This window comes from Porphyromonas catoniae ATCC 51270 (genome assembly GCF_000565015.1).
Taxonomy (GTDB): Bacteria; Bacteroidota; Bacteroidia; order Bacteroidales; family Porphyromonadaceae; genus Porphyromonas; species Porphyromonas catoniae.
The window spans coordinates 1-57671 of sequence record NZ_JDFF01000009.1 but is presented as its reverse complement, the minus strand read 5'-3'; the positions used below and the strand labels follow the sequence as shown (position 1 = coordinate 57671).

The 57671-nt window shown below is 52.5% G+C and carries 48 protein-coding genes and 1 tRNA gene (1 of these 49 running past the window's edge); 27 read left to right on the top strand and 22 right to left on the bottom strand.

The genetic code is table 11. The features are described 5' to 3' along the window. The 3 genes from tamL to HMPREF0636_RS02000 all read right to left on the bottom strand — a co-directional run. A protein-coding gene (gene tamL, locus HMPREF0636_RS02010) for a translocation and assembly module lipoprotein TamL (protein WP_248616855.1) crosses the window boundary here: on the bottom strand, positions 1–484 show its 5' end (the start). 1802 nt of this gene lie to the left of the window's left edge; the window shows 484 of its 2286 coding nt (coding positions 1–484); the start codon lies at positions 482–484; its stop codon lies off the left edge, out of view. Then, positions 484–1272 (bottom strand): shikimate dehydrogenase family protein, encoded by a 789-nt coding sequence (locus tag HMPREF0636_RS02005; protein ID WP_044168165.1) that lies wholly within the window; start codon positions 1270–1272, stop codon positions 484–486. Before HMPREF0636_RS02005 ends, tamL begins: the two co-directional genes overlap by 1 nt. Before the next feature lie 378 nt (positions 1273–1650). Beyond that, the gene (locus HMPREF0636_RS02000; RefSeq protein ID WP_044168163.1) at positions 1651–2703 is read right to left on the bottom strand and encodes an endonuclease/exonuclease/phosphatase family protein; all 1053 of its coding nucleotides are present in this window, start codon (positions 2701–2703) and stop codon (positions 1651–1653) included. Positions 2704–2846: 143 nt separating this feature from the next. Here HMPREF0636_RS02000 and HMPREF0636_RS01995 point away from each other — a divergent pair, with 143 nt between their 5' ends. The 4 genes from HMPREF0636_RS01995 to HMPREF0636_RS01980 are packed head-to-tail and all read left to right on the top strand — an operon-like array spanning position 2847 to position 9466. Next, positions 2847–5621, top strand: coding sequence for a TonB-dependent receptor (locus HMPREF0636_RS01995; RefSeq protein ID WP_044168161.1), 2775 nt, complete (start codon positions 2847–2849; stop codon positions 5619–5621). A gap of 11 nt (positions 5622–5632) precedes the next feature. After that, on the top strand, positions 5633–6451 hold the full coding sequence (locus tag HMPREF0636_RS01990) for a DUF5689 domain-containing protein (protein WP_044168160.1): 819 nt from the start codon (positions 5633–5635) through the stop codon (positions 6449–6451). 33 nt (positions 6452–6484) lie between these two features. Further along, positions 6485–8221 (top strand): DUF5689 domain-containing protein, encoded by a 1737-nt coding sequence (locus HMPREF0636_RS01985; RefSeq protein ID WP_044168158.1) that lies wholly within the window; start codon positions 6485–6487, stop codon positions 8219–8221. Between the two features lie 9 nt (positions 8222–8230). Further along, positions 8231–9466, top strand: a complete 1236-nt coding sequence (locus HMPREF0636_RS01980) for a DNA/RNA non-specific endonuclease (RefSeq protein WP_044168156.1) — start codon at positions 8231–8233, stop codon at positions 9464–9466. Positions 9467–9628: 162 nt separating this feature from the next. Here HMPREF0636_RS01980 and HMPREF0636_RS01975 read toward each other — a convergent pair whose 3' ends face one another. Further along, a complete protein-coding gene (locus HMPREF0636_RS01975) occupies positions 9629–10414 on the bottom strand; it encodes an SDR family NAD(P)-dependent oxidoreductase (RefSeq protein ID WP_044168155.1) in 786 nt (261 codons plus the stop codon). A gap of 471 nt (positions 10415–10885) precedes the next feature. Between HMPREF0636_RS01975 and HMPREF0636_RS01970 the strand changes: the two genes are divergently transcribed. From HMPREF0636_RS01970 to HMPREF0636_RS01940, 7 genes are read left to right on the top strand one after another with little or no spacing between them, the layout of a single operon-like run. Beyond that, positions 10886–11107 (top strand): DUF2795 domain-containing protein, encoded by a 222-nt coding sequence (locus HMPREF0636_RS01970; protein ID WP_005467333.1) that lies wholly within the window; start codon positions 10886–10888, stop codon positions 11105–11107. 22 nt (positions 11108–11129) lie between these two features. Next, positions 11130–12092 (top strand): PorP/SprF family type IX secretion system membrane protein, encoded by a 963-nt coding sequence (locus HMPREF0636_RS01965; RefSeq protein WP_044168154.1) that lies wholly within the window; start codon positions 11130–11132, stop codon positions 12090–12092. Between the two features lie 15 nt (positions 12093–12107). Beyond that, a complete protein-coding gene (gene porK / locus HMPREF0636_RS01960) occupies positions 12108–13541 on the top strand; it encodes a T9SS ring complex lipoprotein PorK/GldK (RefSeq protein ID WP_081748376.1) in 1434 nt (477 codons plus the stop codon). 31 nt (positions 13542–13572) lie between these two features. Further along, entirely contained in the window at positions 13573–14457 is an 885-nt protein-coding gene (gene porL / locus HMPREF0636_RS01955) for a type IX secretion system motor protein PorL/GldL (RefSeq protein ID WP_044168153.1), read from the top strand. A gap of 4 nt (positions 14458–14461) precedes the next feature. Further along, positions 14462–16006: a type IX secretion system motor protein PorM/GldM gene (gene porM / locus HMPREF0636_RS01950; protein WP_044168151.1), complete on the top strand. Its 1545-nt coding sequence runs from the start codon at positions 14462–14464 to the stop codon at positions 16004–16006. Between the two features lie 24 nt (positions 16007–16030). Beyond that, positions 16031–17038, top strand: a complete 1008-nt coding sequence (gene porN, locus HMPREF0636_RS01945; RefSeq protein ID WP_162147886.1) for a type IX secretion system ring subunit PorN/GldN — start codon at positions 16031–16033, stop codon at positions 17036–17038. Positions 17039–17070: 32 nt separating this feature from the next. Then, positions 17071–19389: an ATP-dependent helicase gene (locus HMPREF0636_RS01940; protein ID WP_044168149.1), complete on the top strand. Its 2319-nt coding sequence runs from the start codon at positions 17071–17073 to the stop codon at positions 19387–19389. Between the two features lie 707 nt (positions 19390–20096). Here HMPREF0636_RS01940 and HMPREF0636_RS01935 read toward each other — a convergent pair. The 6 genes from HMPREF0636_RS01935 to HMPREF0636_RS01910 form a co-directional block, all read right to left on the bottom strand. Next, positions 20097–21503 (bottom strand): SWIM zinc finger family protein, encoded by a 1407-nt coding sequence (locus HMPREF0636_RS01935; RefSeq protein WP_044168147.1) that lies wholly within the window; start codon positions 21501–21503, stop codon positions 20097–20099. A gap of 87 nt (positions 21504–21590) precedes the next feature. Continuing rightward, positions 21591–24437, bottom strand: coding sequence for an excinuclease ABC subunit UvrA (gene uvrA, locus HMPREF0636_RS01930; RefSeq protein ID WP_044168146.1), 2847 nt, complete (start codon positions 24435–24437; stop codon positions 21591–21593). A 298-nt stretch (positions 24438–24735) separates the two neighbouring features. Next, positions 24736–25863 (bottom strand): radical SAM family heme chaperone HemW, encoded by a 1128-nt coding sequence (hemW, locus tag HMPREF0636_RS01925; RefSeq protein WP_044168145.1) that lies wholly within the window; start codon positions 25861–25863, stop codon positions 24736–24738. A 9-nt stretch (positions 25864–25872) separates the two neighbouring features. Continuing rightward, the gene (locus tag HMPREF0636_RS01920; RefSeq protein WP_044168144.1) at positions 25873–27468 is read right to left on the bottom strand and encodes a glycoside hydrolase family 10-like protein; all 1596 of its coding nucleotides are present in this window, start codon (positions 27466–27468) and stop codon (positions 25873–25875) included. A gap of 7 nt (positions 27469–27475) precedes the next feature. Further along, entirely contained in the window at positions 27476–28318 is an 843-nt protein-coding gene (gene panC / locus HMPREF0636_RS01915; RefSeq protein ID WP_044168142.1) for a pantoate--beta-alanine ligase, read from the bottom strand. A gap of 26 nt (positions 28319–28344) precedes the next feature. Continuing rightward, positions 28345–29364 carry an aspartate-semialdehyde dehydrogenase gene (locus tag HMPREF0636_RS01910; protein ID WP_044168141.1) on the bottom strand — a complete coding sequence of 340 codons (1020 nt, stop codon included), beginning with the start codon at positions 29362–29364 and terminating at the stop codon, positions 28345–28347. Positions 29365–29782: 418 nt separating this feature from the next. On the opposite strand from HMPREF0636_RS01910, the gene HMPREF0636_RS08420 reads away from it, so the two are divergent. After that, positions 29783–29968, top strand: a complete 186-nt coding sequence (locus HMPREF0636_RS08420; protein WP_155807267.1) for a hypothetical protein — start codon at positions 29783–29785, stop codon at positions 29966–29968. Positions 29969–29973: 5 nt separating this feature from the next. Further along, entirely contained in the window at positions 29974–31155 is a 1182-nt protein-coding gene (locus HMPREF0636_RS01905) for a hypothetical protein (RefSeq protein ID WP_044168139.1), read from the top strand. A gap of 300 nt (positions 31156–31455) precedes the next feature. On the opposite strand, the gene HMPREF0636_RS01900 is transcribed toward HMPREF0636_RS01905, so the two are convergent. From HMPREF0636_RS01900 to tsaD, 6 genes are read right to left on the bottom strand one after another with little or no spacing between them, the layout of a single operon-like run. Further along, on the bottom strand, positions 31456–32094 hold the full coding sequence (locus HMPREF0636_RS01900; RefSeq protein WP_081748375.1) for an aminotransferase class IV: 639 nt from the start codon (positions 32092–32094) through the stop codon (positions 31456–31458). Continuing rightward, positions 32064–33059: an aminodeoxychorismate synthase component I gene (locus HMPREF0636_RS01895; protein WP_044168136.1), complete on the bottom strand. Its 996-nt coding sequence runs from the start codon at positions 33057–33059 to the stop codon at positions 32064–32066. Before HMPREF0636_RS01895 ends, HMPREF0636_RS01900 begins: the two co-directional genes overlap by 31 nt. A 32-nt stretch (positions 33060–33091) precedes the next feature. Continuing rightward, on the bottom strand, positions 33092–33997 hold the full coding sequence (locus tag HMPREF0636_RS01890; protein ID WP_044168275.1) for a CvfB family protein: 906 nt from the start codon (positions 33995–33997) through the stop codon (positions 33092–33094). Positions 33998–34002: 5 nt separating this feature from the next. Next, positions 34003–35448: a PDZ domain-containing protein gene (locus HMPREF0636_RS01885; RefSeq protein ID WP_044168135.1), complete on the bottom strand. Its 1446-nt coding sequence runs from the start codon at positions 35446–35448 to the stop codon at positions 34003–34005. Then, positions 35445–35957 (bottom strand): CinA family protein, encoded by a 513-nt coding sequence (locus tag HMPREF0636_RS01880; RefSeq protein WP_044168134.1) that lies wholly within the window; start codon positions 35955–35957, stop codon positions 35445–35447. The genes HMPREF0636_RS01885 and HMPREF0636_RS01880 overlap by 4 nt, the downstream gene beginning before the upstream one ends. A 2-nt stretch (positions 35958–35959) precedes the next feature. Then, positions 35960–36988, bottom strand: a complete 1029-nt coding sequence (gene tsaD, locus HMPREF0636_RS01875) for a tRNA (adenosine(37)-N6)-threonylcarbamoyltransferase complex transferase subunit TsaD (RefSeq protein ID WP_044168132.1) — start codon at positions 36986–36988, stop codon at positions 35960–35962. Positions 36989–37629: 641 nt separating this feature from the next. Between tsaD and mce the strand changes: the two genes are divergently transcribed. The 6 genes from mce (at position 37630) to HMPREF0636_RS01850 (ending at position 42153) form a co-directional block, all read left to right on the top strand. After that, on the top strand, positions 37630–38043 hold the full coding sequence (gene mce / locus HMPREF0636_RS01870) for a methylmalonyl-CoA epimerase (RefSeq protein WP_005467360.1): 414 nt from the start codon (positions 37630–37632) through the stop codon (positions 38041–38043). A 126-nt stretch (positions 38044–38169) separates the two neighbouring features. Next, positions 38170–39723, top strand: coding sequence for an acyl-CoA carboxylase subunit beta (locus tag HMPREF0636_RS01865; protein ID WP_044168130.1), 1554 nt, complete (start codon positions 38170–38172; stop codon positions 39721–39723). Positions 39724–39771: 48 nt separating this feature from the next. After that, the gene (locus HMPREF0636_RS01860; RefSeq protein ID WP_044168129.1) at positions 39772–40275 is read left to right on the top strand and encodes an OadG family protein; all 504 of its coding nucleotides are present in this window, start codon (positions 39772–39774) and stop codon (positions 40273–40275) included. A gap of 19 nt (positions 40276–40294) precedes the next feature. Next, positions 40295–40471, top strand: a complete 177-nt coding sequence (locus HMPREF0636_RS08480) for a hypothetical protein (protein ID WP_005467364.1) — start codon at positions 40295–40297, stop codon at positions 40469–40471. A 34-nt stretch (positions 40472–40505) separates the two neighbouring features. Continuing rightward, positions 40506–40991, top strand: a complete 486-nt coding sequence (locus tag HMPREF0636_RS01855; RefSeq protein ID WP_044168127.1) for an acyl-CoA carboxylase biotin carboxyl carrier protein subunit — start codon at positions 40506–40508, stop codon at positions 40989–40991. 7 nt (positions 40992–40998) lie between these two features. After that, on the top strand, positions 40999–42153 hold the full coding sequence (locus tag HMPREF0636_RS01850; protein ID WP_005467366.1) for a sodium ion-translocating decarboxylase subunit beta: 1155 nt from the start codon (positions 40999–41001) through the stop codon (positions 42151–42153). 435 nt (positions 42154–42588) lie between these two features. Here the strand turns inward: HMPREF0636_RS01850 and HMPREF0636_RS01845 are convergent, their stop codons facing one another. From HMPREF0636_RS01845 to HMPREF0636_RS01820, 6 genes are all read right to left on the bottom strand, one after another. Further along, positions 42589–44880 carry a GH92 family glycosyl hydrolase gene (locus tag HMPREF0636_RS01845; RefSeq protein ID WP_044168125.1) on the bottom strand — a complete coding sequence of 764 codons (2292 nt, stop codon included), beginning with the start codon at positions 44878–44880 and terminating at the stop codon, positions 42589–42591. Between the two features lie 24 nt (positions 44881–44904). Continuing rightward, the gene (locus HMPREF0636_RS01840) at positions 44905–45327 is read right to left on the bottom strand and encodes a SufE family protein (protein WP_044168123.1); all 423 of its coding nucleotides are present in this window, start codon (positions 45325–45327) and stop codon (positions 44905–44907) included. Positions 45328–45560: 233 nt separating this feature from the next. Continuing rightward, on the bottom strand, positions 45561–46553 hold the full coding sequence (locus HMPREF0636_RS01835; protein ID WP_044168122.1) for a M28 family peptidase: 993 nt from the start codon (positions 46551–46553) through the stop codon (positions 45561–45563). A gap of 10 nt (positions 46554–46563) precedes the next feature. Continuing rightward, a complete protein-coding gene (locus HMPREF0636_RS01830) occupies positions 46564–47163 on the bottom strand; it encodes a nitroreductase family protein (RefSeq protein WP_044168121.1) in 600 nt (199 codons plus the stop codon). Positions 47164–47177: 14 nt separating this feature from the next. After that, positions 47178–47963 (bottom strand): TatD family hydrolase, encoded by a 786-nt coding sequence (locus HMPREF0636_RS01825; RefSeq protein ID WP_044168120.1) that lies wholly within the window; start codon positions 47961–47963, stop codon positions 47178–47180. After that, the gene (locus HMPREF0636_RS01820; RefSeq protein ID WP_052328699.1) at positions 47963–48955 is read right to left on the bottom strand and encodes a polyprenyl synthetase family protein; all 993 of its coding nucleotides are present in this window, start codon (positions 48953–48955) and stop codon (positions 47963–47965) included. Before HMPREF0636_RS01820 ends, HMPREF0636_RS01825 begins: the two co-directional genes overlap by 1 nt. Positions 48956–49377: 422 nt before the next feature. Here HMPREF0636_RS01820 and HMPREF0636_RS01815 point away from each other — a divergent pair, with 422 nt between their 5' ends. The 8 genes from HMPREF0636_RS01815 (at position 49378) to HMPREF0636_RS01780 (ending at position 57355) form a co-directional block, all read left to right on the top strand. Next, a complete protein-coding gene (locus tag HMPREF0636_RS01815) occupies positions 49378–50139 on the top strand; it encodes a polyprenol monophosphomannose synthase (RefSeq protein WP_044168118.1) in 762 nt (253 codons plus the stop codon). 13 nt (positions 50140–50152) lie between these two features. After that, positions 50153–51259, top strand: coding sequence for a DUF2891 domain-containing protein (locus HMPREF0636_RS01810; protein ID WP_044168117.1), 1107 nt, complete (start codon positions 50153–50155; stop codon positions 51257–51259). A 6-nt stretch (positions 51260–51265) separates the two neighbouring features. Next, positions 51266–52462, top strand: coding sequence for a sensor histidine kinase (locus HMPREF0636_RS01805; RefSeq protein ID WP_081748374.1), 1197 nt, complete (start codon positions 51266–51268; stop codon positions 52460–52462). A 2-nt stretch (positions 52463–52464) separates the two neighbouring features. Then, positions 52465–53793, top strand: coding sequence for a 3-phosphoshikimate 1-carboxyvinyltransferase (locus HMPREF0636_RS01800; protein ID WP_044168116.1), 1329 nt, complete (start codon positions 52465–52467; stop codon positions 53791–53793). 131 nt (positions 53794–53924) lie between these two features. Continuing rightward, positions 53925–53997: transfer RNA gene (locus tag HMPREF0636_RS01795), tRNA-Gly, on the top strand. 109 nt (positions 53998–54106) lie between these two features. Next, on the top strand, positions 54107–54757 hold the full coding sequence (locus HMPREF0636_RS01790; RefSeq protein ID WP_044168272.1) for a MarC family protein: 651 nt from the start codon (positions 54107–54109) through the stop codon (positions 54755–54757). A 50-nt stretch (positions 54758–54807) separates the two neighbouring features. Further along, entirely contained in the window at positions 54808–56754 is a 1947-nt protein-coding gene (locus tag HMPREF0636_RS01785; protein WP_044168114.1) for an NAD(+) synthase, read from the top strand. 148 nt (positions 56755–56902) lie between these two features. Further along, positions 56903–57355, top strand: a complete 453-nt coding sequence (locus tag HMPREF0636_RS01780) for a copper resistance protein NlpE (RefSeq protein WP_005467395.1) — start codon at positions 56903–56905, stop codon at positions 57353–57355. The last annotated feature ends 316 nt before the right edge of the window (positions 57356–57671 follow it).

Here is a 57671-nt window from a genome sequence, read left to right as displayed (position 1 = left end):
TTAGTACCTCCTCTTCATGCCCGACATAGAAGAGCGGGCCAGGCTCGATGTGGTAGTGGAGCTTGGCTTTCTTATAGGCAGATGTATCTACTTCCAGTGTCGTTTGGGCTTTGAGGTAGCCCGCATTGTACATGGCAGCCGTAAGGTTAGCTCGTCCAAACTCTGCCTCTTGCTCGCTGTACAAGACAGGTGGATCCCCCCATTTACGTAGCTGCCTATTTAGGAAGCTATTGCTCTTCGGGTTGCTTAGGCTATATACACCGAGCGTCCATTTGAATAATCCGAGTATTCGGGTATTGGGCTGCTGCGTTAGGTACAGCTCTAGATCCCCCAATTGCTCTCGCTCGTAGGGTGTCAGTGAGTCGATCTGGATCTTCACTGAGGAGAGTAGGTAGCTCCCATCTGGCACATGCCTAGCCGTGGAGCAGGCAGAGGTGAGGATTAAGAGGAGAAGAGCAAGTGTAGCGTATCTATAATTCTTCATCAAAGCTTCCATATCTTCCAAGCTTCATCCGCCTGGATGTAGAGCATCTCTAGTCCGTCCTTGATCCGAGCCCCCCTCTGCTGAGCCTCTTGGAGGAAGGCCGTGGGGGAAGGATTGTAGATCAAGTCGTAGCAGAGGTGCTGATCTGACAGAGCCTCATAGGGTAGGGGAAGGAGCTCTCCGGGACAAAGTCCAACGGGGGTGGCATTGATCCACAGCCGACATTCCTTGGCTAGTCCTCCTCGGAGCTCCTCATAGGCGATCATCCCTTGGCGAGGGTGACGGCTGACCTGTTGCCCCTCTAACCCAAGTAAGGATAAGGCACGAAGTACAGCCGAGGCCGCCCCTCCACTCCCGAAGACTAATGCTCGTGGCCTCTGCCCACCTAGCCAGGTAAATAGGGAACGTCTGAAGCCCTCCACATCCGTGTTATAGCCGTAGACCTGAGTCTGACCTGTGGCGCTTCGTCTGATCCGAAGGACGTTGGTCGCTTGTAGTGCCTCTACGTCTGGGCTTGGGACATCCACGTAGCGAAGAACCTCTCGCTTGTAGGGGAGCGTGACATTGAGCCCACAGAGATCGGGCTCTCGGGCGAGCAGGCTGGGAAGCTCCTCGATCGAGGCAAGCTCATAGGGTAGATAGCTCGCATCAATCCCCTCACGAGCGAAGAAGTCCCCAAAATATCCAGGGGAGAACGAGTGGGCAAGTGTCCGGCCTATCAGGCCGTACTTGCGCCCCGAGCCTCGGGGGGATTTGCTCTGGTGATCCTGTCCGCTCTGTGGTGCCATCAGCTCTGTCTATGGAACAAAAATACAACAATTCATATCTTGCTCCCTCAGCCAACGTGCCCAGCACAGGCTTTGGGGGCTCATGACGGAGCTTTATGTCAGGGCTCTGAGCAACATCTCCCGAGGTATACCCGTAACCTCTCTGTAGTTTTCCCCGTAACCTCTCTGGAGGTACCGAGGGTACCTATGAAGAGGTTTCCTCGGTACCTCTAGAGAGATTGTGGAGAGATGTATAAGAGGACGGCATAGAACGACTACCGCTGGTGAACCTTGCCCTTGGGGGGAGGTGCACCAGCGGTAGGTTGGGAGCCTTCGGGGGAAGGTCTCCTTATGAGATAGCGAAAGGGAAGAGTCGCCTTAGCCTCTAGGATGATAACCCTATTCCTCGATCGTGCGGGTCAGATAGAGGTAGACGGGATAGTGGTCGCTATAGCCACCTTGGAAGCGACCCGAGGAGAAGGTACGGAAGGGATAGCCCTTGAAGTGCCCCGTCTTTTGCGTGAGGAAGTCCGCACTGTATATATAGGCATAGTCCCCACTCTTCTTGTCTTGTAGGAGATGGAGAGAGGTGTCAGCTCCACCGATGAGGTTAGCAGTCACCACAAGGTTATCAAATAGATTCCATACATCACGATAGGCGAGTGTGCCACGGCCTGATGCATGGATCTTAGCCATAGGATTATAGAGGTCTTGTGGGGCGAGATCCTCAGGAGTTACCTTGGCCTTTAGTCCCTGCACGACGCTGGCAGAGGTAGGATCGTCGTTGAAGTCCCCCATGAGAATGACCTTGTGTGCAGGGTTGGCCTGCAGTAGGGAGTCTGTGACGCTTCGCATCACTTGCGCTGCCTGCATACGCCGACGTAGCGATATTTGTTCGCCACCGACACGAGAGGGCCAGTGAGAGACAAGGAAGGAGACAGGCTCACCAAGAAGTAGGCCATTGACCTCAAGGACATCGCGTGTCTTGATATACTCCTCGCCCTTGAGGCGTACGGGGTGAGGACGAGCATCTAGGAGCTGGAAGTACTTAGACCGATAGAAGAGTGCACAGTCTATGCCTCTCTTGTCAGGAGAGTCAAAGTGAACGATTTCATAGCCTAGGTCACGAAGCTCTGGCTCGGCAAGTAGATCCTGGAGCACTTGGCGGTTCTCCATCTCACACAGGCCGATGATGTCAGGGCCATTCTTGGAACCTATCTGACTGATGGCATAGGCCATGTTGTGGAGCTTCTGTTTGTATTTCTCTTGGGTCCACTGGTTCTTTCCCTCGGGGAGAAAGTCTTCGTCATTGTTATCTCCATCGATGGTATCGAAGAGGTTCTCCAGATTGTAGAAAGCTACGGTAAGGCGCACCTGCTTCTTAGCTTGCGCAGAAAGGCAATGAACTGATAGACAGAGTGTGAGCAGGAGTGTGAGGAAGGATCGATTCATCTTTGTTGGAGTATTTATTTAGTGAATATCCAGTGTATTATATATCTTTATAGTTATCTTTATAGTGCAAAAGTAATAATTATCACTCGCTATAATGCTCTACTATCCTCTAGGGATGGACATTATACCTAACGTGTAGATGCATGAATAAACTTATTACCACACTCGTCTGCGCTTCCCTCATAGGGGGTACAGCCCTAGCACAGCAGGGTGGGGAGACAAAGGTCTTAGATGGTAAGAGCGGTAAGCCTATTGCTCAGGCTACGATTAGCATCTATGGACCCGTCTCGAAGCGTCTAAAGACGTCCATGGATGGCACCTATCGTCTCTCTGACCTTCCCAATGGGCGCTATACCCTTACCCTAAGTGCTGGGGGCTACGAGACCCGACAAATCGAGTACGTGAAAGACCAGTTTCACACCACCTTACCCACTGAGCTTAAACTCACACCTCTACCACAAGGGCGCGAGAGTCTCTATGATGACCTCCTCCTAACGGATGACACTGATGATGGTGAGGTCGGTACGCAGGATAAGGTAACTCTGCTGACCTCCTCCAAGGATCCCTTCCTCAATGCCTCTGGCTACGTCTTCAGCACGGCACGCTTCCGCAACAGAGGCTTCGACTCTCAGTACAGCGAGCAGATGCTCAATGGGGTAGCGATGAATGATCTGAACAGCGGCTACTCTCCCTGGTCACTTTGGGGTGGGCTCAACGATGTCACACGACTACAGGAGACCTCGCAGAGCTTTGAGCCCATAGCCTCATCCTTCGGTAACGCAGGCGTAACGAACAATGTGACGATGCGTCCCTCCATGTACGGAGCACAGCGCAGAGCGACAGCCTCGCTAAGTAACCGTACCTATACGGGACGTCTGGCCTTCACCTGGACAACAGGTGAGATGAAGGGTGGCTGGTCACTAGCCCTAAGTGCAGCCCGTAGAGCTGGCAACGGACAATACTCCTATGTTAGAGGGCAATTCTATGATGCTTGGAGCTACTTCCTCGGGATCGAAAAGAAGTTTGACGAGATGAATAGCGTGAGCTTCATCGCACTAGGTGCCCCCACCCGCCGAGGGATAGCCAGCGCCTCTACCCAAGAGGCCTACGACCTAGTTGGCTCAAACTTCTACAACCCTAATATTGGTCGTCAAGGAGGGAAATGGCGTAATGCTCGAGTACGTAGTAACCACGAGCCCATCCTACAGCTCAACCATTACTACTCCAACGCGCTATCGAACCTCCACCTACACACCACCTTCAGCTATCGCTTTGGGAAGAATGCGTACTCGGCGCTGAACTGGTATAATGCTCCAGACCCTCGCCCTGACTACTACCGCTACCTTCCCTCCTACTTCACCCGCATGGCTGACCCCAAGGATCAGGATCCCTCTGCAGCTGCTCGTTACGAGGAGCTGTGGCATACTGACCCCAACACTCGGTACATCGACTGGGATCGTCTCTATGAAATCAACCGCCTCAATCAGACGACAGTGCGTGATGCCTCTGGGCGCGTCCTTGCCACAGGTAAGAAGGCCCTCTATATGGTCGAGGACAGGCGTACAGACCAAAGGGAGTTCGCTTGGGCTACCACGATGGACTGGCTTCCCCTCTCTTGGCTCGAAGTAAACGCAGGTGGGAATGCCCGCACCAACGTCACTGAGAATTACTCTGAGGTAGCAGACCTCCTCGGGGCTGACTTCGTCCATGACATCGATAAGTTCGCCGAGCGAGACTTCGGTGGAGATCCAACCAAGAGTCAGGTAGACCTCAATCACCCCGATCGTATCGCCCAGAAGGGGGATCGCTTTAGCTACGACTACGACTCACGTATTAGCCGTTATCAAGCCTGGCTCAACCTCACCTATCGCCTTCCTAGACTAGATGCCTACACGGCACTAAGCTACACTCACACAGCTCTCCAGCGTGATGGGAAGCAGCGTAGAGGGCTATTCCCTGATAATTCCTTTGGATACTCAGACCATATTAAGTTCAATGACCTAGCAGCCAAGGCAGGGATAACCTACAAGATCACGGGGCACCACTACCTGCAGGCTAACCTCGGGTATATCGAGCAGGCTCCTACCTTCCGTAATCTCTTCATCTCTCCTCGGACACGAGACAGCTATATCAGCAACCCCAAGTCCGAGAAGATACTCACTGCGGAAGCCTCCTACCTCGTACGTCTACCCTGGCTTAGGGGGCGTGTGACGGCCTTCTACACCCACATCGCCGACCACGTGCAGAACGTGAACTTCTACGACGATACCCGTGCTTCCTTCTCAAACTATACGATTACAGGTATTGCCACTCAGCACGCAGGCGTAGAGCTTGGTCTCGAGGCTAAGCTCTCTCCTACCCTCACGGCAAATGCGGCTCTAGCTCTCGGGCAATATAGGTATGCAAATAACCCCTCCTATGTCCAGACCATCGATAACTCCAACGAGATCGTAGACCAGGACATTGTCTATTGGAAGGGGCTCAATATCAGTGGCACTCCGCAGACCGCTGCTACCCTAGGGCTGACGTACTATTCACCTTGGTATGCCAACTTCGGGATCAATGCCAACTACTTTGGTCGTAACTTCGTCTCCATGGCTCCTCTAGTACGTACCGACCGTGGTCGCAGTGCTCTGCCCGAGCGATACATCCTGCCTGAGAAGCTACAGGATGGCTTCACGGTAGATGTCTTCGCCAGCTACTCTTGGAGGATTAACTACAATACGTATCTACGCTTCAACCTCTCGGTGAGCAACCTCCTAAACAATAAGCGTCTGCCCAATAGTGGCTATGAGCAGCTACGCATACGTACGCTACGCGATGACAATGGGGTACAGCAGCTTCACCAGCCCTTCGACAGTAAGATCTCCTACGTATATGGGACGACCTTCTTCTTCAACACTTCCCTACAATTCTAAGCTTTGTGATTATGAGATCTCTAGGTAAGTATATCCTCCCACTCCTCACGCTTTGCTCTCTCTCGCTGGTGAGCTGTGAGAAGTACAACGAGGTACCCGCCCCGAGCTACAAACCTGCTACCCCAGGTCAGGAGCTTCCCCTACCTACCCATACGATCAGCCAGCTCAAGGCGCTCTATCAGCAGGGGGGAGTGACCCTCAGTAGCCCTGTCGTCGTCTCTGCCATCATGGCGTCTGATGATAGCGAGGGTAACCTATACAAGAACTGCTATATACAGGATGAGACAGGTGGTATCGAACTGAAGTTCGCTATGGGTAGCCTCAACACCCTCTATCCACAGGGCGCACGTGTCCTCCTCCTCTGCCAGGGGCTCACCCTAGGCTCCTATGGTGGACAGATAGGTCTGGGATACCGCTCTAAGGATCCCAAGTATGAGACAGCCTTCTATCCCGAGAAGCTCGTACCTCTAGCCCTACATCGCCTAGGTGCAGAGGAGCTTCAGCCCCGTACACTCACCATCGACCAGCTCAGCAAGCAGTACGCCTCTACACTCGTACGTATAGAGGGGGTACAATTTATCACCTCTGAGCTGGGGCAGACCTATGCTAGTCCCGAGCAGAAGGCCAAGATCGCCAGTGTCAGTCGTACCCTCACTGACCGCTCGAGTAAGACCCTAGTCGTACGTACCAGTAGCTATGCTAAGTTTGCAGGCAAGACCCTCCCCGAAGGATCAGGGAGTGTCGTGGGCATACTCAACTACTTCGGGGATACCCCGCAGCTCCTTATCCTCCGTGAGAGTGACGTCCAGCTTACCTCTCCACGCTTCTAAAAATCACATCAAGACAATCCTATAATTCCTAGTATGATGACTAAGAAAGCTATTCTCCGCTGGTCACTCGCCGCTCTGAGCTGTGTGCTACTATCCGTAGGCTTTGCTTCCTGTAAGGACAACGACGACACCTACTCCAAGCCCAGCTACACAATCACCAAGGACGGGAAGAACGATAAGACCTTCTCTCTAGGCAAGGAGGGTGGACAGCTCACCCTACATATAGAGACCAACCGTCGCTGGGAGGTAAGCTCTACGGCTGACTGGGTCAGTATCAACCCCACCTCGGGTGATGCAGGCATCCTTGACATCGCCGTACGAGTCCTTCCCAATAGCTCTGCTCGCGCTCGCCGTACGCAGCTCATCTTCAAGATCAGTGGCATCACCGAGGTCTATACCATCGAGCAAGCCTCTGGTGATAACTCCAACCCTGGAGGAAGTGACCTTGATGAGACAGCCCTTGCTGAGTTCATCAAGAAATATGACCAAGGCAAGGAAGTAACTGTAGACGAAGATGTCGTGCTCAAGGCATCGCTCATCACGGACATTGAGAGCAACAACTTCGCCACGAATAGGAATATCATCCTACAGGCCGGTGAGGTCGGTATCACCATCCGACTCAAGTCTGCTGCCAATAAGGCATGGAAGCCAGGTACCGTCTTCTCCATCAAGGCCAAGGGTGGTAAGGTCTCTCGCTATAAAGAGGGCTCACTCCAGCTCGATATGAGTGCCGTGACAGATGAGACGGCTGTAACCGCTACTAGTGAGGTCGTCACCATCCAACCCAAGACTGTGACGCTAGCGGATATCTATGCAGGTAAGTACGACAATATCCTCATTGCTGTAGATGGTATTCAGTTCCAGACACCAGGTAACGCCCTTAACCCCAACAAGAGCGTAGGGGGTAAGGCTCCTAGCCCATACTTCAATAACCTTACCGACTGCGTCACAGCTACGCCACAGGGTGTCAGCATACTCTCTGCACCCATCTCAGGTCATGCTCCTGAGGCGCTACGCTCTGCTATCGCATCGGATAAGAATGGGTGTATCGTAGGGATTATCCAAACCAGTGTAGCAGAGAACAAAGAAAAGGTCAAGACCCGATACTACAACCTCTGGATACGTAACCTCCAGGATCTCGATGGTCTGAAGGGTACTCGTTGCACTGAGAATACTCCCAATCCCCCCACACCCCCCACACCCCCCACACCTCCTACACCTCCTACTCCCAATCCTCCTACGCCTCCCTCACCAGGGACTGCAGATCTCATGTTCGTAGTCTATGCCGAAGGGACTAGCTACGAGAAGTACATTCAGCTCTACAACCCTACAGACCAAGAGATCGACCTCAGCGCCTACACCCTCGTGATGCAGCTATACACTTCAGATGGCCACACGGATAAGGCAGGCAAGCCCCATGATCTCAAGCTCACAGGCAAGATTCCAGCAAAGGGCTTTATGATCTATCAGCACACAGATGCTCAAAAGTACACACAGGGCATAAAGGACAAGAATGTCATCAACTTCAATGGTAACGACCCTCTAGCCCTCAAGAAGGGTGACAAAGTCATCGATGTGATTGGCTCCTATCCCAATATATGGCTCAATGGGAATGTCGGTGCGGGCAAGGACGTCTTCCTACACCGCAAGATCGAGATCAATGCTCCAGCGACGACCTTCGATGCCAATCAGTGGGAATCAACCAGCATAGGCAAAGCAAATGAGAACAAGCTGGCAGAGCTCATTGAGAAGTACTTCAACAAAAGATAAGTCTACTCTATGATTTCCCCAAATAAACTCTATACGTTACTCCTATCGCTCATGGTCGGTGGGGTCATAGCTCTAGCTATGGCCTGCACGACACAGCGCAAGGAGCAGCCTATACGCCGAACAAGTCCTCTACAGCTACGCTTGCCCTCCTCTACCTCGAAGGTGAAGGCAGCTACGAATGCGGGGGATAACTTCTTCGTGCGTCTGCAATCTGAGTCTGCCTGGACACTACACCTCTCCCCTGAGACAGCTAAGGAGTGGATTACCCTAGAGCGTACTCGTGGTGAGGCTGTAGCTCGCCCTCTAGATATCGCTGTACAGTTGTCGAAGAACCTTGGACCGGCACGTGAAGCCAAGCTCATCGTCCGTTCAGGCTCACTAGCTGACACGATTGTCATCACACAGCAGGGTACAGCCCCTCTTCCTCCTCCTCCTCCTCCTTCTCCCAATCCTAACCCCAATCCCCCGACTCCAGATCCTAGTGGAGAGCATATCCTAGGGGATGTGACTCTTCTTGAGGCTCCAGCGCTAGCTGGTGGATCGAACAACTATTATATCACCCACAAGGCGAATAACGTTGTGAACTATTCGCTGGAGTATGATGCAGATAAGCGACATCCCCGCTTTGTCTGCTTCTCCTTTGACGATATTACTTCGGAGACAGCTGTCAAGCGTACTGACGCCTGGAAGTGGGATCCTATGATTCCTCAGCAGTACTCTACCGAGAGCATGTTTAGGAACAGTGGCTATGACCGTGGGCACCTCGTGGCCTCCCATGACCGTGTTTATAGTCGGGAGGCAAACATGCAGACGTTCTACTACAGCAATATGAGTCCACAGCTCCCTAATTTTAACCAGAAGTACTGGAGCAAGCTGGAGCAACAGGTACAGAGCTGGGGACGTAACAAGAAGTTCCGTGACGTCCTCTATGTTGCTAAGGGTGGCACCATCCGTGACGACCAAGTCGAGAACACCAAGGTGCAGGGGCACATTGTCGTCCCCAAGTACTACTGGATGGCTATGGTCGTCAAGAAGGGAGACGCCTACCATGGACTAGCCTTCTGGCTTGAGCACAAGGAATGGGATATGAAGACCCCGATGATGACGGTTGCCCTCTCCATCGATGAACTAGAGAAGAAGCTCGGTATCGACCTCTTCCACAACTTCCCTGACGATATAGAGAAGAAGTTCGAGGCAGAGGATCCTTCAGATCCCAGCATGCGTGCCCATTGGCCTGGTATATAGTCTCTCTCCTCGTGGATTGCTTCTTACAGTCAAGCCACCACGGAGAGATATGATAGCATATAGATAATACAGGAGGCCCAATCCCCATTCTAGGGATTGGGCCTCCTGTATTATTGTCTTATTGTGAACCGAGGGCTTAGTTCTGGAGCATATACCTCTCGGCTAAGCCTCCTTCTTGTTTAGTCCTAGTGCTGCTACTAGGATGAGGATCTTTGGCATGAAGGGGATCATTTTCAGAGCTAATCGTTGCGACCAAGTAACCCCTGAGATGATTCTCCGTTTGCCTCGTAGCATTGCCTGGTAACTATCGATGGCAACCTTGTAGGGGCTCTGTATAAGGGCTTGAGCAAGTCCCGTACCCTCTAGACCGGCCTGCGCTCCGAACTCGGTACTTAGCCCACCTGGCAGGACACATGTCACAGTTACCCCCGTCCCTCGGGTCTCCATCCAGAGAGCCTCAGAGAGTGAGGTAACATAGGCCTTTGCGGCAAAGTACGTCGCTTGGTAGGGGCCAGGGGTGAGCGAGGCTGTGGAAGAGACGTTCAGGATACGTCCAGACTTCCGTTTTAGAAAGTCTGGGAGGAAGAGTTTAGTGAGCCGAGTGAGAGCGATGATATCCACAGACAGGAGGTTCATATCCTCATCCATCGTCCGCTCAGCGAAGCTCCCTTGACCTCCTAGACCAGCATTGTTGATGAGGTAGTCTATCTGTATTCCCTCCGCTTGCAGGGTGTCATAGATCATGCGAGCTGCAGTGGGGTGCGAAAGGTCTTGGCTGAGGACAAAGACCTCTACTCGATGCGTTGTCTCTAGCTCTTCCTTTAGCTCTTGGAGTCGATCCGTGCGACGTGCAACGAGGACGAGGTCACCTCCGTGGGAGGCGTGTACTCGTGCCAGCTCACGCCCCAGCCCGCTCGACGCTCCTGTGATAAGCGCTACTTTTCTCATTGTTTATTTGATATATCAGCTATTCTATCAACAAATAAAAGGGTAAGAGGGTTGCCGTTGGCTCTCTCGGGAAGAAGAGGGGCGGAGAGTTTTCTCTTCGAGAGAAGTATCCCATGAGCTGGCATAGTAGAGTTTGGAGGGGGTGGGGGAGAAGCAAATGCTATTTGTGAGGGTGATTTTAATCGATTAATAGTCAATGCTATATGTTGGGTTAAATATGAGCCTTGGCGAGTTGCTATAACTCGTTGTGAAGAGTTATGGTAACTCGTTGAAAAGAGTTGTGGTAACTCGTTTAAGCGACTTATGGTAAGTCGTCTAAGTGAGTTATGGTAACTCGTAAAAAGAGATTTTAGGAGTGTGGTATTCATTCGTACTATAGAGGGGTTGAGCCTTAAGCTAAGAATTGCTATTTTTGCACCTTATAGCGTGCGAAGAGGCACCTATAACTACTTATAAACAAAAGAGTAAACTATGTACTGGACTTTAGAACTCGCTTCCAAGCTGGAAGATGCGCCATGGCCTGCTAGCCGTGATGAACTGATCGATTATGCCCAGCGCTCTGGTGCGCCTATCGAAGTCATCGAAAACCTGCAGGAGATGGAGGATGAAGGCGAACTCTATGAATCGATAGAGGATATTTGGCCCGATTACCCAAGCAAGGAAGACTTCTTCTTCGACGAAGAAGAGTACTAACTCCACAGATATTGACCCCAAGATGAAGCAAGCCCCCCTCAGACGATTATGCGACTGCGCTCAGAGGATTATCCTGAAGGGGGGGACTCACTTGGTTTTCATCCTAATAGGCTACTCTGGGCTTTCAGCACAGGAGTATCCGCAGATTCGGCAGTGGCAAGAGGCACTGCCATACTTCAATCCCGCCGCAATTGCACGTGCGGAGAGCCAGCAGCTGATGGGGCTGTATTCCTACACCGAACGACGGAGCAAGCTCTACGCAGTGATGATGGATTTACCTGTTTCCTTCCTTGGGCGTAGCCATGGGGTAGGGGGGCAGGTCATCGGACGCACGAGAGGGCTTTTCACCGACACGGAGTTCTCAGTTCGCTATGCTTGGTTACAGAGCCTTCCTCGAGGGGGGCGGATACAGGTTGGGCTAGAGGGAGGACTGAGCCGTATTACATTCGATGGTCCAAGAGCAATAGCAGAGGGGATCACGAACGCAGAGCTCCCAACGACAAAGGTCGAAGGGAAAGCCTTTGACCTTGGAGTCGGGCTTCTCTGGGAACAGCAACGTTTCTCTCTAGGGCTGTCAGCGCTGCATCTCTTTGCCTCCAAGGTATCATTCTCTGACCGCTATCAAGTACACCTGCCACGTAGCTATATGGCGAGTCTGAGCCTATATTTAGGGAGAGTTGAGACGGGACTTAGCTGGAGGCCCTCGCTACTGGCTCGGTATCACGATGAGTCGGGCTACCGAATAGACATGGGGCTTGGTGCTTGGTGGCGTAATCGATTTACCGCAGGGCTTATCTATCGTTGGGATAGAGCCTTGGGCGTGCAGCTTGGGGCGACGATCGGAGGTATTTTCCTCGGTTACCAAGGCGAGTGCATCACGAGACGGGAGAGGCAGTACCAGCATGAGCTCCTTCTTCGCTATAACCTCCCCCTCACGAGGTCTACAAATAAACCAACGCATTACAAGAGTGTGCGATTACTTTAACCAAAATAGTACGAGATGAAGAGGATGATCCCTATGCAACTTCTGCGCCTTATGGTAGCTGTGCCACTCTGTGTCTTTGCCTTCTCTTGTGGCTCTTCACGGCGAGCGGTGGGAGGCGATGCGACAGTGGCGCGTCTGGCTTCGTGGAATGAACCTGCACCACACGGCATGGTACTCATCCCTCGGGGACACATCCACATGGGAGAGCGGCGACCAGACAGCCTATGGGGTGATCCCGCACACTCACGTGGGGTCTCGGTAGATGCCTTCTGGATGGATCGTACCGAGGTGACCAATGCCCAGTACCGCCAGTTCGTCTACTACGTAAGAGACTCGATCCTACGAGAGCGACTAGCCGACCCAGCCTACGGAGGTGATGAGAGCTACAAAATCACCGAGGACAAGTATGGTGAGCCCATCTCCCCACGACTCGACTGGTCTCGCCCGATCCCCTCGGAGAAGCGTGCTTCGGACGAAGAGCTTCGTGCCCTACAAAGCCTCTACTACACCAATCCCATCACAGGAGAGCGCAAGCTAGATCCTGCACAGCTCAACTACCGCTACGAGCGGTACGACCATCGGGCAGCAGCCCTATGGCGCAATAGGCTACGTCATGCTCAGACCAACCCAGAGTGGACGCCTTCGCCTAACGCCCCCGTCTTGATTACCAAGGACACAGCCTACCTAGATGCTACGGGCAAGATCGTCCGTGAGACGATCACCCGTCCGCTGACGAGCGAATACGACTTCCTCAGCACCTACATAGTCCCTGTCCTACCCGATGAGACGGTTTGGGTTAATGACTTCCCCAACTCCCGCAATGAGATCTACACCACCCGCTACTTCAGCCATCCCGGCTACGACGACTACCCCGTCGTCGGCGTGACCTGGGAGCAGGCAGATGCCTACTGCGCTTGGCGCACAGCTACCTACCGTGCTGGCCTGAAGCTCCCCGAGGGGCAGGTCGTGGAGGAGTTTCGTCTGCCGACAGAGGCCGAGTGGGAGTACGCCGCCCGTATGGGGGTAGATAGTCTGTTGTATCCCTGGAGCTCGGAGGATCTTCGTGCCCCTAAGGGTTGCCTACTAGGCAACTTCAAGCCCGGCGATGGGAACTACACTGCAGACAAGCACCTCATCACGGCACGTGTCTCCTCCTATCCCCCCAATGACTTCGGGCTGTATGATATGGCAGGTAATGTAGCTGAGTGGACGAGCACCTCGTGGAGTGCCTCTGGCCTACGCAAGGTGAACGATGTCAATCCCGAGCTACGTGGCCATGTAGACTTCAAGGATCCCATCAGTCGCACGATGAAGGTCATCAAGGGGGGCTCATGGAAGGATATAGCCCGCTACATACAGGCCAATAACCGCAGCCGAGCAGCACAGAGTGAGGCTCATTCGTACATCGGCTTCCGCTGTGTACGCTCCGCCGTGGAGTTCGCCAAGTAAATACAACCACTACCCGATATAGCTACTGAATATGTCTGCACATCCCCGTCTGCTCTCCCGCCTAGAGACGTTCCTTGCCAGTGAGCGAGGTAGGCGTATCCTCAATCGGTTCTACTCTTGGGGCGCTGCCTTCGTGATCCTCGGGGCTCTCTTCAAGCTCCTACATATTAGATATGGTGACGAGATACTGCTGGTCAGTATGCTCACAGAGTTTGTCGTCTTCTTCATCTCAGGCTTTGAGCGCCCAGAGAAGAGCTATGACTGGGAGGCTGTCTTTCCCGAACTTCGGGGAGCAGAGGAGGTACCCCTCTCCGAGTCCATCTCACGCAGAGAGGCTCTCATCCAGCGAGCCCAGCAGGGTGCCCCAGTTATCCAGAGCGAGACATGCGCATCACAGAGTCCACAGCCACTAGTCAGCCAGCAGACGATATCCTCAGAGGAAGTGGAGCACCTGCGTGAGGCGATTGACCGCCTCGGGGAGGCAGCTGCACAGCTGGCACGCATCGGATCAGTATCTAGCGAGATGACGAAGCGATACGAACTGATGGCGCTCGACTACAGCAAGATGAGCCAGCACTCTACCCAGTACCTCGGGGAGATGGAGAGCCTTGCCCGCAACGTCACGGGGCTCAATGCCATCTATGAGCTACAGCTCAAGAGCATCAGTAGCCAAGTAGAGACTATCGATCGTATTAACTCGGGGCTCCAGCACATCCGAAAGATGTACGAAGGGGGACTACCCGATAGCGAGGCCTTCGGTAGGGAGAGCGCACACCTTACCCAGCAGCTCACCCAGCTCAATGACGTATATGCACGCCTGCTCCGAGCCCTCACGGTGAATATGACCACTCCGGGCGCACCGCATACTCCCTACACCGCCTCTCCCACCGATCAAGACGACCACATAGCACGCTAAGGATATGGCTGTAGGCAGCAGGGGCAATCCCAATAGACAGCGTATGATCAACCTCATGTACATTGTCTTCATCGCTATGATGGCGCTCAATGTATCCCCTGAGGTACTCGATGGCATCTCTCAGGTAGAGGGAGAGCTACAGCAGACCATATCCACTACGGAGCAGCGCAACAAGGCTCTAAGCCAAGATATGGACCATGCCTATCAGGCGAACCCCGATAAGGTCTCCGCTTGGCGACAGCGCAGTGAGGAGCTACGCCTACGCTCCGACTCCCTATACCACTACATCCAGAGTCTCAAGGAGCTCATCGCTCAGGAGGCTGACGGACGAGAGGGGCGGGCAGATGCACTTCGTCACCTAGATGACCTATCGGCTTCGTCCGTCGTGATGCTCTCCCCCCTTCACCCACGAGCTAAGGAGCTAAGGAAGCGCCTAGAGCAGTACCGCACTTGGGTCACAGAGCTACTAGGTGGTAGCCCTCGATCGGCTCAGATCACAGCACGACTAGCGACGAAGGATGGAAGAGGTGGCCAGAGCTGGGAGAGTGCAAACTTCGAGAACATGCCTGCCATAGCTGCCCTCACCCTCCTATCCCACCTACAGAGCAACATCCGCCATACCGAGGACGAAGGGCTCACCGAACTCCTCCAGGGCATCGATGCCCATGACTACCGCCTCAGCCTACTCACCGCTCAGGTAATCCCCGACAGCAGGATCGTACTCAGTGGTGAGCCCTACCGAGCACGTATCGTCCTCAGCAGTACAGATACGACGAGACAGCCCCACATCGTGGTCAATGGTGCTCCTCTCTCTCCGACACTCAGGGGACAGCTCTCATTACCTACCCCTAGGACGGGTACCTTCCCCGTAGAGGGTTATGTAGAGGCAGACCGAGGGGACGGCTCCACGGAGCGCCTTCCCTTTGCGACAAACTACACCGTCATTGAGCGGACGGCGACTATCGCCCCTGTGATGATGAACGTCCTCTACTCCGGTATAGACAACCCGATCAAGATAGCTGTCCCAGGCATCGCCCCCCAAGACCTCACAGCCTCTATCAGCAGTGGTACGCTTACCCGCCGAGGAGAGCTCTGGGTCGCTCATCCCAACCAGCTAGGTGAGGTTACTATCTCCGTCTCTGCACGAGGTGAGGGTGGCAAGACAAGCCTCATCACACAGACTAAGCTACGAGTGCGCCGCCTACCCGATCCCTCTCCCTATATAGCCCTCGCCGAGGGGGGAGAGAGTCGCTTCCGAGGTGGACGGATAGCCAAGCAGGCACTGCTCGCAGCAGGCGGAGTGCGTGCAGCCATCGACGACTCCTTCCTAGATATTAGCTACACGGTCGTACGCTTCCAGCTCATTGCCTTTGACTCTATGGGCAATGCCATCCCCGAGGTCTCTAGTGGAGCGACCTTCTCGCCCCGACAGATCCGACAGATACAGACCGCTCCCCGTGGGAAGCGTCTCTACATATCAGACATCATCGCTCGTGGCCCTGATGGCATCGAGCGCAAGCTCCCCTCCCTAGAGCTCATCATCGGCTAAATGTCCTCCTCAGGACGAACGAATATGAAGAAGATACTCCTCACCCTCCTCTCGCTATACCTCCTCACCCTTACCCCCCTCTGGGCACAGGTCTCCACACCCAGCACCCCAGTAGTACGCAAGGGTGCAAGGGCGACACTCGAGACTCCGAAGGCTCAGCCCTCTACCTCCCGCACCTTCGTTCACGAAGAGGGACGTATAGCTAATGCTCTCCAGTCTGCCTCATGGCTACGCAGTGTCTATCGTCTAATCGACCTCACTACTCCTGCTAACGCCCCCCTCTACTATCCCGAGGTCACGACCCCGACACGTGCGAACCTCTTCGCACAGATCTGCCAGCTCTATCAGTCAGGCAAGCTACGGGTCTATGAATACCTGGATGGTGAGGAGCAGCTCGACGAAGCGCACCTACTCCCCTACCGAGACTTCCTAGATCGCTTCCATATCCCCTACAAGGTCGAGGGCAAGGGCGCAAAGGAAGTGCTCACCATCCAGCCCAGTGACCTCCCCACCACCGAGGTCAAGAGCTACTACCTCAAGGAAGCCTACCTCTTCGACGAAGCGACCTCTACCTACGACCGACTCGTGCTCGCCCTCTGCCCTATCCTCTCCACTGTCGGGGACTATGGTGCTGTGAATATGCCCCTCTTCTGGGTTGAGTACGAAGCTCTACAGCCCTACCTAAGTGATCAGCTCATCCCTCTATCCAAGCAGAATGCAGCTAAGCGTGCTTCGCTAGATGACTTCTTCACCCTACACCTCTATGAGGGCGAGATTGTCAGAGCAGACCATCTCCTCGGGCGTAGTCTCGTGCAGTCCTCCACCTCCGCTGAGGACCTGAAGAAGGAACAGACACGTATCGAGGACGAACTAAAGGCCTTCGGCTCTCGTCTCTTCCTCCCCGATAGCACCCTAAAGCATCGTCCCTCTACCCAAAAGGCAAAGAAGGTACCTACACCGAAGGCTTCACCCAGCTCCAAGTCCTCCAAAGGTGGACGCTCCACGACACGCTCCATCCGTGACCGAGGCTAAGCCCTCCACCACATATCCATCTCATCAGATACATGCCTAGCACTACACCGCTGGACTTCCCCTACCTCGCCGAGCTCAATGAGGCACAGCGAGCCGCTGTGACCTACAACGATGGCCCCGCCCTCGTCATCGCTGGTGCAGGTAGTGGCAAGACTCGTGTCCTCGTCTACAAGCTCCTCTACCTACTCGACTGTGGCTACCACCCGATGGGACTGATGGCGCTGACCTTCACCAACAAGGCTGCTCGGGAGATGCGTCAGCGTATCAGCGAGCGAGCAGGCTCCGTAGCACGACAGATACGTATGGGGACGTTCCACTCGGTCTTCCTCAGTATCCTGCGCCTACATGCTTCGCTCCTGGGCTATACCCCGACCTTCTCAGTCTATAATACCAATGATAGTCGTAGCTGTATCAAGGCAATCGTGAAGCGGCTGGGACTCGATGATAAGGTCTACAAACCCAACCTCATCCACAGCCGTATCTCCTCGGCCAAGAATAGGCTACTCACCCCCGACGCCTATGCCTCCTATGGCGAACTCGTGAAGTATGATGCCAAGAGTGGACTACCCCGCATAGCCGAGATCTACCGCCTCTACTGGGACGAGCTAAGGCAAAGCAATGCGATGGACTTCGATGACCTACTCCTACAGATCAATATCCTCTTCCGTCAGCATCCCGAGGTCCTCAAGGAGTGGCAGGAGCGTATCGACTACCTCCTCATCGACGAGTATCAGGATACGAACTTCGCCCAGTATATGGTCGCCAAGCAACTCATGCAGGAGAAGGGCGCTATCTTCGTCGTCGGTGACGATGCACAGAGCATCTACTCTTTCAGAGGTGCTAACCTAGATAATATCCTCAACTTCGAGAAGACCTTCCCCTCTACCAAGGTCTTCAAGCTCGAGCGCAACTACCGCTCCACCCAAACCATCGTCTCTGCCGCTGGGAGCATCATCGCCCACAACGAGTACCAGATCCCCAAGCAGGTCTTCTCCGAGGAGGCCGTCGGGGAGCCTATTCAGGTGCACGAGGCACTCTCGGGCGACCTCGAGGCTCTCTGGGCAGGAGAGGAGATACAGCTCTTACACCAGAGACAAGGGGCTAGCTATGAAGATATAGCCCTCCTGTATCGTACGAACGCACAGAGTCGTACGCTGGAGCAGGTCTTTCGTCGCCTCTCTATCCCCTTTCGTATTTACGGTGGTCGCTCCTTCTTTGATCACAAAGAGATTATGGATGTCGTTGCCTACTTTCGTACACTCGTTAACGAGCAGGACGACGAAGCCTTATTGCGCATCATCAACTACCCCAAGCGAAGTATCGGTGATACAACTGTGCAACGAGTCCGAGCAGCCTCCGTACGTCATGCCGTCTCCATTATCCATGTGCTACGTGACCCACAGGGTTATGAGGTCGAGGTAAACAAGGCTACAGCTGCCAAGCTACAAGCCTTCGCCGCGCTACTTGACGAGCTACGTGCTTATAATCAGGAGTCGGAGGACCTCTATGATGTCGCTGAGCGGATTATTCGTGATACGGGCATTCTCGCTGACCTCAAGAGTGACACAAGCATAGAGGGGAAGGCAAGGCTCGAGAACCTACAGGAACTGCTCTCTGGGATTGAGGAGTACATAGAGTCTTGTCTCGAAGTTGATACGAAACCTTCATTAGCCTCCTATGTTGCTGAGGTCGCTCTATTGACAGACCAAGATACTCAGGGTGAGGGAGAGGAGGCTGTGACGTTGATGACAATCCATGCCTCGAAGGGATTAGAATTTCCCCACGTTTTTATCCTAGGGCTTGAGGAAGACCTGTTCCCTTCTTCAATGAGCAATACGGGACGTGAGCTAGAGGAGGAGCGACGGCTCTTCTACGTAGCATTGACTCGAGCGGAGAAGACCTGCCGAGTGAGCTATGCCCGAGAGCGTTTCCGCAATGGTCACATGGAGTTCAGCCGTCCTAGCCGTTTCCTGCGTGAGTTGCCTGAGGATTTGGTTCATTTCGTCTCTTCCCATGGCTTCTCTGAGGTGCCTTCATGGAGGCGAGGTGGGACTCGAGGTAAGGTGAGTGAGCAGCTACCAGAGGACTTTAGTTCTGTACCGAGCTTCCTGCCTAAGGAGAAGCCTGCTCGCCGGGTCCTCATCCAACGAAGGGGAGATGAACCAGAGGTGAAGCATTCGGCTATTGGTGACCTGCGTATAGGGACACGCATCTTGCATAAACGCTTTGGGGAGGGTGAGGTCATGGAGCTGGAGGGCGAAGGAGATAATGCAAAAGCCCTAGTAGCCTTCGATACTGGTGATACAAAGAAGCTCCTGCTTCGTTTTGCTCAGTTGCAGATCCTAGACTGATTCCATATCTATTGGCATGTACTTGGGGGAATGCTCATCCTCTTCTCGTGCTTGATCAATAATGGAGACATAAGTCGTTCAAGCAAGTTAAGCGTTGAATACAAAGCAAACATCGCCTCGACAGCTCATCTGAGCTGTCGAGGCGATGTTTGCTTTTGCTACCCAATATATTTCTATTTGGGTGGGCTTACTAAGGCGAAGAAGGAGGATGGGGCTATAGTATGACTTCCTTAATAGAATGATTGAGTGTATTTGGTCTACTTTGTAATAAGTTGAAAGATAGAGATATAGAAGGGTAGGGGAGAGGGAGAGAAAGAGTTATAGTAACTCGTTGTAATGAGTTGTGGTAAGTCGTTTCAACGAGTTATGGTAAGTTGTTGAGATGAATTGTAGTAACTCGTCATAGCGAGTTATGGTAAGTCCTTAGTATCCCTATTGTAGCCCCCTTTAATGCCCTTGTTTCCAGTGGAGTGTGTTGGATGGTTAGACATCAAATATTTTATGCTAGACCTAGTTTGAGATGTTCCCCTCACTTTTATTCTGGAGAGTATTGGTTTTTCCCTCTTGGAGTGGTGAGGTTGTACGGATCTTGAATCTAGGTAAAGGTGGCAGGTAGATGAAAGGAATTCCCCACTTGTGGCAGTGGCTACAAGTGGGGGAATCGTATAAAACACCCTTGAGGGATGAGCCTCAATACCCCTAATAGGCTAGTGGTCGGGCTGTGTTAACGAGAGGATCTTGGTACGTAAGAGGAGCGTAGCATCAGGGTCTTCGAGGATCTCAGCAAAGAGCGTGAAGAGCCTATTGACTTTGTGCTCAGGTGTACGCTCGTCATCCACAGGGAGGATGCGGATTGTCTGCTCGTCACCACTCGTTGGCAGGGCAACAGCAGCTTGTATGCGCTGTGTGGCAAAGAAGGTGAAGGGCTTCATCTCCAGAGGTAGGAGCTCCGCATCTTCTGTGAGAGGGAAGAGTGGGCGGTATGTGTGGATGAACTTGTAGAAGGGCCCGATGATGAAGGGATTGACATGCTGGAGGATTGAGGAGAGCTGTACGGGGGTCAGGTGGTTCAGCGTATCAACATGCATGTAGAGATGCTTCACTTCGAGCTTCTTCAGAGCAAGGGAAACGGGATTCTTCCACTCCTTCAGACAATCTGCATCGTGCACATAGACGAAGGTAGACTTCGTACCTTGAGGGATCTGGATCTTTACGAATTGCTCCTGTGAGACCACCTGCACAGGGAGATGGACGTACTCACTATACTCGAAGAGCACGGCTTGCCAGACGAGGACATCTGTCTCATTGTTCACAATGACGTAGCCCTTCTCTCTCTGTTCCTCACCTTGGTATACTTCCTCAACGAGGCGTGCAATGAGGTGCATGTAGAAAGGGTGCCTCGTCCCGACAATGAACCCATAGCCCTCGTAGCAGAGATCATAGAGTAGATGCTCAACAGCGGAGAACTCCTCTACGATCGTGTGCTTATTCCAAGGAATAGCTCTCTCTGGGTAGGTTGCTCGAAGCTCGGCCTTCCACTGCTCCTGGTGAAGGCATTCCGTAGCAAACTCGTGTACATCGTCGTAACAGCGGAACGAAGCTGATATTGCCTGAGCCTGCTGACAGATGGACTCGAGATGAATATACTGTGATGGGGGGAGGACGCCCTCCTCATCGAAGTACTGGGCGAATAGACGCTGGTACTCGGCTTGGTAGGCTGTGCCGATACGGACACGGATGCTACGACCACCCTTATAGCTTACGTAGATAGATGTGTACTCAGGTGTGTAGGTCAGTCCTGCCCAGGGGTACCCAGGGACATGATCTTGTAGGTAGAGCGTGACGGCCTCTAGGTGTTTGCATGTACCTAGACCATTGGTACGGAAGTCTAGGCAGGAGCAGAAGTTGCGGTCACTCTGTACGCCACGGAAGGCAACCCGATAGCGTCCCGTACCACTGCTGACGAGGTAATCACCCCAGATGCGGTTCTTGTCTAGGTGATCAACTTGGAAGTCGCTTTCACGTGCATTCTCACGGCGTAGTGCAACCTGCCATTCCTCGACGGTCATGTTCTCAGGGCAGATCTTGTTAGAGAGTCGGTTTCCTAATTTCATATTGCGTGCTGGTGTTTGTAATATATCTGTGTGATTCTATTCATTATCTCCTCTTGAGGGGGATCTCTTCTCCTCTTGAGAGGCACACTATTTCTTCTTGGAGGATTGCTTTGAGAGCTTCAACTCTTCCCTTAGGAAGGGAGCTGTAGGGCTATCTTTGACCTTTACTAGCTCCTCAGGTGTACCCTCGAAGAGTAGACGTCCACCATCCTTCCCTCCGTTGGGCCCGATCTCAATGAGGTAGTCAGCACTTTTCAGTACGTCTAGATTGTGTTCGATGATAATGACGGTGTTCCCTCGGTCTACGAGGCGATTGAGTATGGCTAGCAGGACACGTATATCCTCGAAGTGTAGCCCTGTGGTTGGCTCGTCTAGGATGTAGACTGTCTTACCTGTGTCTCGTTTGGCTAGCTCGGATGCAAGCTTGATACGTTGGCTCTCTCCTCCGGAGAGGGTTGTAGAGGACTGTCCGAGCTTGATATAGCCGAGACCTACATCCTGTAGTACCTGGAGCTTCTTGAGAATATGAGGGACATGAGCAAAGAACTCCACAGCCATGTTGATCGTCATATCTAGCACGTCGGCGATAGACTTGCCCTTGAAGCGAACCTCTAGTGTCTCACGATTGTATCGCCTCCCATGGCATACCTCACAGGGGGCATACACATCGGGTAGGAAGTTCATTGCGATAGTCTTGTAGCCATTACCCGAGCAGGTCTCACATCGTCCCCCAGACACATTGAAGGAGAAACGTCCAGGCTTATACCCACGCATCTTGCTCTCGGGTAAGCTGACGAAGAGGCTACGTATATCGGTGAAGACCCCAGTGTAGGTAGCAGGGTTACTGCGAGGTGTCCGACCAATGGGAGACTGGTCTACAGCTACGACCTTGTCTACTAGCTCTAGGCCCTCGATCCGTTCGTAGGGTAGGGGTTCTTTGAGTGATGAATAGAGATGCTGACTGAGGATAGGGTATAGTGTCTCATTGATGAGCGTACTCTTCCCACTACCTGATACCCCAGCTACGCAGATCAATGTGCCGAGGGGGAAGGTGACGCTTACATCCCTAAGGTTATTTCCCTTGGCTCCTTTGAGGCGAAGGACACGATCTGTGACCGGGCGACGTATGGGTGAGACCTCGATGCTCTCCTCCCCACTGATATAGCGAGCAGTGAGGGTGCCTGCCTTCATCATCTCTTTGGGTGTCCCCTCGAAGACTACTTGCCCACCGAGGCGGCCAGCCTTGGGGCCCATGTCAATGATATGGTCAGCCTCGAGCATCATATCCTTGTCATGCTCGACGACGATTACGGTGTTACCTAGGTCACGGAGCTTCTGGAGGGAATGAATGAGTCGAAGGTTGTCTCTCTGGTGAAGGCCTATGCTGGGTTCATCAAGGATATACAAGACCTCTACGAGCTGTGTTCCTATCTGAGTGGCTAGGCGTATACGCTGGCTTTCGCCACCAGAGAGCGTAGCGGACATACGGTTCATGGATAGGTATCCCAAGCCTACATCAAGCAGGAAGGAGAGGCGAGTACGTATTTCCTTTAGTATCTCGGTGGCAATGGTGCGCTGCTGTGGGGTGAGGTGCTCCTCTACATGCTCTACCCAATGCATGAGCTGGGTAAGCTCCATAGAGGCTACTTCGCCGATGTTCTTCCCTGCGATGAGGTAGTGCAGAGATTCCTTATTCAAGCGTCCACCATGGCACTCAGGGCAGACCTGTGGCTTGGTGAACTGTGCCAGCCAGCGCTCGCTACCCTCATTCTCTCCCTCTTGATCCTCTTGGCTCATAAGGTAGGCACTCAGTCCATCGTACGAGAGGGGGAGCCCCTTAAGGTCAGGGTAGCGATCATCATTGATCATGATATCTTCCTCGCTACCATTGATGATCTCTTCGAGGAGATCCTCTGGCAGGGACTTGATGGGATCCTTTATGGAGACTTCGTACTTCGTGCATAAAGCCTCTATTTGGGCAAAGACCAGTAGCCTACGATACTTACCCAAGGGAAGGATACCCCCCTGATAGATGCTTTTACTTCGGTCGGGGGCTATGCTGTCTAGGTCGATGACACGCACCTCACCTAAGCCCTTACAGCGAGGGCAACTCCCATTGGGAGAGTTAAAGGAGAAGTTGTGGGGAGCAGGCTCATTATAGGAGAGCCCCGTCTCTGGGTCCATTAGATGGCGACTGAAGTAAGAGACTGCTCCGGTATCTACATTGAGGAGCATCATCACTCCATCACCCTCCTTGAGGGTTAGGCGGAGGCTGTTGAGCAGACGGTCTCTATTCTTCTCTCCGATGGTAAGTTTGTCGGTCTGTACCTCTACACTATGGAGCTTGTAGCGATCGAGCTTCATACCGTAGGTGATCTCCCTTAGCTCGCCATCGACGCGGACGTTGAGGAAGCTCTTCTTACGGAGCTGCTCAAAGAGCTCCTTGTAGTGTCCCTTACGTTGCTTGACTACAGGTGCTAGGAGTAATACCTTCTGCCCCGAGTAACGCTCGAGTAGAAGGTCTAAGATCTGCTCCTCGGTGTAGCGTACCATGGGTGCGCCTGTGAGGTAGGATACGGCTTGACCAGCACGAGCGTAGAGGAGTCGGAAGAAGTCATATACCTCGGTCACCGTCCCCACCGTAGAGCGAGGGTTTCGATTCGTAGTCTTTTGTTCGATTGAGATCACAGGACCCAATCCATCGATTTGCTCCACATCTGGTCGCTCCATCCCACCGCCGAGGAATCCTCGAGCGTATGAGCTGAAGGTCTCGATGTATCTACGCTGTCCTTCGGCGTAGATGGTGTCAAACGCGAGGGAAGACTTACCACTGCCACTCAACCCGGTGAATACAGTCAGGGAGTAGCGAGGTATGTGGGCATCCACGTTCTTTAGATTGTGCACTCGTGCTCCTTTGATCTCTAAGTCTTGCATTTAAGCTGCAATATATTAAGTAAAAATAACACACAAAGTTACAAATAAATACCTTCCTATCCTAGCTATACAGATGTATTTATCCCCCCTACGACAGCCTATGAAGGGTTGCTATCCAAACCCATGCATGGGTTTGCTGTGGAATGCATGCATGGGTTGGTGAGGAGACCCATGCAAGGGCTTCCTGTGATACCCACTCGTGGGTTTCCCAACCTATGGATAATAGGCTGAGATAAAGGGATGTTGGGGTGTGAAAGGAAAGGGAAGATTGGGTATGAGGAAGGCTCTGAGGAAGGGCTTAGCAGAAGAGGCTAGCAATGATTCCGTCTGAGACGAAGATGCCCTCTGGGGTAAGCCGAAGGAGATCACTCTCCTTCATGAGTGTACCAGCGCAAAGGAAAGGCTCTGCGAGGTGAAGAAGCTTAGCCCGAGCATCTTCCCCGAAGCGTGCTTGATAGGCTTCGAGCGAGATTCCCCATTGTGTGCGCAGTCGAGTCATGATATACTCATGCTGGAGCTCTTCATCGGTTAGGAGCTCGAGGCTGTAGTCTCTCTTCCCAGAAAGCATACCCTTGATGTAGGCTGTGAGTGAAGGGACGTTGAAGCTACGCCTACGCCCTCCGTCATAGCTATGCGCCGAGGGGCCGAAGCCAAGGTAGGGGTCACCTTGCCAGTAACCCGTATTATGGCGTGCATGGCAACCTGGGAGGGCAAAGTTCGAGATCTCGTAATGCTCATAGCCTGCGGTCTTTAGGCGATTGATGAGTAGCTGGAAGAAGGCTAAGCTGTCCTCTTCACTAACAGCTTGTACCTTCCTCTGCTCTAGGAGCTTGGTGAGGGCAGTACCTTCTTCATAAATCAGGTGGTAGGCAGATAGATGTGGGACACTGAGGGCAAGGAAGCTCTCGATGCTTGCTTCCCATCGCTCGAGGGTCTGTCGTGGAAGTCCGTAGATGAGGTCTAAACTAAGGTTCGTAATCCCTACAGAGCGCAGGGAGGAAACAGCCTCATGGACTTGCTCCACAGAGTGTCGACGGTTGAGAAAGGTAAGGTCGTCGGGATGAAAGCTCTGCACACCCATGCTCACTCGGTTGAAGGGCAGGAGAGCAAGCCCCTCGGCATAGCTAGGGGTGATGTCATCGGGGTTGCACTCGATGGTGACTTCCCCTCCTTTAGCTATGGGATAGAGGCTGTGTATTCTCTGGGTAATCGTGGTTAGCTCTGCGATGGAGAGCTGAGAGGGTGTGCCTCCCCCGAAGTAGATATGCTTTACTTCTTCCCCTCGAGGTAGCTCCTCTCGTCGCTCCTCCAGCTCTCGGAGCAGGGCCGATAGGAAGTCTGTACGCTGTTTGCTCCCAGTCTGTGTATAGAAGTCACAGTAGGAGCAACGGCTGGCGCAGAAGGGGATATGGAGGTAAAGGTTCATGGAGGGTTGCTACTTCCCTCGATGGATCTCGTCGCGAAGGGCTGCGAGGTTCAGCTCCAGCCCCACGGTACAGGGGGTGGAGACTCCGAAGATGTTGACAGCCTCCACACCGAGTTCGATGCAGTCGTAGTCAATGAGGTCACTCATCACGAGCAGGCAATGTGGGTTACCTAGGGTGGAGGAGAGTAGTGAGGCCTCACGGCGACCATGTGCGTCTGTTGTGACTGCCCACAGGCGATAGGTCGTACCATCGGCACTTGCCTCTCGGGGCATAGACCAGCGTACGAGGATCGTCCCATCCTGCCCTACTGCGGCATCAAGGTGCTTAGGGGCGGCAGGCTTGTGTGCTAGTCCTCGGGGGTAAGCAAGGGGTAGTGCAGGGTGCTTGAATGCCTCCTGTATGATCCTACGTACGGCAGGGAAACGACCTCCTGTATGTGTCTCACGGAAGAAGCATATGCCTGCTAGTCCCTCCTCACGGGTCAGATTGATTTGTTCCTCGATGACTTCGCTTGGCCAGCCTGTCTCCTCGATGCGGTAAGGGGCTAACCCTACAACAATAGGCACGTAGGGAGAAACTAGCTCTTTCCATTCCTTGAGGAAGGGGTCAAAGAGTACATCACGGTAGTACATCATCGGCACGATGAAGTCCACAAGCCCCTCCTTACCCCAAGTGATGGGATCTTGGTAGACGGACTCGTAGGCTGTCCAGCCATGTGGACGTTCCAAGGTAGGTATCTTCTGTAGTTTACCGAGAGTAGCTACACTGACAAGCACATTAGGGGCTATGGCATGTAGTGAGTCACGTATTTCTCGCAACTGCTCAGTGAGGTTATGCCTTCGCCACTCGTCCTTCGATGGATAGTCTAGTCCATACTTAATGTAGCTGGCTTTATCTGCAAATCGCTCCGCCTCATCTGGGTAACGGAAGTAATCAAAGTGAACCCCATCTACATCATACCTACGCACCAAGTCAGCCGTCAGCTGTGTGATGTAGTGCCGTACGTCAGGATTGCCTGGGTCAAGGTGATACGAGCCCTTATGAGAGATAGCCCAGCTAGGATGCTCTCTTAGTATCGGGTGTGGATTACGCTTGGCTGAGGCAAGGGGATAGGTGACGAGCCAGGCATGGATGCTAAGGTTACGCTCGTGACACTCCTTGATGGCGAAGCGAAGAGGGTCATAGTCTCCGAAATAACCATCCCCTGCCATGCGCGATGAGAGAGGCTCTTGTTCGGAGGGATAGATAACAGCGCCACTATGACGCACCTGTAGGAAGACAGTGTTATACCCATCAGCCCTGAGACGATCTAGGATACGGACGAGTGCTTCCTTCTGCTTGCGTACTCCGTCTGGTGTATCCGCTTTATCCTTTGGCCAGTCCAGACCATAGACTGTCGTAAGCCAAACTGCACGCATCTCCTCTCGGATTGAGTCTGCTCCAGGACGAACCCATTGAGGGGAGTCTACGGAGGATATGGGTTGCTCAGGCGTGTGTGGTAGGGGTGGCTCAGAGGAGGCTTGTGGTTTCTTCGTGCCACATCCTACGAGAGATAAGCTAAGGAAAAGGCCAAGGAGAAAGGCTCTGTGTTGAGGTTGGTGCATGCCTTCGCTAATAGTAGGCAATGTTGTCAATTAGGCGCACCTCTCCACAGTACACAGTGATGCATCCATGTGGCTTGGGACTATCCTCCCAGCGAGTGATGGGCTGTAGAGTGTCGGCATCTACAATTTCAAAGTACTCAACTCGTAGCGTAGGGATGGCATCTAGGAGCTGAGTAGCACGTTCGATGACTGCCTTAGGGGATAATTCTTTACTCCAAGTACGGCTTTCACTAAGGATACGATAGATGTTTGGAGCTTGTGCTCTTCCCTCCTCACTAAGGAGAGTGTTTCGGCTACTACGTGCTAGACCATCTTCTTCCCTGACGATTGGACAGGCGATGATCTCGACAGGACTCTTGATCTCGCGTGCCATAGCACGAAGCACTGCGATCTGCTGGAAGTCCTTCTCTCCGAAGTAGGCACAGTCAGGTTGCACTAGATCAAAGAGACGAGAAACAACCTGCATCACACCATTGAAATGTCCTGGACGGTACTTCCCTTCCATCACCTCTGCTACTGCACCCACATGGAATACTCGGGTATCGGGCTCAGGGTAGATTGTCTCCACTTCGGGTGCAAAAAGAGCTGTTGTTCCGATGGAAGCGAGTAGGCGACTATCAGCATCCAGCGTACGCGGATACGTCTCTAAGTCTCTGGGATTGTTGAACTGTGTTGGATTAACAAACACGCTGACAATGCAACAATCATTTTCCTTGAGGGCACGGCGGACTAATGATAGATGTCCTTCATGCAGTGCACCCATGGTGGGAACAAAGGCTATGCGGTGACCTTGCTTGCGTTCTTCGGTAACGAATGAACGAAGTTCTTCGGCGGTTTTATAGATATTCATTGATAAACGATATAAAGAGGTTGTGGTTACTTCTTCTTGCTAAACTGACCTTGGGAGACTAGGTACTCTGCGATCTGTACGGCATTCAATGCTGCACCCTTCTTGATCTGATCAGAGACGCACCAGAAAGCGATACCTCTTGGGTTCGTTAAATCCTTACGCAGGCGTCCAACATAGACTGGGTCTTTCTCTGCGATAAAAAGGGGCATGGGATAGACCTGCTCACTGGGCTCGTCTTGTAGCACAATTCCCGGGGCTTTGCGGAAGGCCTCCTGTAGTACATCGAGCTCTATGGTCTCCTCGGTCTCCACCCAGATAGCCTCTGAATGGGCACGTGTAACGGGTACACGTACGCAGGTTGCACTCACTGAGAGGTCACTATGCATGATCTTACGTGTCTCGTTGTACATCTTTAGTTCCTCCTTCGTATAGTCTCCATCGGCGAAGACATCAATCTGTGGGATGAGGTTGTAGGCAAGCTGGTAGGCGAACTTCTTTACTTCTGGTTCCTCTCCTCGGGCAATGGCCTTGGTCTGCTCGTCGAGCTCCATCATCCCACGAGCACCAGCCCCACTAGCTGCCTGGTACGTTGCTACGTGTACGCGGGTGATGGGTGAGAGCTGATGGATGACGTTGAGGGCGACAACCATCTGGATGGTGGTGCAGTTGGGGTTTGCGATGATACCTCGAGGGCGTACAAGGGCATCGGCTGCATTCACCTCGGGGACGACGAGCGGTACATCCTCCTGCATACGGAAGGCACTGGAGTTGTCAATCATTACAGCGCCATGCTTCGTTATGGTCTCTGCATACTCTAGGGAGATACTACCACCAGCGGAGACGAATGCTATATCAATGTCCTGGAAGTCATCGCCATGACGGAGCTCCTGGACAATGTATTCTTGTCCCTTGAAGGTAATTCTCTGCCCTGCACTTCGTGTAGAGGCAAAAAGCTTCAGTTGGTCAATCTTCAGGCTTCTTTCACTAAGGACGCGGAGGAACTCTTGCCCTACAGCGCCGGTGACACCCACGATTGCTATGTTCATCGTTATGCTATAGTTTGCTATGGATAAAATTTTGACGCAAAGGTACGAAGAAACAAGAGAGTGTGAGGCTCACCTGCGTCAAGATCCTTTGCTTTATCCTTTCGGTTGCTGTTCCTTTGTTCCTTCAGTTCCCTTTCTTTTATCCCATCAATGCCCCATCCTCTTGCATCTTATCCTTATTCCATTCGTTCTCTTAGGTTGGGAAGGTGAGGCTAGTCTTCACTTGAAGGAACGGGGCTTTGGAAGGAGTGGTGTACCTTTGTTATGCGTTGGGTTGAAGCTTGGATTAGCTCTGCTCATTGATACAGAATAGATCTATCCCTTCAACCTTACATAGTTATCAGAGTGGAGGGATGGAGCTTCGGAGCGCAGAGATAGGGCTTAGTTTGTAATACAGGGATTATAGAGCGTCTCAGAGATGAGCAGTATTCAGTTGTATAATGTCAAGATAATGATGAGGGCTAGCATAGGGCTATGGAGGGGAACACTCCGTATGAACCTCAGTGTCGATGACCTCATCAACTACCTCTCTGAGGGTATGACTGTGGTCGGACGTACCCTTCTTGGAAAGAACGTACTTTACTCTCGAATCCTTATTCCCTAGACGATATGCCTCAGCTCTGCAATCCTCCTCGCCTTTGGGTCTTTAACCCTGGGCATGAAGAAGCCCTACGCATACCATCACACCTACGCTATACCCCAGCGAAGGAAGTGCGCCAGATGCGCCATGACCTTGCCCCCTTGCTCTCTCTCCTTGCACACGAAGGTGATTACATCTATCGCCCTGCATCTCCTTTGGGGTCTCCTGCCGAACTACTTGATTATTGCGGTCAAAGTGTATCACCGCACCCCTTGAGAGGTAGCACGCTCCAGCTCATGCTCTGGGGGATTGAGCCACACATCATCCATGAACTGATGACGGCACCCCTCCTAAGGGGGATTGACCTCGTACCCCCACCAATCAGTGCTGACTACCTGAAGATGGCACACCGCCAGAGTTGTGAGGGACTTCTTCGCTACCTAATCAAGGAGGGAGGCTATCCAGAGGCATTGCTCCCTCGTTGGGTGGAGCAAGGGGTAGACCGCAGTGAGACGAAGCATCTCCTTCGGGAGGCACTAAGGGGTATAGCACAAGACTATGGTTCTCCTACAGAGGTAATGGTAAAGCGTCCCTTCTCCTCCTCTGGGCGTGGTGTGCTTCCCTTCCCAAGGTGCTACAGTGAGAAGCACCTCGAGGCTCTTACTGGTAATTGCTTGCGACTGGGAGCGGTGAGTATTGAGCCTCTTTGGCAGGTGATAGAGAATTGGGCTCTGGAGTATGTGCGAGATGGGGAAGGGCGAGTATCGTTTGTGGCCTTCTCTCTTTTTGAGACCATTGCCTCGGGGCGAGCCTATGCTGGCAACATCTTGCAGAGTCAAGAGACTCTACGGGCTAGGCTCATCCAGCATATCGGTAGCGAAGCTCTCACCCAGCTGATTGCTTTACATGAGACCTACCTAAGCGAAGCCCTAGCCGCATCGCAGTACGAAGGGTATATCGGTGTTGACCTCTTCCTCTATGAGGATGGAGGACAGATAAAGCTGCACCCAGCTGTTGAAATCAACCTACGTACTACGATGGGTCTCCTCGCACATTTGGCCTATGAGCGTTATCTCACGCCACCCGAGGAGGGTCGTTTCCTGATTGAATACCTCCCTACGGCTCAGCTACAGTCTCCTACGAGCCTTACCTTTTCTCTTCCCGAAGTATCCCCTACGACCCTCTTTCAAGCTCGTATTACCAAGGCTTAGGCTTTTTCCACCCTTTTGCATGAAACATCTTCCCCGAGTACCCTCATTAGGGTCTTGGGGAACCCATGCAAGGCTACCTAAGGAGACCCATGCTAGGGTGTCCTCGCAAGCCCTTGCATGGGTCTCTGCGTAACCCTTGCAAGGGTAGTAATGGACGTGCCTTAGGGGCTTGCTGAGGGGGCTTGTTTGCTTTAGGGGAAAGAGGGAGCTTGGGTAGAAGTAAATTGGCTAAAGCCCCTAGGAGGGAGTGGCTCAGTGAGGCTCGTTGGGAAGGGGCTGAAGCCTAGAGAAGGCGTGTTACTAGGGATAGACTTGGTCTGGAGCAAGGATGATTGCTTCCTCCAGTGGGAGCATGGCATTGATTAGGCGTATGGAGCGACAGCGGGCAAGGTCTTGAGGTGTGAGATGATCCTGCTCATACACTAGACCTTGCTCGATGAGGAAGGCTCGTTGTGTACCCTTGAGAAGAGGGTATGCAGGGGTAACAAGACTTCCGTCCTCGAGCTCTAGTAGGATGTTTGTAAAGGTTGTGTCGGTGATCCTACCATCGGGACGTAGGAAGAGTGCCTCGGTCTCTGGTGGTAGTGTGGACTGCGCATTTAAGAAATAGGAGCGGTCAGCGTATTTGTAACGGTAGGTAAAGCGTGGGGGCAAGGTGCATAGCTGGAGGTGGTGAATGGCTCTTCGCTGGTAAGGGATGGTTTGGTGGCTAAGTATGCTTTCCGAATCATAGGTTAGGGTGAGGCGGTGGATACCCTCGGTGGGTAGGGGGATAGAGGAAAGATGGTGGAGTACTTCATCCTCTCGGAGGGTGCCACCATGAGCTAGCACCGTCCCCCGAAGCCGTGCTAAGTGCCTATCTAGTCCGTGGAGTCTTCCCCCTTCAGAGCGGAGTGTTTCGATGAAGCTTACTGAGGGATGTAGATTTTCTGAATACATTCTTGGTACTCGTCTTCTGCTCGGCTATTAATGGTAATCCCGCCCCCTGAGCGGTAGTAGAGTTGTCCATCTTGAGCCTCTTCTACGTAGCGGATAAGCACGGCAGAGTCCAAATCCTTGCCATCAAAGTAGCCACATACACCAGAGTAGTAGCCCCGAGGGCAACCTTCGGCTTCTTGGATGAGTTCGAGGGTCTTTCCTTTGGGTGCACCACAGATCGACCCCGCAGGTAGTAGCTCCCTCATGAGGTCACCCAGAGCGTGTCGGTAGGCTGGCATGATTTGCCCTCGTACCTCACTGCTCATCTGTAGGAGTGACCCTTTGATGGTATGTAGCTCGGTGAGGTACTTGAAGCGTGCAACTCGGACGGATGTAGCTACACGACTGAGGTCATTACGCATCAGATCTACGATGGTATGATGCTCACAGCTCTCCTTGTAGTCAGAGCGAAGACGTTCGGCAGCGTGGGGTAGGGTGGCATCTATTGTACCCTTCATCGGGTGGGTGCTTATCTCATCTGCCTGAATAGTCACAAAGCACTCGGGAGAGAAGGAGACAAAGCGATGAGGAAAGAGGACCTTGTAGCGAGCCTCAGAGGCTAGGTAGATTTGCTCTAGGCTGGCTGTACTCTCGATGGGGGTACGTATGGTGAGGTTGGCCAAAAAGCTATCCCCTCGAAGTAAGCCCTGCTGTATGTGTTTGAACCGTCGCTCATAGGTGGGGAAGTCCTCCGGGTGTGCTACGAGTTCGATGGGGATAGAAGGTGCCTCTGGGAGGGAAGTCTTTGCACTCGGGAAATCAAAGAATACTTGGGGTGTACTTGCCCCCAGTGGGGAGGAGATGAATATCCCTCTCTGAAGCTCAAAGTCAAGAGCAAAGAAGAAGGGCTGACCCGTGCATGAAGCCTTGTTCATGGATGCTAGGGTAGCCCTGACCTCAGGAGAGGGTACAAAGGGGAGTGACATGTGTTTTAGGGTGGGTGTAGAGGGGCTATGGGCTAGTGTGAGCGTGGTTTAGAGCTGTGCGCCGAGGGGGTACTAGCCTGATTGGAGGAAAGCCTAACTGAGGTGGGAGTGAGCGTTATAAGTTTTGCCTTGTAGAGTGCCCCTAGGGCCATCTTAAAGGTCTTTTTGCTCATCCCTGTGAGGCTGAGTACTTCCCCGGCCGAACTCTTGTCTCCAATCGGTAGCTCTCCGCCATGTACCTCCAGTAACTGGAGTAGGCGAGCCTGCTCGCCCTCTACCTTGGCATAGCCCACGGGGCTTAGTGAGAGATCAACCTTGTTGTCCTCACGGATGCGTACAACATAGGCTGTGAGCTTCTCTCCACGCTGTAACATACGTGGAGCTTCATCTGTATAGATAAAGCCCCAATGAGCATCCTCTATGACACACCGATAGCCTAGCTCGTGTTGCTCGGTGATGAGACAGGAGACAGACTCCCCAGGCATGTAGGGGATCGGGGTATTACCAATATGCTTGTTCAGGCGAGCAGAGCCTACGATCTTCCCGCTCAGCTGGTCGATGTAGAGGTAAACCACATAGCTGTATCCCTCCTGCATGCGTGATGCTTGCTCACGGAAGGGGACAAAGAGATCACGATGAATACCCCAGTGCATAAAGGCTCCAGCCTCTGTTACAGAGCTACAGCGGAGATAGGCCACTTCTCCTACCTCTGCTAGTGGGGTAAGTGTTGTAGCGATAAGTCGCCCTTCGTTATCATGATAGACGAAGACAGAGACAAGATCTCCTTCTTTTGCACCGGTGGGGATATACTTTGTCGGTAGCAGGATGTCTTGCAGTCCTCCATCAAGGTAAGCACCGACAGAGACAAAACGTAATATGGGGAGCTCCTGCCGACGCCCTAGCTGATAGGCTGTGAGCTTCTTGGGCTGTACGTCCATGATGATCAAGAGATAGGGGTAATGGTGGTTTCGTCCCTGAACTCAGGGTGTAGCGTGAGGGTATAGGTTGATGTGCCACGCTGAATCTCAAGGATCAGCTCTCGATGCTCAGTCTCATTGATATAGGGACGGAAGGAGAATAGATAGCTGAAGAAGGTAGCATACTTGTCTTGATCAAAGGCCTTACGGATATTGGCGTAGTTGGACTTGTCCCAGTAGCTTACCCCTGCCCCCCCTTGTAGGTCTGAGGAAGCACTCTGTTTGGAGTCTCGATAGCGATTGGTGTCAGAGATGAAGTTCAGGTATAGCTTAGAGAGTTCGCTGGGGTTTGTAGGATTGAGCTTACGCCCATTGATACTGAGGATACGATCTCCACAGCGTAGCCCTGCTCGGAAGGCGGGGGAATGATCCTCAATGTCTCTGATGAGATTGAGCTCTGAGCCATCGTAGATAATACCCGTGTAGTTATAGCGTGAGATGTGGATCTGAAAAGTAGGACGCTTGGGTGAACTGACATAGGGAAATCCCTCAAGCATCAAGGGAAGCATGTAGTGTGCGTAATCCTTGAGCGTCATAGCCTCACTCAGTGCGCTACGAGAGGTACACACCCAGATGGGGCGACCCGTCGTGTTCGGTCTAGAGAACTGGACTGTGAGTTGTATGGTGTACTGACCCATAGCGTTTGCCTCAGAGGGGAGCAGGGGGAGGGTAACGAAGTCCCTAAGGCTGGGATTGAATACGCTCGTGTACCTTGGGATGGATGTATCACGCTCTTGGCTGGAGTTGGGGCGTAGTTCGTAGAAGCACTCGATGATGAGATCTGGGCTTGAGGCATCAGCCTTTAGCCCCATGTCCTTCAGTTGCTCTGCCACTTGGGCATAAAGAGCTTCATCCAATGCTCTATTGCTCTCTGTGGAGGGAGCAAAGGCAAAGGTATGAGCCTGAGTAAGGTCATACGCAGTGGAAGTCTCATAGATGAAAGGGTAAGAGACCGTACGCTCCATCTCATCCTGAAGACTGTAATATGCGAAGGCACGTGCTAGCTCTCGCTCGGTCACGCTCCCTTGAGGTTTGCTCTCTGGGCGTAACACAACTTTTCTTGTACCCTTGCCTAGGCTTGTGATGGTGAGTAGATGTACCGTCTGTGGACGCTCCAGCAAGGAGTGCAACTCCTCTAGCTGTAACTTGGCTGTCGGGATGCCATCAATCTCCTCGATGATGTCCCCCGTATGTAGCCCTGCCCTGTGTGCAGGGCTGTACGGGACAGTGGATGTAATGACCGCCTTGCCCTTGCCCCAGCCTGTGCTTTGCTGTACAGTATAGCTTAGTCCCGTTCTGTAGAGTAGACTCCGGGAGGAGAGTGCTTGGGCTCGGACGCTTGACAGTAGGGGGGAGAGGAGGAAGAGTGTAATGCCCACTAGGGAACGTATGCGATGGGTAAAGTGTATCATTGTTCGGTGGATGGGTCGGTAGATTGCAATAGGTCAATGACGAGATAGAGGGCTTCTTCAGCAGCCTTGGCTATATTCTCTGTACGGTTACCCATCAGATGTAGTTGCTTACATCTTAGTCGGTCTCCCTCGGGATGATGCCATACAGCGGCGAGCCAAACTGTGCCTACGGGACGTATGGAGTCACCGCCTGTTGGACCAGCAATGCCTGTGGAGGCGATGCCTATATCTGTATGTAGTCGCTCTGAGACGCCTAGTGCCATAGCTTCAGCGACCTCTCTACTGACTACATGATGCTTCTCTATGAGTGATAGGGGGACACCTAGTAGCTCGTCCTTGAGCTCTGCTTGATAGGCGATGATGCCCCCTTGCAGATAGTCTGATGCTCCAGCTACACGACCTATCTGAGCGCATATACTACCCACGGTACAGCTCTCTGCCGTGGCAATACTTAGCCCTTTGTGTCGGAGTATCTTACCAATCTGCTCCTCTAGCTTGAGTTCGTCCATGATCACATCATGACACGTGCAAAGGGAACAGCCTCCAGTGAGCAACGCTTCCCCTCGAGGAAACTGAAGTAACCATTCATGGCGACCATAGCCGCATTATCTGTCGTATAGGCAAATGGAGGGATGAAGATCTTCCACCCATATCTGCGAGCATGGTCTGCGAAGGCCTCCCTTAGCCCAGTATTGGCAGATACACCGCCAGCCACTGCTACCTGTCGTATGCCTAAGTCTTTAGCTGCCTGACGGAGCTTCTTCATGAGGATTTCAATCACTGTATGTTGAAGCGAGGCACAAAGGTCCTCTTTGCGCTCCTCGATGAAGTTGGGGTTCTTGACAAGCTCATCACGAAGGGTATAGAGGAAGGAGGTTTTCAGTCCGCTGAAGCTATAGTCATAGCCTGCAATGTGAGGCTTACTAAAAGGGAAGGCCTTGGGGTTACCTAGGCTGGCGAGGCGATTGACTACAGGTCCTCCTGGGTAGCCAAGGCCCATTACCTTGGCACATTTGTCAAAGGCCTCTCCAGCCGCATCATCGATTGTCTGACCGATGATTTGCATGTCTGAGGCAGAGCGCACGAGGATGATTTGTGAATTGCCACCTGAGACAAGCAGGCAAAGGAATGGGAACTCTGGTGCGTCACGCTTCTCTCCCTCTGGCTCCTCGATGAAGTGAGCCAAGACGTGTGCATGTAGGTGGTTCACCTCCACCATTGGGATGTCAAGGGCGAGGGATAGCCCTTTGGCGAAGTTCGTCCCTACGAGAAGTGAGCCCAAAAGACCTGGCCCTCGAGTGAAGGCAATAGCGTCAAGGTCTCTCGCCGTGACACCTGCACGGCGGAGAGCCTCACTGACAACAGGCACGATATTCTGCTCATGGGCACGTGAGGCCAGCTCGGGGACAACACCGCCATAGGCTGTGTGTACAGCTTGCGAGGCGATAACGTTGCTGAGCAAAGTGCGCCCCCGCAGTACGGCGGCGGAGGTGTCGTCACACGAACTCTCAATCCCAAGTATGATAGGCGTTTGATTCATTCTATAGTTGCTGCCAAAATCAATCGTCACAAAAGTACGAAAATGTCCCTGCACGACCTGTCTATCTAGCCGAAAGAATCCCTCTGCCTGACTAAAACTGTGTGCTTATCTTTGCTTGGGTGCCTGTCTGGTAAGTTGTCCATCTGTGGTGCCGCCATTTCTTCAAAATCTAAACACACCCCTCGAGGATGTGCATAAATAGGGCGTTTGTAGGGGGCTTCAACGAGTTACCATAACTCGTTATCAAGAGTTATGGTAACTCGCTATGGAGAGTTATGGTAACTCATCAAGACGAGTTATGGTAACTCGTTGTGGCGAGTTGTGGTAAGTCGTTGAGGAGGATTATTTACTCCTTTCTATGATGTTGATTTATATGCTTTTATGTGATGTCTTTTTGCTGCTGTTTTTGAGGTTGAAGAGTGGTGCGGAATAGGAGAGGTAAGGAAGGGGGGAGGGTAGTAGAGGATGGTGTCCCTATACCTTATTAATATGGAGGTAGAAAGTTGGGAGGCTTTTTTTGCGTGCCTTTGTGCCAAGGAAGAAAGTGCTATGAATGTGATTATTTCTTACTTTTGTGGTATGAACTTCGGTGTGGGAAGGTCTCACACCTCAAACATATCCATTCAAAGCAAGTAAGAGCTATGAACCTCTCACACATTGAACATCTTGGGATCGCTGTCAAGAGCATCGAAGAATCCCTGCCCTACTACGAAGGTGTACTTGGGCTGAAGTGCTACAACATCGAGGAAGTCGCAGACCAGAAGGTTAAGACTGCTTTCCTACGCGTTGGTCAGACGAAGATTGAGTTACTCGAAGCTACCTCTCCCGACAGCACAATCGCTAAGTTCATCGAGAAGCGTGGCGAAGGTATTCACCACATCGCTTTCGCGGTCCCCAACACGGACGAAGCGCTCCAAGAGGTATCTGAGAAGGGCGTTCAGCTAATCGACAAACATTCTCGTAAGGGTGCAGAAGGACTGAACATTGGGTTCCTCCATCCTAAGAGTACGCTAGGTGTCCTCACCGAGCTGTGTGATAACCGCGACGTCAAGTAAGCACTACTGATGACATGATGGGATAATAGAAGCGTCCGTATCCTTATGTATTTAAGGTGAAGACACTTCTATTATCCCTTCTTTCTTTCACAACCCCAACGATAGCAACGACTAAAAGCTAATAATATGAGTGTTCAACTAGAGAAAATCAAGGAGCTTATTCAGCTCCGTGCCACAGCTCATCTTGGTGGTGGGCAGAAGCGTATCGATAGCCAGCACCAGAAGGGTAAGTTCACGGCTCGTGAGCGTATCAACATGCTTCTGGACGAAGGCAGCTTCGACGAGATTGATACATTTGTGCTACACCGCTCCACGAACTTCGGGATCGATAAGACGAAGTTCCTCGGCGACGGTGTTGTCACAGGATCGGGTACGATCGATGGTCGTCTCGTCTATGTCTTTGCTCAGGACTTCACTGTATTCGGTGGCGCACTCTCCGAAATGCTCGCCTCGAAGATCTGCAAGGTCATGAAGCTCGCTATGGAGATGGGAGCCCCAGTGATCGGCCTCAACGACTCGGGTGGTGCTCGTATCCAGGAGGGGATCAATGCCCTCAGTGGTTATGGTGACATCTTCCAGAACAACATCCTTGCCTCCGGTGTCGTACCTCAGATCTCTGCTATCTTCGGCCCTTGTGCTGGTGGTGCTGTTTATTCGCCCGCCCTCACGGACTTCAATATCATGAGCAAGGGTACGAGCTATATGTTCCTCACTGGTCCTAAGGTTGTCAAGACCGTAACGGGTGAAGACGTTACACAGGAGCAGCTCGGTGGTGCTAGCGTACACGCCTCTAAGAGCGGTGTCGCACACTTCGCCGTAGATAACGAAGAGGAAGGTATTCGCCTGATCCGTCACCTGCTCTCCTTCATCCCTCAGAACAATATGGAGGATGCTCCATGTGTAGAGCCTACAGACGCGATCGATCGTGTAGATGACGCTCTGAACGAGATCATCCCTGATCAGCCTAACAAGGGCTACAACATGTATGAGGTCATCGGTACGATCGTCGATAATGGCGAGTTCCTAGAGATCCACCGTGACTGGGCTAAGAACATTATCATCGGCTTCGCTCGCTTCAACGGACAGAGTGTTGGTATCGTAGCTAACCAGCCTATGGTCATGGCTGGTGCACTGGATAGCAACGCCTCTCGTAAGGCTGCTCGCTTCGTGCGCTTCTGTGACGCCTTCAATATCCCTCTCGTTACCCTCGTTGATGTACCAGGCTTCCTCCCAGGTACCGGTCAGGAGTACAACGGGGTCATTGTCCATGGTGCTAAGCTCCTCTATGCTTACGGGGAAGCAACTGTACCTAAGATCACCGTCACCCTACGTAAGTCCTATGGTGGTGCCTACATCGTGATGAGCTCCAAGCATCTGCGCTCTGACGTGAACCTCGCTTGGCCATCTGCTGAGATTGCCGTTATGGGCCCTGCTGGTGCCGTAGAGGTTATCTTTGCTAAGGAAGTTGCTGCTGCTGAGAACCCAGCAGAGGCTGCAGCACAGAAGGAAGAAGAATACCGCAAGGCATTCGCTAATCCCTACAACGCTGCTTCCTATGGCTTCATGGATGATGTCATCGAGCCACGTAATACACGTTTCCGTATTATCCGTGCCCTCGAGCAACTCCGCACAAAGAAGCAGATCAACCCAGCAAAGAAGCACGACAACCTGCCTCTCTAGTCCAAGAGCTGGCACTAGCCGTGCATAGTCATTCAACGCTACACTAGCATGAATACCGCTCGTCTTCTCACGTTATCTGCCGGTCTTGCCCTTACTGGGGCGACTACAGGTACCGTGTGGGCTCAGAATCGTACAACTGAGCTCCCAGAAAAGGTTCTCCGCTTGCAGGAGCAAGATCCTGCAGGCCTCATCATGACCTTCACGGCAGTACTTGTTGTTTTCGCCGCCTTGGTAATGCTAGTCTTGGTCTTTAGGCTCTTGGGGCGATTCTTTGAATCCTCTAAGGAACCTAAGAAGGCTTCGACAGCCACTGCAGCCCCTACATCTATCTCTTCCTCTTCCTCACAGCCCTCAGGCGAAGCTCTTGTGGCTATCTCTTTAGCCCTACAGCAGAGCCTAGGTGGACATCCTGGTGAGGTGGCAGCTGCCATCTCCCTCGCCCTGCGCTGTGAACTGGAGCAGCACGATGCAGAGAGCTACGTCCTGACGATTCGTCACAGACCTACGCAGTGGAATGCTCATATACAAGGCACACAACGACGCTATAAATAATAATCGATAACCTCATATTATGCAGCAGGAACCGAACCTCAAGGAAGTATTCGCAGCGATCTCTTATGCCCTCCACGAAGAGCTCGGCAAGCACCTCCACGATCAGGAATCCTATGTCCTGACCATCAAGCGTGGTGTAGTCCCCTCTCCATGGAGCTCTAAGAGCCACACGATGCGTCAGCTCCCTTCCCAATAGTTCATCCCAATCGCAAATCAAACGCTCACACATAATGAAAGAGTATAAGTATAAGATCAATGGCAATGAGTACAGCGTGGCCATCATCGACCTCGAAGGTAACACGGCAGCAGTCGAAGTAAATGGTGTCTCCTACAAGGTAGATATCCTCACCGAAGGCTTCACCGCAGCTCCCGCTCGTCCCGCAGCTAAGCCCGCCGCACCAGCAGCTCCTGCTCCCGCACCTGCTCCTGCCGCAGCTCCCGCTGCTCCACAGCCTATCGCTCCCGCAGCTGCTCCTGCCGCAGAGCCTGCTCCTGCTGGTAAGGGTACGGCCGTACAGTCTCCTCTGCCAGGTGTCATCCTCGACATCAAGGTAGCAGTCGGAGACACGGTCAAGGTTGGTCAGACGGTGGCTATCCTAGAGGCTATGAAGATGGAGAACAGCATCAACGCAGAGTGCGACGGTGTAATCACGGCCATCAAGGTAGCTAAGGGGGATAACATCCTCGAAGGCTCTGATATCGTAATCATAGGTTAGTCTAGCTATGTCCTCCTTCTGGGGCTTTCTGGTTGAGAATATGCAGACGTTCTATTCCTTCACGGGAATAGCGAATGCAACGATGGGGCACCTCATCATGATCTTGGTGGGTCTGCTCTTCATCTTCTTGGCCATCAGATATGAGTTTGAGCCTCTCCTCCTTATCCCCATCGGCTTCGGTATGCTCATTGGGAACATACCGATGCTCAATGGGATGCAGGTAGGTATCTACGAAGAAGGATCTGTCCTCAATATCCTCTACCAAGGTGTGCGTCAGGGGTGGTATCCTCCTTTGATCTTCCTTGGCATTGGGGCGATGACAGACTTCACGGCTCTTATCTCTAACCCCAAGCTCATGCTCGTAGGGGCAGCAGCACAGTTCGGTATCTTCGCCGCCTATATGACTGCCCTACAGCTAGGCTTCACGCCCCCCGAGGCTGGAGCTATCGGTATTATCGGAGGAGCAGATGGCCCTACGGCAATCTTCCTCTCCAATAGACTGGCTCCACACCTCCTAGGTGCTATCGCCGTGTCGGCTTACTCCTACATGGCTCTCGTACCTGTGATACAGCCCCCCTTCATGCGTCTCCTGACTACGAAGAAGGAGCGAGTAATGCGTATGAAGCGTCCTCGTCAGGTATCCCAGACAGAGAAGATCATCTTCCCGATTGCAGGGCTACTCCTTACGACGATGCTTGTGCCACCAGCACTACCTCTGCTCGGGATGCTCTTCTTTGGGAACCTGTTGCGTGAGAGTGGTGTGACGAAGCGACTAGCCGATACGGCGAAGGGTCCACTGATCGATACGGTGACCATCCTACTTGGTGTCACGGTCGGTGCCTCTACGCAGGCAACGGAGTTCCTCACGGGTAACTCTGTGTTGATCTTCGGCCTCGGTGCCTTCTCCTTTGTTATCGCTACTTGTAGTGGGGTACTCTTCGTGAAGTTCTTTAACCTCTTCCTCAAGCCAGAGAACAAGCTCAATCCACTTATCGGTAACGCTGGTGTGTCTGCTGTCCCTGACTCTGCCCGTATCTCGCAGACCCTTGGTCTCGAGTACGACCCTACGAACTACCTCCTCATGCATGCCATGGGGCCGAATGTCGCAGGGGTGATCGGGTCGGCTGTCGCAGCGGGTATTCTGCTTAGCTTCCTCGCTTAGGGCGTTTCAGTCACTTTGGAAAGTAGATCGGCGTACTGCACATGATGTGCAGTACGCCGATTTACTTTCTGCTAGGGGATCTTTTGTACTCGTATGCTTATCCGCTGGTAGATGCCTGATGAAAGAGGTCGTGGGGTACTAGAATGTACAGGCTTCAGAAAACTTGCCTAGAGGTGCAGTTTATTTCTCTTATAGGACAAACAGTTTTCTCTTATAGGATAAATGTTTTTCTCCTATAGGCAAAAAGAAATTCTCCTATAGGATAAATGAGATTACCCTATAGGAGAAAGAAGGTCATCGGCACTGATGCCGAGATTTAGTGCTTTGAATCCGCTCTGCCTTTAGCTATGGTAGGAGGTGTTGTAATTGCAGACCTTACCTCCAATGCTTACGCTCGCAAAGGCATAAGGAAATAGAATCAATCATGAGACATGACTACTTCCGAGGGGAAGGTCCCATGACGATGAGGAGCTTACCTCCGGGGCGCAGATCACTATGTGAGAAGGAGAGCGTCTGGGTAATATCTCGTCCGTTGATGGAGGCTGACTGTACGTACTTATTGGCTTTGCTGTTGCCCTGTACCTCAATGACGAATTTCCCCCTTGGGAGGTTCAGCGTAGCACGATCCACGAGGGGACGGCCAAGGGTATATTCAGCCTTCCCGGGGCATATCTGATAGAAGCCTAGGGCACTGAGGATATACCAAGCTGACATCTGCCCGCAGTCTTCGTTGCCAATGATTCCTCCGGGCGTGGGCTGATAGAAGTGACGTAGTACGGTGTCCAGTATAGCCTGTCCCTTGTGAGGGGAGGAGGTATAGTTGTAGAGATAGGCGATATGATGGCTGGGTTCGTTGCCATGGGCATACTGACCAATCAGTCCCGTTATATCGCCAGACTGCTCTGCCCCATCGATGCGTGATGAAGTGGTGAAGAGGGTGTCAAGGTTAGTCTCTAGTACGTGCTTCCCTCCCATGGTGGCGAGGAAGCCCTGCATGTCGTGTGGCGCATAGAAGCTCCACTGATAGGCGTTACCCTCGGTGTAGTCGCTCTTACCATGAGCAGAGTATCTAGGGTTAAATGGTGTACGGAATTGTCCATTCCCGAGTACGGGTCGCATGAGGTTCGTTTCCTTGTCCCAGTAGCGTCTGTAGTAGAGGCCACGCTTGTCGTATTCCTTTGCTACTGAGTCGAGGCCTGCAGCCTCTGCGATACGAGCGATGCACCAGTCATCGTAGGCCATCTCTACACCCCAGCTCACACTCTCGGGTACGGAGTCGGCTGGGACAAAGCCGTACTTCTCCTTGTAGTATGGATGACGTGTGATGAGGTCTAGCTCTCGGGATCCGGCGAATTTCCGTGCAAGATCTTCTCGATAGATGGAGCTACGTTGTGCTGCCTCTGTCCAATGGCGCAAGTCTTCGTCCTTGGCAATGCCCTTAGCCACAAGGTCTGCTAGCACGCTCACCGAGTGATAGGCAGGCATACAGCCAGTATAGTTGGATGCCAAAGGCCAACGAGGCAGGATTGTCCCCTCTTCGTAGTCGCTGACCAAACTACGTCCGTAGCGTAGAGCACGGTCAGGGTCTATGATCGTCAGCAGGGGATGCAGCGCACGGTATGTGTCCCAGAGGGAGAAGACGGTATAGTGTCCGTCTTGGGGATTTGCATTCTTATGCACCTGCTTATCCATCCCACGGAAGGAGCCATCGACATCCTGATAGTTATACGGAGCTATGTGGGCATGGTAGAGAGCCGTATAGAAGTTACGTAGGACGGTTGTATCCTGAGTCTCGATTTGGATCTTATTCAAGACCTCGGCCCAGGCTTGACGGCTCTCGTGGCGAACATGCTCGTAGTCCCAATGGGGGAGTTCTGCCTCGAGGTTTTTCATCGCACCCTCGGGAGAGACTGCGGATAGACCAGCTTTCACTAGGATAGGCTCCGTGCCACTCGGCAGGTAGATATGGAGCTTGAGGTCAGAGGTGTCCTTTGTCGAGGTGTAACCTGAGGATAGGCGTACCCGCTCTTTCGCATCACGGACGAGTACCAGGCTATCGGCGGGCGAACTAAGACGTATCACGTAGCTCAACTGATGATGCTCTGCCCAGCCCTTCGTATAGAAGGTACCCTGGAGCGTAGAGTCATTGAGCATCTGTAAGTCATTGCCAACCACAGCGTGTCCCCAATTTGGCTGAAGGATATGGCTTAGGTCAAGGAGCAGGCGACGCTCCGTGCTGTCGCTATAGGTCGCTCGCATCAGTCCTACCCGCTCCGTGGAGGTTAGCTCTACTTGTACCCCAAAGTTGGATAAGAGTACCGTGTAGTTACCCGGCGTAGCTTGCTCATTGGCCTTATCAAAGGTAGCTATGGGGCGGAGGCTATCCAGACCGCTATAGGGTAGCAGGGCAACATCCCCGAGATCCCCTACGCCCGTTCCAGAGAGGTGTGTGAGGCTAAAGGCGTGGATCGCACTGTCCGAGGCGTGGTAACCACTGCTAGCATCCCAGGCCAAGAGATGGGTATCTGGGCTGAACTGCACCATCGCATTCGGACGGGTAGCCCCGGGGAAGGTATGCCCATGCTCACCCGTCCCAATGAAGGGGTCTACATAGGAGAGTAATCGCTCGTCTAGAGGGGCTTCGGAGGTGCGAGGAGAGCACGAACTAAGGACTGAAGCCCCGAGGAGAAGGGCTGCGCCTGCGGTGAAGAGCTTGGATACGAACATAAGTAAAGAGTAAAACGAATAGGACTAAACCTGCCCAGCGAAGGCGGCTGCAAAGAGGCGCATCTGACGGAGCATCGAGACGAGGCCGTTTGAGCGTGTCGGGGAGAGGTGCTCGGAGAGACCTATCTCCTTGATGAAGTAGAGATCTGAGGCTAGGATGTCCTCTGGAGTTTGCCCATCCAGTACTCGAAGTAGGAGACTGACAATCCCTTTGACAATGATGGCGTCACTCTCCCCACGGAAGTGTACCTTGCCCTCGGAGTAGCTAGCGGTAATCCATACACGACTCTGACATCCCTCTATGATGTTCGTCGGTGTCTTATCGCTCTCTGGTAGTGGCTCGAGCGTATTCCCTAGATCGATGATGAGGGCATAGCGGTCCATCCAGTCATCTAGAGCAGAGAACTCCTCTATTATCTCATCTTGTAGTTCGTTTATAGTAGGCATATATTTCGTTTACTTGTCATAAATCAGTGCGAGGGGCTGTAGGGGAGTGGGAGGTATGCCAGAGAGAGGTGTGGATGGGGAATGAGCGAAGCTCAAGATAGGTATCCCCGTAATCTCACTAGAGGTATCCTCGGTACCTGCCGGCAGGTTACGGGGATACCTCTGGTGAGGTTCCCTCAGTACCTCTAGCCCCCTTTTGAGAAAGAATTTTTAGATGAAGAAAGTTCACCTGCCTAAAGCTCTTCGTGCAGAGCCGTACGGACGGTCTCGCCTACGGCTTGGAGGGTTTCCTTGAGGATTACATTCATGTTATCCCCCATCCTATGCCAATGAGCCCCGAAGCCTGTGGGACGGTTGGGGTCGAAGTTAATGATGTCCACTACGGGTATGCCGAGATGGCGAACGACGGGGACGTGGTCATCCGTCATTGCTCCACCATCGGCTTGCACAAAGTAGCTTCCCCAGCCCAGCTGGGAGGCTACCCCCCAGAGGGTAGATAGGGTAGGGCGGGCAACATCCTTGGAGAGTGTCTCCCAATAGAAGCGCGCACCCTGTGCCCCGACCATATCGAGGAGGATACCATAGCGAGCCTTGTAGCTCGGGGTATGGGGATGGGTGGCCCAGTAGGTGGAGCCAAGGCACCAGGTCTCATCGCTCTGACTGTGCCCACCATCCTCTAAATCGAAGAATACGAAGTCAATTGCCTTGTCTCTTGGGGTAAGGCTCTCCTGACGAGCGATCTCGAGTAGTACGCCCACTCCACTTGCCCCATCATCAGCTCCGAGGATCGCTTTGCCTTGGGCAGATGTGTCAGGATCATGGTCAGCCACGGGGCGAGTGTCCCAATGGGCCATGAGGAGGATGCGTTCGCCCGTCCCCTCTGGATGTCGGGTAGCGATGATGTTTCTCCCTTGGACTTCTTTCCCGAAGTAATCCTTGTCCTTAAAGGTTTGTAGTGTCACCACGTAGCCCCAGCTCTTGAGCTTAGCCTCGATCCATGAGGCACAGGAGGTGTGTGCTACACTCCCTGGTACCCGAGGACCGAAGGCTACTTGGCTGGCCACATAGCTATAGGCAGAGTCGGCATCAAAGGGCTGAGGAGCTCGTCTAGGCTCTTCGGTGGTCTCTGTATGCTCCCTTTGAGCCTTACTACCCCCACAGCTCGGGAGAGGCAGGGCAAGAGAGACTAAGAGCAAAGAGGCGAGGAGGAAGGGCTTGGTCTGCATAAGGTTTTCCTTAGAATATAGAGGGTTTATTTGGCTCCACGATAATCTCCTCTAGGGGACGCTTGGGGACGTGATGCTTGCCCTCGGCGTCTCGCCAGTACTTGACGTCCTCTGGGTTTCTTGCCTCCTCTAGGATAATTGTCTCCATGGGGCGTCCGAGGGCGATGACGGCATTAATCGAGAGATGTGTCGGTAGATCATACATGCGGGCTATGTCTCCCTTTCCATAACCATGAAAGATACACATCCCATAGCCTGCCTCGCTAGCTAGTAGACCGAGTGCCTCTAGCTGCAATCCCTCATCAAAGCGTGCCGCAGGGGCAAGGTTGGTGTCAAGTAGCTGGATGAGGTAGGCAGTAGGCCGCTCCCCTACCTCGGGGCCATCCCAGTCGGGGAGCATAGCAGCCCAGCGTTGTAGGGCGGTAATCTCGTTGCACTCTGCTGGGTCCGTCACGATGATGTACTTGAGGGGTTGTACGTTGCGCATAGAGGCAGTGTAGCGGATAGCATTCAGCCAACGCTTGATCTGGAGAGGCTCAATACGTACAGTCTCGTCAAAGCGTCGACAGGTACGATTCTTGCGGATTAAGGACTCTAAGATGTGCTGCATAAGTAGATAATCTTTTATCGTGTAGGGAGGCGGAAGAGCCGACGTGCATTCTGGCTCGTTACCTCTGTTAGTTGGTCATAGCTAAGCCCGTAGAGTGAGGCGAGGAATTGGGCAGTGTGGGGGAGAAAACTCGGTTCATTGCGTTTCCCTCTGTTGGGAGTAGGGGCAAGGTAGGGCGCGTCAGTCTCCAAGAGAAGTCTGCCCAGAGGTACCCTCGTGATATAGTCCTTCAACGAACTATTCTTAAAGGTCACCACACCATTGATACCGATAGCAAACCGCTCGAAGCTTAGTGCTTCCTCCAGCTCCTCACTACTGCCCGTGAAGCTATGGAAGACCCCATGAAGCTCGGGGAGATCCACCGCTCTCAGTATCTCGAAGGCCTTACTAAAGGCCTCACGGATGTGTAGGATCACGGGGAGATTTAGGCGGGCAGCCCACTGTAATTGCTCTCGGAAAGCTGCTACCTGCTCTGCCTCATACGTCCGATCCCAATAGAAGTCTAACCCAACCTCCCCTATGGCAGTGGGGCGATGGAGCTCTAGTTGCTCCCTCATGTAGGTTAGCTCCGCTTGGTAATCTTCTTTGACGCTGGTGGGATGAAGTCCGATGCAGGGAAACAGGCGGAGAGGATGAGCTGCGACAAGGGGGAGCATACGCTCGTAGCTCTCCCGATCGACACAGGGCAAGACCATCTGCCCGATACCTGCTTCGTCTGCTCGCTGGAGCATAGCCTCTCGATCGAGGTCAAACTCCTCCCCGTAGATATGTGTATGGCTATCGATGAGTGAGGTAGCCATTAGCTCTTCCTTCCAGCTAAAGTGTCGAAGAGGGTGAGGAGGAGTTCCTTCCCTTCGCTCCTCAGAGGGAGTGCCTCTGTGAGGGCATAGGCACGGGCGGTGTATTGCTTGACTACCTGCTCTGCGTAGGTTCGTACGCCAGCTACTTCGTAGAGACTACGTACATGGGCAATTTGATTACGGCGATCCTCCGAGGTAAGGGCAAGGATTTCCTTCAGTTCCTCGAGCTCGTGTCCCTTCAGTTGCTCTAGGGCATAGAGCAGGAGGAGAGTCTTCTTAGCGTTGATGATGTCTCCCCCGATGGGTTTGCCGAAGGTCGCCTCATCCCCATAGACATCGAGCAGGTCATCTTGGATCTGGAAGGCTAGCCCAAGGGCAACGCCTGACTCATAGAGCTGACTTGCTACCTTGGGGGAAGCCCCACCAATGATTGACCCGATCTGGAGCGATGCTCCCAGTAGGACAGAGGTCTTCAGACGTATCATCTCCATGTACTCGCTGACGGTGACATCCTGACGCTCTTCGTACTCCATGTCCAGCTGTTGTCCCACGCATACCTCTAGAGCCATCTTAGAGAAGATGCTGAGGAGGCAAGGGAGCTTCTTCGACTCCGTTACCTCGCCGAGGGCTGCATAGGCCTCGATACTCATGGCATCCCCAGAGAGGATGGCTGTGTTGTCCCCCCAACGACGGTAAACAGTCGCCTGCCCACGGCGTAGTGGGGAGCGGTCCATGAGGTCATCGTGCAGTAGGGTGAAGTTGTGAAACACCTCTAGAGCTAAAGCTGCGGGGAGTGACTTCTGCCAATCTTCGGTGAAGCAGTAGGAGGCTACACATGAGAGGAGAGGGCGCAGACGCTTACCTCCGAGACTGAGGGTATAGTGAATGGGGGAGAAGAGTCCACTGGGGGGACGATGCTCTGGGAAGCGGAGGGAGAGAGCCTCTTCGATGGCTCGGTGCATCCCTGCGAGCTGATCCTTGGGTGAGGGCATGACGTAATCTATAGCTTTACTTGCTCGAAAGCTGATGTTGTACTTGTGATAATGTGGGGGAAGACCTCCTGTTGAAAAGTCCTTGTCCCACGAGCTAAGCAAAGATACAACTTCTCAGCCGACCCAGCCAGCCTCACTCGCTTTGCTTTGTCCTCTTCATTTCCCTTTTGTAGGCAATGAAGAGACCACTATCCTCTTTCCCTCGGAGCATGAGAAATCACCTATCATAGGTGGTCGTTGTCACCTATGATAGGTGATTGAGGAGGTTAGGGGGGTACCTACACGAAGGGGAAGAGGGAGGATAGCTAGATGTGGAGGAGAAGCCCGAAGGGGGGAGATAGTCAATCATATTCTTGGTATCTTTGCCTCTCGGTGCGTGGGAGGCTTCGATACCCCCGTACTATTACCTATTATTCCGCTTTATGCATACACGTAGCGTTGTCATAATACCTACCTATAATGAGCGAGAGAATATCGCTCAGATGATAGATACTGTCCTCGCCCTTCCAGAGGCATTCCATATCCTGATTGTTGATGATGGTTCTCCCGACGGCACAGCCGAGATCGTTGAGGAGAAGATGGAGCAGTACCCTGGGCAAGTACATTTGAAGAGGCGAGCTGGCAAGCTGGGGCTTGGTACAGCTTACCTCGAGGGGTTTCGTTGGGCTCTGGATGCTGGCTATGAGTTCATCTTCGAGATGGATTGTGACTTCAGTCATCCCCCGATGAAACTGATTGAGCTGTATGAGGCGTGTGCTAAGGGTGGAGCAGATGTTGCGATAGGCTCACGATATATCAAGGGTGGGAAAGTCGAGAATTGGCCCTTCGACCGCATTGCCATGAGCTATGGTGCCTCCCTTTATGTACGTCTCATCACGGGGATGCCAATCAAGGATACCACAGCAGGCTTTGTATGCTATCGTCGGGAGGTGCTAGAGGCGATGCATCTAGAGGATGTACACTTCAAGGGCTATGCATTCCAAATAGAAATGAAGTACACGGCGTACTGCCTCGGCTTCCGACTTGTGGAGGTACCTATTACCTTCACCGACCGTATCCTCGGGACTTCTAAGATGAATACCTCGATCTTCAAAGAGGCGTTCACGGGCGTGGTGAAACTTCGCTACTGGCATAGCTGTAAGGGGTTCCCTCGTCGTAACAATTCCCCGGTCTCTCATCAATAACCTCACTATAAGCATGCTACGCACAGCCCTCTTTTCGCTCCTTGCTCTAGGGGCTTGCTCTACCTCTGCCTTTGCCCAAGAGTTACGTGGGGATGAATTGAAGAGGCTCATCGAGATGCCCCTAAAGAATATCTACGTTGAATACCCCAACAAGACAGGGCATACCTTCGTAGATAGTACTGATCTTCGCCTCTCTCCTCGGGATCTTCATCCTGCCTTCTATGGTTGCTTTGATTGGCATAGTGCTGTGCATAGTCATTGGATGCTCTGCGAGGTACTACGTACCAACCCACAGCTGGCAGAGCGGGAAGCTATCCTAGAGGCCTTCGACAAACATTTCACAGAGAGCAATATGCTCGCCGAGGCAGCTTACTTTGATCGTAAGCTGGCTGGCAGCTATGAACGCACCTATGGATGGGCGTGGCTCCTCAAGCTCTCTGAGGAACTACATCGTCTGGCTAGCGAGGAGAACGATGCTGAGCTACAGGGCAAGGCAAAGGCTTGGTCACGCCATGTCGACCTCCTAGCAGACAAGATCGTCCAGAAGTGGAAGCAGTACCTCCCCAAGGTCAATTATCCCAATAGGATTGGGACGCATTCGAACTCAGCCTTTGCCCTTGCCTTCGCTATCGACTATGCACGCTCGAGGGGAGATCAGGACTTTGAGCAGGCACTCCTTCAGAAAGCTCGTGAGCTACACGCCTCTGACAGACACGTGCCAGCTGAGTGGGAGCCTAACGCAACAGACTTCTTCTCTCCCTCGCTCATGGTCGCAGACCTTATGACGCGTGTGCTACCACAGAGGGAATATGTCCGCTGGCTCAGTAGCTACTTTACTCCAGCAGGGATAGAGCGTCTCTGTCAGAGACCACAGGTAAGTGACCTCACGGACTATACCATCGTACACCTCGTGGGGCTTGCCTTCACACGTGCCTGGACGATGGCTCGTATCGCACAGTACCTCCCGAAGGGGCATGCTCTCAAGGCTCGCTTCACACGTGCCTCCAGAGAGCTATATCGTCATGGCATGAGCCAAATCTTCAACTCCAATTACGGTGGCGATCATTGGCTGGCGACATTCGCCCGTTATGCTGATGAGGTCATGCGCTCCAATCAATAGCAGGCTATGCGTGTAAGTAGGCTAGGGGAGCAGTGGTTGCAAGGGGGAGGTCTATGGCTCAATAGACACAGCTCGATACGCATCGCCCTCATCGTTTTCTCCGTACTCTTTGCTGTGCTTTCACTTGTGATCTCGGATCGCCTCGTATCGAGAATTGCGGTGGAGGAGCACGAGAAACTTGAGATGTGGGCTAACGCTACCCGAGCAGCCAATGCCTATGATCAGCAAATGATCATGACCTACCTCTACCGCATCCTAGACGCTAATACCGCTATACCGACCATCCTGACTGATCAGGACGGGAAGGTGCTGAGCTACTATAATATTGACGTGCCAGAGAAGAATGCAGATGCCTTCCTAGAGCGAGAGCTTGAGCGGTATAAGCGTGGCTACCCTCCCATTGTAATTGATGACCTGAGTAGCCCACAATATATCTACTATTCTGATAGCTACGGACTGAGGTATCTGGTTATCTTCCCCTATATCCAGCTTGGGGTGTTCCTGCTCTTCCTCGGGGTTGCTATCGTGGCTGTTGTGAGCCTCAAACGCTCCGACCAAAACCGTATCTGGGAGGGGCTCTCTCGTGAGACTGCCCATCAGCTAGGCACCCCTATCTCCTCGTTGATTGCTTGGAAGGAATACCTTGCTAGTATGGGGACTGAACCCATGGTAACCGATGAGATGGAGAAGGATATCCAACGGTTAGGCATCATCGCAGACCGCTTCCAGAAGATTGGGTCCTCCCCCAATCTTAGACCCAGCGATCTACATGAGGTCATCCTACGCACCATCGCCTACATGCAACCACGTATCTCGAAGCAAGTGGAGCTGATTGCTCCTAAGGCTCCAGAGGAAAGCATCATTGTTCGGCTGAGTGAGCCTCTTTTAGCATGGGTCTTTGAGAACCTAATCAAGAATGCCGTTGACGCCATGCACGGAGAGGGGAAGATCTCGATAAGCTATATAGCGAAGGAGCGGGAGGTCTACATCGATATTACCGATACAGGTAAAGGTATACCGAAGGGGAGGCAAAAGACGATCTTCCGCCCAGGCATCACCACGCGTCAGCGAGGCTGGGGGCTGGGGCTATCTCTGGCTCGGCGCATCGTAGAGGAATACCATGGTGGGCGTATCTATGTCCACCACTCCACGCTCGGCGTGGGGACTACCTTCCGCATAGAGCTAGATCGTGAGACTGAATAGCTATGAGCATGCCCCCTTCGCTCCTCATTACCTCGACCTTAGCCTCAGGGGAGGCACCACAGCCTTTCACTTGGCATCTCCCTCCCTCTAAGAGCCTTTTGGCTCGGCAGCTTGTCCTTGCCAGCCTTGAAGGGAGACCCCTACCGACTGATTTAGATAGTAGGGAGGATTTGCCTCAGGATATCCATGTCCTCCTCTCTGCTCTGCGAAGCGAAGCTGAGGGAGCAAGTGTTATCTCCGTAGGGGAGTCAGGCACAGCGATGCGCTTCATGACTGCCTATCTCTCAGCAAAGGCTACGAGGTCACTTCGTCTAGAGGGAACGGCACGGCAACATGAGCGACCTATTGCTCCCCTTGTAGAGGCTATGAGACAGCTGGGAGCGAAGATCCATTACTTGGAGCGCGTGGGTTACCCTCCTCTGTCAATTGAGCCTGCTGTACTCCATGGTGGTCGCGTAACGCTAGATGCCTCTCATAGCTCTCAGTACCTAAGTGCCTTACTTCTGCTTGCTCCTATCCTGCAGGAGCGAGTGGAGATTTCCCTTACACATCCGCTTGTCTCGGCTCCCTATGCCCTTATGACCCAAGCTGTGCTTCAGGGGGCAGGATATCCTTGGGTTACTCAAGAGGATGGCGCGTTTACCTATGATCCTGTAGATCGGGTAGAGGCAAAGCAACTACCCCAACTTCCTCTTGTCGAGGAGGCGGACTGGAGTGCCTCCTCCTATGCTTATGCCCTCATATCACTACAGCCTATTGGGACGGAGTGTCGCTTGCCTCGCCTCATACTCCCATCAGCACAAGGCGATAGCCTTTACTTGCCATCGCTCTTTGAGGCCTTAGGTGTCACAACGGAGGTGGGGGATGGATTTGTGCGTCTTCGTAAGGTCTGTCTACCCCAGCAAAAGACTTTTCGAGCTCATCTATCCTCCTGCCCAGACCTAGTGCCAGCACTAGTTACCGCCCTGGTGGGTAATGATGTAGCTTTTCGGATAGAGGGTATTGGGCACCTACGAATCAAGGAATCGGATCGCCTAGGAGCCCTTGCCTCGGAGTTCCTAAAACTTCATATCCCCCTTTGTGTAGAGTCTGATGCTCTCTCGTGGGATCGTCAACTGCTCACCTCATCCAATACTAGCTCTACATCCTTTTCATCACCTACGCAAACTCCACTAATCAACCCGCATCAGGATCATCGTATAGCGATGGCTCTGGCTCTAATGGCAGTCCGAGTTAAGCAGCTCTGTATTAGCAGTCCTGATTGTGTCAAAAAGAGCTTCCCCAGTTATTGGGAGCAACTCGGGGAGATTCTTTGCCTCCAGATGCAATAGAGTGTGGTATCCTATGCCTAGGATTAAGTACTAGCAGTATGGGGGAGAGAGAAATCCTAGAGTCCTTGCAGGGCTGGAAAGTTCTTGCTACCTTTGCGCCAAGAAAACCCCAGGAGGGGAGTCTAAGACTTGCGGTAGTAGCTCAGTTGGTAGAGCATCAGCTTCCCAAGCTGAGGGTCACGAGTTCGAGCCTCGCCTACCGCTCGTGTAGTGGGGATGCCTTTCGTTACAGAGGGGTATCCCCTTCATCTTTGTTCATAGACAACTACTATATAAACCCATTGCAATGACCTCCACATTACTTGGTTTCGAGATGAGTAGCTTATTTAGCTCCTTCACTCAAGAATTTTCGGCATTCAGCCTAGAGCAGATTTACAAGTCTTTCCTTACGCTCTTCGTCACCATTGATATTATAGGTGCGATTCCTATTATCCTATCCCTCAAATCCAAGGGGCAGGAGTACCACGCTACTCAGGTTGGCGTGTACTCGGGGATTATCCTTATCGCCTTCCTCTTCGCTGGTGAGCCTCTACTCGGATCTTTCGGTGCAGATATATCGACGTTTGGTGTGGCTGGTGGGATAGTCCTCTTTGTCATGGCTGTAGAGATGATCTTTGGGATCGAGATATTCAAGTCTGAGGGATCCAATGGAAATTCAACCTTTGTACCCCTTGTCTTCCCTCTCTTTGCTGGGGCAGCCTCGTTCACGACGCTACTTACTCTGCGAGCTGATGGTATGGCGATGATTAACCTAGCCATAAGTATTGTCCTTAATATGGTACTTGTCTACCTCGTATTGCGCTATGTGTCGATACTGGATCGTCTCTTGGGGGCTAACGGGGTGTATATCCTACGTAAGTTCTTTGGCGTAGTGCTACTGGCGATCTCGGTGAAGTTCATCACGAAGAACTTGATTGATGTAATCGCTATGGTAGAGCGTGGAGTAGCGAACCATGGAGGCTAGTGCTGGTTTAGCTTTATATTACGATTAGACTATTTATAAGAGAGAGATATATGAAACATGGCTTTGTCAAGGTAGCAGCTGCCGTCCCCTTTGTGCGTGTAGCAGACTGCATATATAATGTAGAGCGTATCGAGGCTCAAGTGCTAGAGGCTCAGGAGAAAGGTGTGGAAATCATCACATTCCCAGAGCTCTGTATCACGGGCTATACGTGTGGAGACCTATTCCTCAAACCCTTCCTTATCAATCAAGCTCAAAAGGCTCTCCTCCAGCTTGCAGAGCGCACGGCACACACCTCAGTACTCATTATTGTAGGGATGCCTATACAAATTGGATCACAGCTCTTCAATGCTGCTGTGGCCCTACAATCGGGTAAGATATTAGGAGCAATCCCTAAGACCTATCTACCGAACTATCGAGAGTTTCAGGAGGCTCGCTGGTTTGCACCTGCTCGGGATCTACAGCTAGCCACAGCGCAGATTGGTGGGTTTGATGTGCCGATAGGGCATAATGTCCTTTTCCGCTCTGGCGGCGTAGCTGTGGGTATTGAGATATGTGAGGATATGTGGACGCCCTACACTCCTGGGACACGCCTTGCTCTCTATGGGGCACAGATCATCTTTAACCTCTCGGCTAGTAACGAACTGGTAGGAAAGAACACCTATCTACGCTCACTCATTAGTGGCCTCTCGTCTCAGAACCTCTGTGGCTATGTCTATGCCTCCGTGGGCTATGGAGAGAGCACGACCGATACCGTTTTCACAGGGAAGGCATTCATAGCAGAGGTGGGGAAGATCCTAGAGGAGATGCCTCGCTTTGTCCATGAGGAGCGTATGATTATCAGTGATATTGATATCAGCCGTATCGACTATGACCGTATGAGTACGAATAGCTTCAACGAGTCAGTTTCAGACCATACAGAGCGAGGGAAGCTGATGGAGATACCCTTTAAGCTAAGAAGTCAGGAGCAATCCTATGATATAGACCGAAAGATAGAGCGTAATCCATTCTTCCCATGCAATGGTACGGAGGATGAGCGAGCTGAAGAGATGTTTGATATTCAGGTATGTGCATTGGCTCAACGTTTGCAGTTTATCGGAGCTCGCCATGCTGTGCTAGGTATCTCTGGTGGGCTGGACTCTACGCTAGCATTACTTGTCACAGTTGCTACCTTCGACTTCCTAGGTCTACCTCGTGAGGGGATAATAGCGGTCACAATGCCTGGTCTTGGGACAAGTAATAGGACGAAGAGCAATGCCGTTCGACTGATGGAGTTGCTTGGGGTTACAACACGTACTATTGGCATTACGGAGGCATGCCTACAGCACTTTGCTGTTATTGGACACGATCCCAAGGTGCAGGATGTCGTCTATGAGAATACACAAGCTCGTGAGCGGACACAAATCTTGATGGACTTAGCTAATAGGTATAATGCTCCAGTTGTTGGTACAGGAGACCTCTCCGAGCTTGCTCTCGGCTGGTGTACCTACAATGGTGACCATATGTCAATGTATTCGGTTAATGCTGGTGTACCAAAGACTGCGGTGCAGATTGTTGTTCGTTACCTAGCTAAGACAAGACGCTTTGGTGATGCACTCTCTGAAGTCCTTCATTCAATCGTTGAAACACCCATTTCTCCAGAACTAAAGCCTGCGAGTGATGCGGGGGAAATCACTCAGGAGACCGAGGCTCTTGTTGGACCTTATGAGCTACATGATTTCTTCCTCTATAACTTCCTTGGTTATGGTTATGAGCCAAGCAAGATCTTCTATCTGGCTCGCATGGCCTTTGAAGGGAAGTATGAGCCCGAGATGATTCGTCGCTGGATGAAGGTCTTCTATAGCCGTTTCTTCTCTCAGCAATACAAGCGAAATTGTATGCCTGATGGACCGAAGGTTAGCCGTGTGAGCCTCTCTCCTAGAGGGGTTTGGCGTATGCCGAGTGATGTTTCTGCACGTGCTTGGCTCACTGAAATTGACCAGCTACAAGCAGATTGCTAGGCTTGCATCATAGAGCTTATTTCATAAAAGCTTGGGCAAGGTGATGATACAAAAGATATTTTTTGTACGTTTGCATCTGGATTTGTTACTGGTGCGTTCTACTGGTAGTATGTCCTAGTGGACAAATTCAGTTAAACAAAGAAAGATTATGAAGAAAGTATTTGTTTCTTTCGCCGTAATGGCACTCGCCCTCGCTTCTTGTCAGGGCAAGACCGACGCTTCCTCTACAGACAGCGCCGCAGTGGACAGTATGACCGTCGTTGAGCAGCCAATGGCAGCCCAGACGAACGAGGCTATCCTTGGTACCTACGAAGGTGTGCTTCCCGGTGCAGATGGTTCGGTTACTACCAAGATCACGCTCAATGCGGATGGTACCTACAGCAAGCACGAAGAGTTCTCAAAGGCAGGTGCTGAGCCTATCGATGAGAATGGTACGTACAAGCTTGATGCAGCAACTGGGCTTGTAACGCTCATCACACCATCTTCAAACATGGAGACGTACTACAAGGTAGCTGGAGGGACGCTAACTCTCCTCGACCAGACGACTAAGGAGCTTCCTACAGGCGAGCTCGCAGCTCAGTACGTCCTTAACAAGAAGTAAGTCAAACCCGATCTAACTCAGCTTAGCAGCTGAGATATTCAGTCGAGGGGTCTATCTGCATTAAGCAGGTAGACCCCTCAACTCTTGTGGCTACTCGGCGTAGGAGGGTTGGTTTAGAGGTCGAGGTGCATATCCTAGTGCAGAGGATTCAGCTGTACTGGTCTCTTAGTCTCTCCCACGCTTCATACACCTAACCGAGACCATTGCGCAAGCCCCTCTCTTCACAGTTTGCACTTTCCTCCACCGAACTTCGGAGTCTTTAGGCTGAGAAGTGGGATGCCTGTCTCTCCCCCTTGCCCCCTCTCGGGAGGGTTAT

Bases quoted from the DNA above. Each gene is read 5' to 3' on its own strand.
- HMPREF0636_RS01810 (WP_044168117.1), top strand. From the start codon at position 50,153: ATGCTACGCACAGCCCTCTTTTCGCTCCTTGCTCTAGGGGCTTGCTCT.
- HMPREF0636_RS01940 (WP_044168149.1), top strand. From the start codon at position 17,071: ATGCCTAGCACTACACCGCTGGACTTCCCCTACCTCGCCGAGCTCAAT.
- HMPREF0636_RS01820 (WP_052328699.1), bottom strand. From the start codon at position 48,955: ATGCCCTCACCCAAGGATCAGCTCGCAGGGATGCACCGAGCCATCGAA.
- HMPREF0636_RS01855 (WP_044168127.1), top strand. From the start codon at position 40,506: ATGAAAGAGTATAAGTATAAGATCAATGGCAATGAGTACAGCGTGGCC.
- HMPREF0636_RS01970 (WP_005467333.1), top strand. From the start codon at position 10,886: ATGTACTGGACTTTAGAACTCGCTTCCAAGCTGGAAGATGCGCCATGG.
- HMPREF0636_RS01845 (WP_044168125.1), bottom strand. From the start codon at position 44,880: ATGTTCGTATCCAAGCTCTTCACCGCAGGCGCAGCCCTTCTCCTCGGG.
- HMPREF0636_RS01935 (WP_044168147.1), bottom strand. From the start codon at position 21,503: ATGAAATTAGGAAACCGACTCTCTAACAAGATCTGCCCTGAGAACATG.
- HMPREF0636_RS01790 (WP_044168272.1), top strand. From the start codon at position 54,107: ATGAGTAGCTTATTTAGCTCCTTCACTCAAGAATTTTCGGCATTCAGC.
- HMPREF0636_RS01850 (WP_005467366.1), top strand. From the start codon at position 40,999: ATGTCCTCCTTCTGGGGCTTTCTGGTTGAGAATATGCAGACGTTCTAT.
- HMPREF0636_RS01830 (WP_044168121.1), bottom strand. From the start codon at position 47,163: ATGCAGCACATCTTAGAGTCCTTAATCCGCAAGAATCGTACCTGTCGA.
- uvrA (WP_044168146.1), bottom strand. From the start codon at position 24,437: ATGCAAGACTTAGAGATCAAAGGAGCACGAGTGCACAATCTAAAGAAC.
- HMPREF0636_RS01780 (WP_005467395.1), top strand. From the start codon at position 56,903: ATGAAGAAAGTATTTGTTTCTTTCGCCGTAATGGCACTCGCCCTCGCT.
- HMPREF0636_RS02005 (WP_044168165.1), bottom strand. From the start codon at position 1,272: ATGGCACCACAGAGCGGACAGGATCACCAGAGCAAATCCCCCCGAGGC.
- HMPREF0636_RS02000 (WP_044168163.1), bottom strand. From the start codon at position 2,703: ATGAATCGATCCTTCCTCACACTCCTGCTCACACTCTGTCTATCAGTT.
- HMPREF0636_RS01825 (WP_044168120.1), bottom strand. From the start codon at position 47,963: ATGGCTACCTCACTCATCGATAGCCATACACATATCTACGGGGAGGAG.
- HMPREF0636_RS01865 (WP_044168130.1), top strand. From the start codon at position 38,170: ATGAGTGTTCAACTAGAGAAAATCAAGGAGCTTATTCAGCTCCGTGCC.
- HMPREF0636_RS01895 (WP_044168136.1), bottom strand. From the start codon at position 33,059: ATGTCACTCCCCTTTGTACCCTCTCCTGAGGTCAGGGCTACCCTAGCA.
- HMPREF0636_RS01990 (WP_044168160.1), top strand. From the start codon at position 5,633: ATGAGATCTCTAGGTAAGTATATCCTCCCACTCCTCACGCTTTGCTCT.
- HMPREF0636_RS01980 (WP_044168156.1), top strand. From the start codon at position 8,231: ATGATTTCCCCAAATAAACTCTATACGTTACTCCTATCGCTCATGGTC.
- HMPREF0636_RS01800 (WP_044168116.1), top strand. From the start codon at position 52,465: ATGAGCATGCCCCCTTCGCTCCTCATTACCTCGACCTTAGCCTCAGGG.
- mce (WP_005467360.1), top strand. From the start codon at position 37,630: ATGAACCTCTCACACATTGAACATCTTGGGATCGCTGTCAAGAGCATC.
- HMPREF0636_RS01905 (WP_044168139.1), top strand. From the start codon at position 29,974: ATGCCTCAGCTCTGCAATCCTCCTCGCCTTTGGGTCTTTAACCCTGGG.
- porN (WP_162147886.1), top strand. From the start codon at position 16,031: ATGAAGAAGATACTCCTCACCCTCCTCTCGCTATACCTCCTCACCCTT.
- HMPREF0636_RS01880 (WP_044168134.1), bottom strand. From the start codon at position 35,957: ATGGACGAACTCAAGCTAGAGGAGCAGATTGGTAAGATACTCCGACAC.
- hemW (WP_044168145.1), bottom strand. From the start codon at position 25,863: ATGAACCTTTACCTCCATATCCCCTTCTGCGCCAGCCGTTGCTCCTAC.
- HMPREF0636_RS01975 (WP_044168155.1), bottom strand. From the start codon at position 10,414: ATGAGAAAAGTAGCGCTTATCACAGGAGCGTCGAGCGGGCTGGGGCGT.
- HMPREF0636_RS01995 (WP_044168161.1), top strand. From the start codon at position 2,847: ATGAATAAACTTATTACCACACTCGTCTGCGCTTCCCTCATAGGGGGT.
- HMPREF0636_RS01860 (WP_044168129.1), top strand. From the start codon at position 39,772: ATGAATACCGCTCGTCTTCTCACGTTATCTGCCGGTCTTGCCCTTACT.
- HMPREF0636_RS08480 (WP_005467364.1), top strand. From the start codon at position 40,295: ATGCAGCAGGAACCGAACCTCAAGGAAGTATTCGCAGCGATCTCTTAT.
- porK (WP_081748376.1), top strand. From the start codon at position 12,108: ATGAAGAGGATGATCCCTATGCAACTTCTGCGCCTTATGGTAGCTGTG.
- HMPREF0636_RS01840 (WP_044168123.1), bottom strand. From the start codon at position 45,327: ATGCCTACTATAAACGAACTACAAGATGAGATAATAGAGGAGTTCTCT.
- HMPREF0636_RS01920 (WP_044168144.1), bottom strand. From the start codon at position 27,468: ATGCACCAACCTCAACACAGAGCCTTTCTCCTTGGCCTTTTCCTTAGC.
- HMPREF0636_RS01965 (WP_044168154.1), top strand. From the start codon at position 11,130: ATGAAGCAAGCCCCCCTCAGACGATTATGCGACTGCGCTCAGAGGATT.
- HMPREF0636_RS08420 (WP_155807267.1), top strand. From the start codon at position 29,783: ATGAGCAGTATTCAGTTGTATAATGTCAAGATAATGATGAGGGCTAGC.
- HMPREF0636_RS01900 (WP_081748375.1), bottom strand. From the start codon at position 32,094: ATGTATTCAGAAAATCTACATCCCTCAGTAAGCTTCATCGAAACACTC.
- HMPREF0636_RS01805 (WP_081748374.1), top strand. From the start codon at position 51,266: ATGCGTGTAAGTAGGCTAGGGGAGCAGTGGTTGCAAGGGGGAGGTCTA.
- HMPREF0636_RS01785 (WP_044168114.1), top strand. From the start codon at position 54,808: ATGAAACATGGCTTTGTCAAGGTAGCAGCTGCCGTCCCCTTTGTGCGT.
- HMPREF0636_RS01815 (WP_044168118.1), top strand. From the start codon at position 49,378: ATGCATACACGTAGCGTTGTCATAATACCTACCTATAATGAGCGAGAG.
- panC (WP_044168142.1), bottom strand. From the start codon at position 28,318: ATGAATATCTATAAAACCGCCGAAGAACTTCGTTCATTCGTTACCGAA.
- HMPREF0636_RS01985 (WP_044168158.1), top strand. From the start codon at position 6,485: ATGATGACTAAGAAAGCTATTCTCCGCTGGTCACTCGCCGCTCTGAGC.
- HMPREF0636_RS01885 (WP_044168135.1), bottom strand. From the start codon at position 35,448: ATGATACACTTTACCCATCGCATACGTTCCCTAGTGGGCATTACACTC.
- HMPREF0636_RS01890 (WP_044168275.1), bottom strand. From the start codon at position 33,997: ATGGACGTACAGCCCAAGAAGCTCACAGCCTATCAGCTAGGGCGTCGG.
- tsaD (WP_044168132.1), bottom strand. From the start codon at position 36,988: ATGAATCAAACGCCTATCATACTTGGGATTGAGAGTTCGTGTGACGAC.
- porL (WP_044168153.1), top strand. From the start codon at position 13,573: ATGTCTGCACATCCCCGTCTGCTCTCCCGCCTAGAGACGTTCCTTGCC.
- HMPREF0636_RS01910 (WP_044168141.1), bottom strand. From the start codon at position 29,364: ATGAACATAGCAATCGTGGGTGTCACCGGCGCTGTAGGGCAAGAGTTC.
- porM (WP_044168151.1), top strand. From the start codon at position 14,462: ATGGCTGTAGGCAGCAGGGGCAATCCCAATAGACAGCGTATGATCAAC.
- HMPREF0636_RS01835 (WP_044168122.1), bottom strand. From the start codon at position 46,553: ATGCAGACCAAGCCCTTCCTCCTCGCCTCTTTGCTCTTAGTCTCTCTT.